Here is a 56,354-nt window from a genome sequence, read left to right on the forward strand (position 1 = left end):
CTTGAGGGGGAGATGTCCGGCAGGACAGAGGGGGGTGAGCCCGGAACGCCGGAGTGTCAATGATTTTCAACTGCCGTGTAGGGTGTCGAAGAACGCGCGGCGGGCGGATGACGGACGCAGCCGCACCCCGGCTCAGGCCGGGGTGACGGAGGGATAAGGATCAGGCCGTCGCGAGGCAGGCGTTGAAGCTCTTTTCCAGCTTCTCACGGTCCAGTTCGCGGCCGATGAAGACGAGGCGGCTTTCGCGCTTTTCGTCTTCCTTCCACGGGCGCTGGTGGTCGCCCTCGATGATCATGTGCACGCCCTGCACCACGTAACGCTCGGCATCGCCCTTGAAGGCGATGATGCCCTTGAGGCGCAGGATGTTCGGGCCGTCGGTCTGGGTGACCTTCTGGATCCACGGGAAGAAGCGTTCGGGGTTCATCTCGCCGCCGCGCAGCGAGACAGACTGCACCGTCACGTCATGGATCGGCGAAACCGCGCCGTGGTGGTGATCGTGCCCGTGGTCGTGATCGTGGTGCCCGTGATCATGGCCATGATCGTGATGATGGTGGTCGTGATCGTGGTGATGATGATCGCAATCGGGGCCGCAGACGTGGTCGTCATGGCCGTGCTCGAGGAAATGCGGATCGTTTTCCAGCGCGCGCTCCAGATTGAAGGCGCCCTGGTCGAGAACGCGGGCAAGATCAACACCGGAACGGGTGGTCTTGTAGATGCGCGCGGACGGGTTGATGGCGCGCACGATATCCTCGATGCGGGCCACTTCCTCAGGCGAAACGAGATCGGTCTTGTTGACGACGACGACATCGGCAAAGGCGATCTGGTCTTCAGCCTCGCGGCTGTCCTTCAGGCGCAGCGGCAGGTGCTTGGCGTCAACGAGGGCGACGACGGCGTCAAGCTCGGTCTTGGCGCGCACGTCGTCATCCATGAAGAAGGTCTGGGCGACGGGAACCGGATCGGCAAGGCCTGTCGTTTCAACGATGATGCCGTCGAAACGGCCGGGGCGGCGCATCAGGCCTTCCACGACGCGGATCAAATCGCCGCGCACCGTGCAGCACACGCAGCCATTGTTCATTTCGTAGATTTCTTCATCAGACTCGACGATCAGATCGTTGTCGATGCCGATCTCGCCGAATTCATTGACGATGACAGCGTATTTCTTGCCGTGGTTCTCGGAGAGAATGCGGTTGAGAAGCGTCGTCTTGCCGGCGCCGAGATATCCCGTCAGGACGGTGACTGGAATGGGCTTGGCTATAGCTGTTTCGGTCATGGAAAACCCCGCGTGGAGAGAGGCTATCAAGCCTCAGGAAGATGTGTCGTCGTCCATATAGGCGCGACGCCCTGGCAGTTCAAAGAGATTTTGGCCGAATTCGGCCATGTCACTCAAATTTTGTTATGAAATAACGTTATGTCAAAAGCGTGGATATCTTCAAGCAGTTCGACAAGGCCATTCACAGCGTGGGAAATCAGCCTTTCGCCCTTTTCCGCTGTCGCGGCGGCGGCGTTTCCGGCAGCCCCGTCAGGGTTGAGATCGCTCATCAGCCAGCCGAAGGCGTGTGGGCCATAGGCGCGCAGGTGTTTGAAGCGGCTGGCGAAATCGCTCTGGCGGGAGGGAAAGTCGGCGGCCTTTTGCATCGCCACCCGCTCGGGGTGAAGCGCCAGCATGACGGATGTTTCGATATCGCCGCCGTGAATATCGATCGCCTTGTCCTGCGGCTCCATGATATCGGCCGGCACGCCGAACCGGGTCCAGCTTGTGGCGACCGCCAGCATGCCGAAACGGGCGCGGGCCTCGGTGGCGACAATGGTCATCAGCGGTGAATTGCCGCCATGGGCGTTCAGCATCACGACTTTACGCACGCCCTTTTTATATTCCGCCTCGGCAATGCCGAGCCAGCGCTCAATCGCCTCATCGTAACGCAAGGTCTTCGTGCCCGGCACATTCATATGTTCGATGGAATACCCGACCGGTTCCACCGGCAGGAAGGAGATGGGCAGATGGCGGGGCAGGGCGGCGGCGAGGCGGGCGACAATGCCTTCGGCAATCAGCGTATCGGTCTCGAAGGGCAGGTGGGGGCCGTGCTGTTCATGTGCGCCGAGCGGCAGCACGGAAATTGCACCTGTTGCGCGAAGATGAGGGTCTGTTACGTTTTCGTCGTGATAATGCGTGTATGAGTTTGGCATCTGGCAGTCCGCGCGTGTATTCGGTAAGGATTTCCAGCAACATATATCGGTTCCGCCACAGGGTAAAAGGCACTCGCATATGAGCAAGGACAAATCCGGGCATAAGGACAAAAGCGCCAAGAAGGAAAAGGGCGGCAAGAAGGTAAAGGACGCCAAAAAGAGGGATGAGAACTTCAACCCCGAGGAGCTGGCGCAATCCATTACCCAGGCCGCCCGCTCCATGCGCACGGCGCTGAGCCACAGCCTTGCCGAAAGCGGGCTTTATGCCGGGCAGGACGGCGTCATCCTGGCGCTGGCGCAGGAAGGCAGCCTGACGCCGGGGCAGATCGCCCAGAAACTCGGCGTCAAGGCGCCCACCATGACGCGCACCATCGGCCGCATGGAAGCCCAGGGTTTCGTGGAACGCAGCGGCGACGACGAGGATGGCCGCGTGACGCTGGTGAAGCTGACGGAAACGGGCCTGAAAAGCGTCGACCAGATCAACACCTCGATAGCCGATTGCGGAGCAAGGGCGATTGAAGGGCTTTCGGCCAAGGATATTCGCAACGTTGTTAAACTTCTCAAGGCAATAGACGCCAATCTTCAATAATTTTGTTGAAATTTTTAAAAGAATCATCTGTTTTGCGGGTATTCCTTAAACGGGTTGCGGATTTTGTTTAAATTGTTTAATTGCAATTTAAACGGAGACATCCGTCAGTGACACGCGTTTGGGGAGGAATGCCGTGGCCCAAAAGGTCAAACTGTCTACGATTGCCGAAAGTCTCGGTCTTTCGACCGCCACCATTTCCCTTGCATTGCGCGATAGCCCGCTGGTCGCTGCCGACACGCGGGACAAGATCAAGGAACAGGCGCGGGCGCTGGGTTATATCTATAACCGCCGCGCCGCCAGCCTGCGCACCTCGCGCTCCGGCATTGTCGGCGTGGTATTCCATGATGTGATGAACCCGTTTTACGGGGAAATCCTCAAAGCCATCGAAAGCGAGCTGGACCGCAGCCGCCAGACCTTCATTCTTTCCAACCATTATGATTCGGTGGAAAAACAGCGCACCTTCATCGAGACGCTGCTGCAGCTCGGTTCCGACGGCATCATCATGTCGCCCGCCATCGGCACGCCGATCGAGGACATGACGCTGGCCGAAGAAAACGGCATGCCCGCCATTCTGGTGGCGCGCTCGATGGACGGCGTCGACATGCCGACCTATCGCGGCGATGACAGCTACGGCATTTCGCTTGCCACCAACCACCTGATCAGCCTCGGCCACCGCACCATCGCCATGGTCGGCGGCACGGACCAGACCTCGACCGGCCGTGACCGTTACCAGGGTTATGTCAATGCGCTGCGCAAGGCGGGCATCGAGGTTGATCCGAACCTGCGCATTCCCGGCCCGCGCTCCAAGCAGGGCGGGTTTGAGGCGGCGGTGCATTTCCTGTCGCTGCCGCAGAAGCCGACCGCCGCCGTCTGCTGGAACGATCTCGTCGCCATCGGTCTTATGAACGGCATTTCCCGTGCGGGTCTGGTGCCGGGTGTCGATATCTCGGTAACCGGCTACGACGATCTGGAAGAAGCCGCGATCGCCACCCCGGCGCTGACCACCGTTTCCAACGGCCAGGCCGAAGTAGGGCGCTTAGCGGCCCGCGCATTGCTCGACAGGCTGGCGGGCAGCCATGAGCCTGACGGCATTCACCTCATCAAGCCGGAAATGCGTATCCGGCAATCGACCGGGCCGGTGCGGCCGCGGGTGTGAGCCTGACCTGATGCGCAGGAGTGGTCTTGGCGTCGCACTTCCCCGTCTCACGCTTTGACCCGAAAGCCAGCCGAGGTGCGTCCGCGCGGCGGGAAAGGACTCTTTTTTAGGAAGATGGTCCCGCCACCTGCGCCGACGTCATCCTCGGGCGTGTCCCGAGGATCTGCAACGTCTTGATTTTGTCGACGTGATTAGATCCTTGGGACAAGCCCAAGGATGACGTCGCGAGAAACCATATCCTTCGCGCTTGACCTCCATTCAGGCGCAACCTCTCTCGAGATTTATACCGAATACCGGCGGATCAGGTCGGCATGACGGACGTGCATGTGTCGCAAAAAAATCAGCATGAAACTTCCGTCTGCCCCCATAGCATCCCCTTATTGCCCTTTTCACGGCCGCCGTTGTTTGAAAAGATCGCCGCCCATAGGAGTGGGATGGCGAGCGGTTCGCCTGAAACCCACTCCTGATATCGGAATGTTATCAGGAGGAATATCCGCTCATGTCTGACAAAAAGGCCGTCGTTCTCGTTCCCGGCAAGATCAACCCGCGCGTTCTTGAACGCCTCGAAGGCAAGGTCGAGATCGTGACAGTGCCTGCCGGCGCCGAGCCGGTTCTGCCTGAGGGTGCGGCGGAGCGCATCAATGCCGTCGCCGTTTCCGGCGTCGTCAACGCCAAATGGATCGATGCGTTGCCGAAGCTGGAGATCATCGCCAATTTCGGTGTGGGTTATGATGGCGTGGATGCCAAACATGCCGCCACGCGCGGCATCGTGGTGACGAATACGCCCGACGTGCTGAACGATGAAGTGGCCGATACGACGATTGCGCTTTTGATCAATACCGTGCGCCGGCTCTATCAGGCCGAGACCTGGCTGCGTGACGGCAAATGGGTTGGCGAAGGGCCGTTTGCCCTCTCTCCCTTCTCGCTGCGCGGTCGCAAGGTGGGTCTCTTCGGCATGGGCCGCATCGGCCAGGAAATCGCCAAGCGGCTGGAGCCCTTCAAGGTGGAGATCGGATACCACACCCGCAGCAAGCGGGATGGCCTCCCCTATACCTATTACGGTTCGCTGAAGGAGATGGCGGAGGCTGTCGACATCCTGATCTGCATCGTGCCCGGTACGCCGGAAACGCATAAGGCGATCAACGCCGAAATCCTGACGGCGCTTGGGCTTGAGGGCGTGTTCATCAATGTCGGGCGCGGCTCCAGCGTTGATGAGGACGCGCTGCTTGAGGCGCTTAAAAGCGGTGCTTTGGGGGCTGCCGGTCTCGACGTGTTCTATGCCGAGCCGAAGGTGCCGGAAGCCTTCCTGTCGCTGCCGAATGTCTCCCTGCTGCCGCACGTCGCCTCCGCCTCGGTTCCGACGCGCAATGCGATGGCCGATCTGGTTGCGGATAATATTCTCGGCTGGTTCAGGGATGGCAAGGTGCTGACGCCGGTGCCGGAAACGCCGGTGAAGGGGTGAGGTTCCGGCGATACTATGATGGGCTGCGGGAGACAGCCCATCCAGGTTTCTAAGAATGCGCCAACCTCTCATCCATCATCCTCGGGCTTGACCCGAGGATCCACAAGCCGTTGCAGTCGATGGATCCTCGGGTCAAGCCCGAGGATGACGTCGAGTGCAAAGGTTCAATGGTCATGTTCGAGAACGGAGAGAGGGCTCGGCGTCAGCTAGGACGCTTTTACGCCAACCCCTATTCCGCAATCTCCTCCGCCGTCACCCAGCGCCCTTCGGCAAACGAACGGGCCATGGCGTGGATGCTGCGCTCGATCTTCAGCCCTTCCTCGAAATCGATGATATGGGCCTTCTTTCCCTCGATCGCCGCTATCAGTTCGCGGCATTCGATCACCTTCAGATCATTGAAGCCGAGGCCGTGGCCGGGGGCGGGGATGAAGCGGTCATAGGGCTTGTGGTGGGGCGCAGCGAGGATGGTTCTGAAACCCTGATCCTCGGGGCGTCTATCCGTGGTGTAGAGCTGGAATTCGTTCATCCGCTCCTGGTCGAACAGAATCGAGCCGGTGGAGCCATAAATCTGGATGGCGATGCGGCCCTTGCGGCCCCAGGCGGAGCGGTTGGCGATGAGCACGGCGGAAATGCCGCCCTCAAGCTTCAAGAGAACGCTGGCAAGATCATGCGTCTCGACGGCGCGCTCGCCGCCGCCGGCAAGCGGGCGAGTCTCATAGGGTTTCACCATATCGGTGATGGCGCTTTGTGCGTGGCCGAACAGGGCAAAGAGCAGCGACAGCGGGTGAACGGCGAAATCATCCAGCGCGCCGTAACCGGAGGACGCCTCGCTCTTCCAGTAGAAGGGCTGGGTGGCATCGGCCATGAAGTCCTCATCCATCTCGGCGCGGACATGGTAGACCTTGCCGATCGCGCCTTCGTCGATCAGGCGGCGCATGTGGCGGATCATTGGGTTCTGGATGTAGTTGTAGCCCATCGCCGCCGCCTTGCCCGACCGGCGGGCCGCATCGCGCATCTTCACCGCGTCAGTAAAGGCGGGTGCCATCGGCTTTTCGCACCAGACATGCTTGCCGGCCTCAAGGGCGGCAATGGCCATTTCCGGGTGGAAGGCATTCGGCGTGGTGACCGAGATGACGTCGATCTCGGGATCGGACAGCAGATCGCGCCAGTTGCCGGTCGAGCGGGCAAAACCGAACTCGGCCGCCTTTTTTGCTGCCAGTTCGGGATTGACTTCCGCCAGCGTCACGAGGCGCGGGCGCTCCACATCGCCGAAGACGCTGGTGACATTGTTCCACGCGAGCGCGTGGCATTTGCCCATGTAACCCGTGCCGATAAGGCCCACGCCAAGAGCGGCCATGGTATTCTCCTCCCGAGAGTTTTATAATGAAATCAATTCTTTGGATGCGTTCGTTTTGCTCCAAGACAGTCTCGAAACGTACCTCCGCGTGCGCCCTCATTCCTGTGACAAGCACAGGGATGAGGCGACGGTGGAATATGCCTGCCTTACGGATTGTCCCGCTTGAAAATCCAGTCGTGATCCGGGTGGTTCTTGAAGCGCCATTTGCGCATCGGCCCCGCCATCACGTTCAGATAATACATCTCGTAACCATAGGGCGCGCCGCAGGGGTGATGGCCCTTCGGGACCAGCACGACATCGCCATCCGAAACCGCCATGGTCTCGTCCAGCGAGCCGTCTTCGGTGAAGACGCGCTGGAAGCCGAAACCCTGCGCCGGGTTCAGCCGGTGATAATAGGTCTCTTCCAGATAGGTCATGTCGGGGTAGTTATCCTCGTCATGCCGGTGCGGCGGATAGGACGACCAGTTGCCTGACGGCGTGAAGACCTCCGTTACCAGCAGGCTGTCGGCCACGTCGCGCTCTTCCATGGCGATGGGGAAGATGTAACGCGTATTGGCGCCCTTGCCGCGTTCGGTCAGCTGCACACCGGCGGGGCCGATCTGCTGCGCCTCGCGGCTGCCTTTTTCGCCGGGTGCGGTGCAGACGCCGACGGTGCAGTCGGTCGTGGCCGTCAGCGACCAGTCAGAGCCGGCGGGAACATAAACGCAATGGGGCGGCTTGCGCTCGAACACATTCATGCGGTCGCCAAGTTCGCCGAAGTCCTTGCCATCAGCGGAAATCGTCGCCTTGCCTTCGACCAGCACGAGGATGACTTCCGTATCGCCGGTCTTTTCCGCCGCCGTCTCGCCCGGCTTCAGGCGGTAGAGGCCGAAACCGACATAACCCCAATCCGCGCTTTGGGGCGTGATATCGTGCACCTTGCCGCTTGTCGCGACCGGCTTGCGCAGAAGTGAGGTCATGGTGGTGTTCCTTTTCGTGAGTAGCACAAACATGTCATTCGGTAGTTTCGCGTACCACCGTCATTCCGGCCTTGAGCCGGAATCCAGCCGACGCGCGTCCGCGCGGCGGGAAGACTCTTTTCAGCCCAAAGACTTGGGCTGGCTGGATACCGGCTCAAGGCCGGTATGACGGGTGGAGTAGGCCGCCCCGCCTTCCGTGGTTCGGTTCAGGCAGCCTGAGCTTTGTCCAGTCCGGCCTCACGCGCAAAAGCCTTCAGCGATTTCAGCCCGAGGCTCTGATACTCGAACGGATTACGCAGATCAGGATCCTGCTCGGCTTCGATCACCAGCCAGCCGCTGTAATTATGTTCGGCCGCCACTTTCAGCACCGGCGGAAAATTCACGCCGCCCTCGCTGTCGCCGGGCACGGTGAACACGCCGCGGCGAACGCCTTCGAGGAAGGAGAGCCGCTCGCCCCGTACCTGATCGGCAATGGCAGGGCGCACGTTCTTGGCATGGATATGGCCAACGCGACCCATGTATTTCTGCGCGACGCGGACGGGATCGCCGCCGCCGAACAGGCAATGGCCGGTATCGAGCAGCAGGTGAGTCTTCGGCCCCGTGTGTTTCATCAACAGGTCGATCTCCTCTTCGCTCTCCACCACCGTTCCCATGTGGTGATGATAAACGAGGGTGATGCCCTGTTCGGCGGCAAAGGCGGCCAGCGCTTCGACACCGGCACCGAACGACGCCCAGTCCTCGGCCGCAAGGCGCGGACGGTCGACCAGCGCCTTGCTGTCATCGCCGTGGATGGCGTTGGAGGTTTCGCAGACGATGATGACCTTCGAGCCCATGGCCTTCAAGAGATCAAGCGCCGGCTGCATCGCCTTCTTTTCGGATTCGATGTCGTCGGTCAGAAGGTTCAGCGAATGCCAGCCGGAGACGAAGGAAAGGCCACGCGGCGAAAGCACGCCCTTCAGGCCTTCCGGGTCGGTCGGGAACTTGTGGCCCTTCTCGATGCCGTCGAAGCCGATCTTGGCGGTTTCATCAAGGCACTGTTCAAGGCTGATATGCGCACCCAGCGTGCGGTCGTCGTCGTTCGACCAGGCGATCGGGTTGGTTCCGTAACGGATCATCTTACTGTCTTTCCTTGACATGGTTTTCATAACGGGCGCGTGCCGGGCCGATTTCGGCGCGGTCGGACACTTCGGGCACCGCGACATCCCACCAGTGACCGCCGGCCTGCGGCGTCGGATAGGGGTCGGTATCGATGACGATCACGGTCGTGTGGGTGGATTCCCGGGCGCTGGCGAGCGCTGCTTCCAGCTCGGAAATGGTGGAGACCTTGCGAGCATCCGCCCCCATCGAGCCGGCATGGGCCACGAAATCGATGGCGATCGGGTTGACGTTGGTGTGGGCGTAGAGGTTGTTGAACTCCGCGCCGCCGGTTTCCATCTGCAGTCGGTTGATGCAGCCGTAACCCCTGTTGTCGGTGATGACGAGCGTGATCTTCACGCCCATGGCAACCGATGTCGCAAGCTCGGAATTCATCATCATGTAGGAGCCGTCGCCGACCATGACGATCACGTCCCGGTCCGGTTCCGCCATCTTGATGCCGAGGCCGCCGGCCACCTCATAACCCATGCAGGAAAAGCCGTATTCCATGTGATAGGAGAGCGGCAGCTTGGATTTCCATAGCTGGTGAAGCTCGCCCGGCATGGTGCCGGCCGCGCACATGACGACGGTGTTGTCACGCGACTGGCGCTGCACCGCGCCGATCACCTGCATATCGGTGGGCAGGCTGTTGGCGTTGTCCTCGCCCGGCGCTGCCGTATCGGCATCGGCCTTTTCGAACCATGCAGCCTTGAGGCGGGCATCCGGCGCTGCAAAACGGTGGCTGCCGAGGGCGGCGGAGAGCTTTTCAAGCCCGATTTTCGCATCCGCCGTCAGGCTGATCGCATCGTGCTTGGCGCTGTCATAGGGCTGAACGTTGAGCGCCAGGATCTTGCGGTTGGGGTTCTTGAACAGCGCCCAGGAACCGGTGGTGAAATCCTGAAAACGCGTGCCGACGCCGAAGACCAGATCGGCCTTCTCGCTGATGATATTGGCGCTTTCCGCACCGGTGACGCCGACGGGACCGAAATTGAGGTCGTGGTCCCACGCAATCGCCGATTTGCCGGCCTGCGTTTCAACGACGGGAATGGAGTGGGTTTCGGCAAAGCGTTTCAGTGTCTCGGTTGCGCCGGCAAAATGCACGCCGCCGCCGGCAACGATGATGGGGTTCTTCGCCGCCTTCAGGGCGGCGACTGCCTCTTCGAATTCCACGACATCAGGCTCAGGACGGCGCTGACGCCAGACCCGCTTTTCGAAGAAACTTTCAGGGTAATCATAGGCTTCCGCCTGCACATCCTGGCAGAAAGCGAGCGTGACCGGGCCGCAATCGGCCGGGTCCGTCATGGTGCGCATGGCGCGGGGCAGGGCTGTCAGCAACTGTTCCGGCCGCATGATGCGGTCGAAATAACGGCTGACCGGACGGAAGCAGTCATTCACCGTCATGGTGCCGTCGCCGAAATCTTCGAGCTGCTGCAGCACAGGGTCTGGGCCACGATTGGCGAAGACATCGCCGGGGATCAGCAGGACCGGCAGGCGGTTGACATGAGCGAGCGCTGCCGCCGTCACCATGTTTGCCGCACCCGGGCCGATGGAGGAGGTGACCGCCATGGCGCGGCGGCGGCGCAGCTGCTTGGTGTAGGCAATGGCTGCATGCGCCATGGATTGCTCGTTCTGGCCGCGATAGGTCGGCAGTTCGTCCCTGATGCCATAAAGTGCTTCGCCGATGCCGGCGACATTGCCATGGCCGAAAATGGCCCACATGCCGGCGATATAGGTTTCGCCATGTTCATTCATCTGCGCTGCCAGGTAACGAACCATGGCCTGCGCAGCCGTCAATCTGATTGTCTTCACGCTGCCTCTCCCTTTTTGGCGCGCGCCTCATCCCAAACACGGCACAGGCTGGTGTAACGCTGCGCCATATCCCTGACCGCATCCTCGTCGGTCATCTTGCCGGAAAGCCAGCCGCGGGCGGCGTCGGCAAATATCGTGCGGCCAACGGCGAAACCTTTGACCAGATCGAAACCGGCCGCAAGGCGGAAGCTTTCTTCCAGCTCGCTTTGCGGTGCATCGAGGCCGAGAACGACGATGCCCCGCACGTAAGGATCGTTGCGATGCACGGCGTCGCAGGCGTTCTTCCACGCGGCGCGGGTCTTCATCGGCTCCAGCTTCCACCAGTCGGGGTAAACGCCGATCTCGTAAAAGCGCTCGATGATGCGGGCGGCGGTCAAATCGTCGGTCGGGCCAACCTTGGAGGGGATGACCTCCAGCAACATTTCCAGCCGATTGCGACGCGCCGCCTCGAACAGGCGCATCACGGTCTCTTCCTGCGTGGCGCGCATTTCTTCGGTGTCATCGGGGTGATAGAAACACAGAACCTTGACGACGTTTTCAAGCGGCCATTCCGACAGGCCGCCGAAATCCTTGCCGAGATCCGGTTCCAGCGTCAGCGGGCGCGAGCCCGGCCATTCCACCGGACGGCCAATCCACAGGCCGGAGCCGCTGGCGGCAAACAGCGCATCGCGGCCAAGGCGGCCATCGCAGAGAATGCCATAACCCGCCTCGCCACCGGAAACTTTCTGCGCTGCCTGAAGGCAGAGCTTCTTGAAGACGCCGATCTGCTCGTGCTTGACGCCAAGCTCGTCGGCGATGGCCTCCAGCTGCATGCGATGATCGAAGGCGAAGACGCGCATCGTCTCCCAGTCGCCCTTGCGGTTGGTGGACCAGTGTACCTGCTCCAGCGCCTCGTCCTTGCGCAGCGCCCTGTTGCGAATGCCGGCCTTGAAGAAATATTGCAGTTCTTCCCAGCTCGGATAGGCCGGGGTGCAGCCATGGCGGGAGACGGCGAAAGCGCCGCAGGCATTGGCGTATTTCAGCGTCGTCGGCCAGTCTTCGCCGCGCAGCCAGCCGCGGAACAGCCCGGCCATGAAACCGTCACCCGCACCCAGAACGTTGAAGACCTCGATCGGGAAACCTTCGCCCGTCTCGCCATCATCGAGGCTATCGGGAATAGCGCCGGTGAAGACGACGGCGCCCATCGGTCCGCGCTTGCACACCAGCGTCGCATTCGAGACCTTGCGCACGGCGTTGAGTGCCGTGAGCGTATCGGTGGAGCCGCCGGCGATGTGGAATTCCTCTTCCGTGCCGACGATCAGGTCGAACAGATGCAGGGTGGATTGCAGCTTGGCGGTAACCTTCTGCGATTCCACGAAACGGCTTTCGCCATCGCCATGGCCGGCCACACCCCAGAGATTGGGGCGGTAATCGATATCGAGCGCGGTCTTTGCGCCATTTTCACGGGCAAGTTTCAGTGCTTTCAGCACTGCCGCTTCCGTTTTCGGATGCGACAGATGCGTGCCGGTGGCGCAGATGCAGCTCGCCTCGGCAATGAAAGCGGGATCGATATCGTCTTCGCTGAGCGCCATGTCGGCACAGTTTTCACGATAGAAGATCAGAGGGAACTGGTTCTGGTCGCGAATGCCGAGCAGCACCAGCGCGGTCAACCGCTCCGGGTCCGTCTTCACGCCGCGCACGTCGACGCCTTCACGCACCAGCTGTTCGCGGATGAAGCGGCCCATATGCTCGTCGCCGACACGGGTGATGACGGCGCTGTTGAGCCCCAGGCGCGCAGCGCCGGCGGCAATATTGGTGGGAGAGCCGCCGATATATTTGGCAAAGGAGGCCATGTCCTCCAGACGGCCGCCGACCTGCGAGCCGTACAGATCGACAGACGAGCGCCCGATCGTGATAAGATCAAGTTTTTTCAAAAGCTTCCTCCTTAGCACCGCGCTTTTGCGCGGTGTGCCTCATGGTGTCGGGCGGATCAGGCAATCATGCCGCCACCTATCGCCATCCCGTTTCGGTGAGCCTCCTCCGCTCACATATCCCGTCACGAGACGGACGATTATGGAACGCCCGTTTCATGGATTTGGATCATAAATTCTATTTTTCCCGTTTTCAATAAAAATATTCAGGCGGTCTTGCGTGTTCCCACAGCAACCGCCAGCGTGATGGCGAGACAGAGCGTGGCGGAAAGCGAGCGGAACGCGCCGAAATCGATCTCCGTGACGGTCAGCAGCGTCGCGCCTGACTTCCGGAGCGGATTGACGGCGGAATCCGAAAGCGCCACGACCGGAATGCCGTTGGCGCGGGCGTTCTCCGCCAGTTCCAGCGTTTCCGCGGAATAGGGGGAAAAGGTGATCGCGATCAGGGCGTCGTCGCGGGAAATTGCGCTGATATTGCCAAGCCCGCCGACGGCGCTGTGCAGAACCGCCGGCACCTTCATCTTCTCGAAGGCGTAGGCCAGATAGCTGGCAATGGGGAAAGAGCGCCGCAAACCGATGATATGCACGGTGCGCGCCTTTGCCAGCGCTGCAACCGCCTCGTCAAGCTGCCGCGTATCGACCGATTTCAGCAGCATTTCCAAAGAGGAACGGCCGGCCTCCACGAATTCCGCAAGCAGGCCGGAGGCGCTTTCATCGCCTTTCTCACGCAGATGGTCGAGCCGCGTGGCATAATCCGGCCAGCCGCCGACATAGGAATCACGGAACAGGCGCTGCATTTCCGAAAAACCGGAAAAACCCATGATCTGGCAGAAGCGCATGAAGGCCGAAGGCTGCACGCCGGCGCCTTCGGCCATTTCGGCAACGGTGGAAACGGCGATGCGATCCTGATTGGAAGCGACATAATCGGCGCATTGCCGCAATCGTTTCGGCAAACCCTCCGCGACCTGGAGCAGCCGCTCCTCAAAAGCCTTTACGGAGTCTGGCGCCTCGATTGCCGTCATTGTCATTCCCTCATGCAGACTGAAATCGTGTGCACTTTAACTGCAGTGGAATTTTTATTCCATTGGGTTTTTTAAGGGGCGGGGAAATGGGCGGTGGGCGCTTTGTGTGATCGGTCAGCGTCCGTCATTCCGGCCTTGAGCCGGAATCCAGCCGGCGCGCGTCTGCGCGACGCGAAGAGTCTTTTCACCCCAAGGACTTGGGGTGGCTGGATACCGGCTCAAGGCCGGTATGACGGAGATTGTATATATGAACGCGCAACGGCGATGCGTTGGGTTAGTGCAACCCGCCAACCCCAAGATGCGTATCGATAATACCAGGGTTCTCCACCAGTTCGCTGGATGGCCCTTCCCAGACGATGCGTCCGCGTTCCATGATGATGGCGTGGTCGGCGAAGTCGATGGCCATCTGGATACGCTGTTCGACAAGAAGAATGGTCATTTCGCCGGATTGCGCCAGTTTGGAGAAGGCCGCCATCAGTTCTTCGCAGATGACGGGGGCGAGGCCTTCGAGCGGTTCATCGAGCAGCAGCACGCGCGGCTGGCCGAGAATGGTGCGGGCGGTGGAGAGCATCTGCTGCTCGCCGCCGGAGAGCTGCGAGCCGAGATTGCGGCGGCGCTCTTTGAGGCGTGGAAACAGCGTGTAGGCTTCCTCGATGGCCGATTTCGGCCTGCCTTTGAGGCCGACGAAGAGGTTTTCCTCAACGGTCAGTGTGGGGAAGACATCCCGCGTCTGCGGCACGTAACCGAGACCGGCTTTGGCGCGGGCAGCGCTCGGCAGGGTGGCGATGTCCTGTCCGCCGAGGCGGATGTCGCCTGCAAATCGTTTCGTCTGGCCGGCCAGCGTGGCGAAGAGGCTGGTCTTGCCTACGCCGTTGCGGCCGAGCACGGCAAAACGCGAGCCCGATGGCACGGAAAGCGACAGGCCCTCGATGACCCTTGTCGGGCCGTAACCGGCGGTGAGGTTGGTGATTTCAAGCGGCGCTGCGGGCATCGGCGTAACTTCCCAGATAGGCTTGGCGGACTTCCGCATTGCTGGTCACTTCATCCGGCGAACCGTCGAAGATCACCGCGCCTGCGGCGAGCACCACCACACGTTTGGCGAAACGGAAGACCAGATCCATGTCGTGTTCGATCATCAGGATGGCGAGGTCGGCCGGCAGCCGGTCGAGCGCCTGTTCGATGCGCGCCGTTTCCGTGGAAGGCACGCCGGCGGCCGGTTCGTCCAGCAGCAGGATTTTCGGGCGGAGCGCCATGGCGAGCGCGATCTCGATCAGCCGCTGCTGACCATAGGCGATTTCGCGAACCCGGGTTTCGGCAAGGCCAAGGAGGCCCAGCGTGCCGAGAATGTCGCGTGCTTCGCTCATCACCGAGGGCATGGCGCGGTATCGGCCGAAAATCCGGCCCGTCTTGCCTTCACGCTGGAGAATAGCGAGGGCCACATGTTCCTCCGGCGTCATGTCCTGAAACAGCCGGGTGACCTGGAAGGAGCGGACGAGGCCGCGCTTCACCCGCTGGCTGGAACTGAGGCCGGTCACGTCCTCACCGGCGATGCGTACTGTGCCGGCCGAGGGCTTGAGGTTGCCGGTGACGAGATTGACGAAGGTGGTCTTGCCGGCGCCATTGGGGCCGATCAGCACTGTGCGGTCTCCCGGCGAAAGCGACAGCGAGACATTATTGGTGACGACGAGGCCGCCGAAATTCTTCTGCAGGCCGGAGACTTCGAAAATGGCGCTCATTTGCGACCTCCCCGCAGGCGTGTGATGATCTGTTCACCCGCGCCATAAAGCCCGCGCGGGGCAAAAAGCACGACGGCGATCAGCAGCAGGCCGACAATTGTGAGCCAGTGGAACGGGTTGGCGGCGGAAACGACATCCTCGAACCACATGAAGGTGACGGTGCCGATCAGCGCGCCGTAAAGCGAGCCCGCGCCGCCGAGCACCAGCATGACCAGCCCTTCGGCAGAGAGTGTGAAGCTGAGGCTGTCGAGACCGACGACCTGGGTGGAGATGGCGTTCAGCGCGCCGCCAATGCCGGCCACGATGCCTGATATGACGAACATCTTCAAAATAGTGCCGTTGACCGAACCGCCCATGGCCTGAATGCGGATGCTGTCCTGCTTGACGCCGCGGCACAACATGCCGAAGGGCGAATTGACCACCACCTTGAGGGCGAGGAAGACGAGGAGCAGCAGACAGACGCCATAGATATAGGCGGTGCGGCCGAAAAGATCGAATTCGAAAGTGCCGAACAGGGCGTCGGGGGAGACGCCCGATAGCCCGTCGCTGCCGCCGGTCCAGCCGGATGCCTTGTTGGCGGCCTCGTGGAACAGGTGAATGACGGCGATGGAGAGAACGAGCTGCGGCAGGCCGTGGGCGCGCAGCAGAACCGTGCCGGAGATCAGCCCGGCAACGCCGCCCGCAGCCGCGCCGATGGCGGTCATCAGCAGCGGGTCGGTGATCTCGAAATGGGCGGCGGCAATGCCGGCGGCATAGGCGCCCGCGCCAAAGAGGGCGGCATGGCCAAGTGTCGCGACGCCGCAATAGCCGGTGACGAGATCGATCGACAGCACCAGAAGCGCAATGGCGATGATACGGGTCAGAAGCGCCAGATTATCCGGAAACAGATAATAACCGACGACAGCGGCGGCAATGATGAGGAGCGGCCCTGCGAGCGCGCGCAGCGGCGAACGCGTCTTCGGGATTTCTGCCGTTTCAGTCACGTCGTTCATAAGCACCGCCATCTCATTTCGCCCTTCCGAGAAGGCCGCGCGGGAACAGCGTGATGATCACGATGACCGCCAGGTAAAAGAAGAATTCGCCATATTCGGGGGCAAGATACCGTCCGGTCGTATCGATCGCGCCGAGCAGCAGACAGGCGATCAGTGCGCCGGGAATGGAGCCCGCACCGCCGACCGAGACCACCACCAGGAAGGTGACCATGTAGCGCAGCGCATAATAGGGTTCGACCGGCAGCAGTTCCGCACCGATGACACCGCCCATGGCGGCAAGGCCGACGGCGATGGCGAAGCTGACGGCATAGATGATTTCGGTGCGCACGCCGAGTGCGGCCGCCATGGCGGCATTATCGACGGCCGCGCGCAGCTTGATGCCGAAGGCCGTCTTTTCGAAGGTGAACCACAATGCGCCGGCCACGGCCAGCCCACAGGCAATGGCGAAGATGCGGTGCGTGGCAATGGTGCGGAAACCGAGATCGGTGGGGCCGGCCAGCTGCTGCGGCAGCGGGATGGTCTTCAGCGTCGGGCCGAAAACGAAATTGGCGATGCCGATGATGCAGAATGTGATGCCGATGGTCATCAGCACCTGTGTCAGCTCCGGTGCGCCATAGATGCGGCGATAGAGGAAACGTTCGAGCGGAATGGCGATGACGATGGTGCCGACAATGGCGACGATGATCGCCACGGCGTAACCGAGGCCGAGGCCGTGGGCGGCATAGGAGGCGAGATAACCGCCGATCATGGCGAAGGCGCCATGCGCCAGATTGACCACCCGCATCAACCCCATCGTGACCGAAAGGCCGATGGAGATGATGAACAGAACCATGCCATAGGCAAGCGCATCGATGAGGATGCTGAAGACCGTCTGCACGCTGAAAAACCCTCCCGGTGCTGCAATGCCCATCCGGGCCGGAGACGGGCCGCTACTGGCGGCCCGACAACGTCGTCAAAGCTGTCCTTTACTTCGCGGCGGCGAGGCCCGGATCGCCCTGCTTTTCGAAGGTCTGGACTTCCTTGTTGTAATAGGCGCCGTCATCGCCCTTGGCCACTTCGCGCAGATAGATGTTCTGGGTGATGTGGCGGCTTTCCGGATCGATGCTGACAGGGCCGCGCGGGCTTGTCCAGGAAAGACCCTTCACCGCGTCCACTGCCTTTTCCGCATCCTGTTTGCCGCCGGTGGCCTCGATCATCTTGCTGATGACATACATGCCGTCAAAGGCGCCGACGGAAGGGAAGGACAGCTCCTTCGGATTGCCGATCGCCTTGGTGGCGGCTTCCACGAAGGTCTTGTTTTCAGGGGAATCATGCGAAACGGCGTAATGGAAGGTCGTCTGCATGCCGAGTGCGGCTTCGCCAAGCGCCGGCAGGTCGGATTCCTGCGTCAGATCACCCGGTGCGAAGAGCTTGACGCCTGAAGATTTCAGGCCGTTATCGTTGAAGGCCTTGACGAAACCGAGTGTCGTCGGGCCCGACGGCAGGAAGGCGAAGACGCCTTGAGCGCCGGAATCCTTCACGCGCTGCATGATCGGGCTGAAATCATTGGTGGAAAGCGGCATGCGGATGGTTTCCACCACCTCGCCGCCAGCGGCCGTAAAGGCGGCCTTGAAGGCATTTTCGGCATCGACGCCCGGGCCGTAATCGCTGACCAGCGAAATGACCTTCTTCACGCCGCCATCAAACGCCACTTTGGCGATGGGGGTGGAGGTCTGCCAGGTGGTAAAGGAAGTGCGCACCACATAGGGGCTCTTGGTCACGATGGCCGATGTCGCGGCATTCATGATGACCATCGGCACATTGCCCTGCTTCAGAAGCGGCGTAACGGCCATGGCGTCGGGGGTGAAATAGAAGCCGGCGAGATATTGCACGCCTTCCTTGACCACCAGTTCCTGCGCCAGCGCCTTGGACTGCGCCGGATCGGCCTGCGGCACATCGCGATAAACGACTTCGACCGTGTCGTTGCCGATTTTGTTGCCGTGAAGCGCAAACCAGGCGTCTATGCCGGCCTTGAAGTTCTTGCCCTGCAGCGCGAAGGGGCCGGAGAACGGACCGACCACGCCCACCTTGATCGTATCGGCATAGGCAACGGAACTAAAACAAATGGCCGCGATGGCGGCGGTGATCCGTAGTTTCATAACTTCCTCCCAATTGATCCGTGGCTCCCATCCACCGATCCAGACTGTCAGATTGATGACTGAGATGGTCAAAGTAAAATGAAATAAGGGGGGTAATAGATAACCTGACGGTTATCAATGGCGCAGTTTATCGTTCCGTCTGCGGATGCGTCGCCATGTAACGCGATTTGAGGGTTCCTTGCCTTCGCATCTGCTGCTGCCGTCATGCTGGCTCGGGGCCTGAATGACGGCAGGCACTGCAACAGCCCGAAGGCCGTATTTTGGGGTGAGAACAGTTTCGCGCAAACTCAACACGGGATAGTGAGAATGTGAAGACGAAACCAATGCCTTAACCAGTTCTAAGGGGATTGTTCGTAGTCTCGCGAAGCATATTTTGGATCTTTATTTGGTGTCTTGATGGGCGAATATCAAAATAAAGCTGTTGAGCTGATGCGGAATCGCGCTGGAGATAAGATGCTCAACAACAGGATCGAGCGTCGTGAGGCGTTCCTGCGCAAGGCGCTCACGCTCTATCAGGCCATGGGCGGAAGCGTGGACGACATGCAGGCCGCCGTAAAGGGCGCCGCGTCCACATCCGCGCCGACCATCGACGTCGCCGTCGGAGACGTCATGTACAAGCTTGCCGCGATCGGGCACGTCGCCGATATCGATATCATTCAGGCGGCCTATAACAAGCTGGATGCCGCGAACCTGCATATTCTCGACAGGGGCAAAAAGCTGTTGAAGAAGCAGCGGGACCAGAAGCCTGCCGCCGCCATGACGGCGAAATAGGGCAGCCTCATTCTGTTTTTTGTTGAACGTATGCCCCAGCGCCCGGCTGGAGCATACGCTTTCATGTGTCCGTGCTTCAGGCGATGACTGGAACCCAGATTTCGACGATTCCCCGCCCGGTCTGCGGATCGAAGCGCCGGTCATAAAGCTCGAAATCGGGAGAGGGCGCGGTCTTCAGCCCGGCATCGGGCAGCGCCTTGTTCCAGATCGTATAGGCTGTTCTCGGAAGATCCGAGACGTGGCCGTTATGGACAAAAACCGCATAGGATTGCGCGGGCACCTCGATATGGTCCATGCCCGGTGTTTTCCTGAGCGCCTTCACGCCGGCAAGATATTTGCAGTTGCCGGCGGCGTCGGCAACGCTGCAGACGCCGTAAGCGGCTCCGGCCACGGCTGCCTCGACTTCGCTTTCGCGCAGGTTGAAGGCCTGCCACAGCGCTGGAATGGCGCCGTTGTTCTCCAGTGAGCAGGCGGTGCTGAGGCCGACCACCATAAAGGCGTCGGTGCGGCGAATTTCCGGCGGCTGGAGGTCGATGAACATGTCTTTCTTCATTGTGATTGGCTCCATGAGATCAAGGGATGAGGTTGATCGGGCCTTGCGAACAATGCTCGGTAATGTGTTGAAATAATTCGCAAAGGCTCGTGTGAACGCCTCATGGGACCCGTATCCCGCACCAAGTGCGACGGTGAGGATGTCAGCATCGCACTGCGCGATGGTCCTAGCCGCCTCGGAAAGCCGGCGCGCCCGGACATAGGACATGATCGACAGGCCGGTGGAAAGCTGGAACAACCGGCACATGTGATGTGTGCTGATCGCGCAGCGGTCCGACAGGACCGTCAATGTCAGGTTTTTATGCAGGTCGCTTTCGATCTGCCAGATGAGCTTGTCCAGAGCGGGCATGGGGTCTCCTGTGGTTCACGCCCGCATCATGCAAAACCGTTCCGCTCAACGCTTGATCGGGTTTGACTTGTTGTCGCGTGTGAGCCCGACCTTACAGGAGACGGTTTGTCGAATGTTGCCTCTTTTCACAGATTCGCCGGGCTGACAGCGCGCCCAAAGGCGGGCGCGCCAGCCTGGTCGTTTCCGGGTGCGATATCAGGCGACTTGCGGCGACAGAATCTCCTGCCATGCCGCATAGGCGGAGAGAACCGTTTCCATCTGTGCCGTGTGGCCGGTGATGAAATCGTCGCCATAGATCGTTTCATCGGGATATTCGGTGATCAGCGTCATCGGCACGGTGTGGCGGTCGTCGATGGAGGATAGGCACGGAAAGCCGTTGATGATGCGGAAACCGGTTTCGCCGGCATGGGTCTCGTAAAGTGCGATCTGGCGGTTGTTGTAATCGAGCAGGCCGGGAATCGCGCCAAGATGGCGGGTCACCCGGTCGAGCAGGGCCTCCGCCTGGCTTTCCCAGTCCGCATGGTGGCGGATGATGAGGAAGAAGCCTTTCGGCAGCGTCCACATGGCGAAATTGCGCGGCACATAACCGGAGAGTGGCCGGGTCCATTCATGCGAGGGATAACCGTGCAGGTTCACATGCAGGCTGGCGCCGCTCATCTCCTGCGCCTTGAAGCGGATTTCCTTCTCGTTGATATGCCTGCCGGAATTTTCCGGCGTGCGATATTCGAGATCATCGCCAAGCGCCGTGTAGCGTGCGGCGTGGTGCATGTGGCGCGGATTATCGACGCGCAGGCGCTGGTGCAGGGCGTAACCGTCGGGGTTTTCCAGCGGCGAGATGGTGAAATGCGCGCCCTTGCGCTCTGCGAGCCTGCGGGCAGCGCGGATGGCGCCAACGATGCCTGTCGTCTCGTTGGGGTGTTGACCGCCGCTGATCATGACGGCGGCATCGCTGCCGGCGAGATAACGGGCGGCAAGAATGCGGCCGGAACGCGAGCGAGCCTCGAAGGCCTCGCCGCCGATCTCTGTCAGTAGCGTCGCGAGCTGGCCTGCGGCGACCGGTTCGCGGGCCTCATCGATCCGCTGCTCGCCACCATCGAGGAAGGCGGTGGTCAGCGCGCGGGTCTCGATGCGCACGGAGACTTCGCCTTCGCTTTTGACGATTTCCGGTACGATCTGGCCGGGCTTCAGGCCCCGGTCACCCAGCGGCCGGCCGGACTTTTTCTGGAAGAATTCCAGCAGCGAGAAATAGAAATCCTCATGCAGCGCTTCACGCAGGCTGATGACCTCATCGCCGACGGAAAGCGCCAGATCGTCGGCCGGATGCGCGACACGGATGTTCAGCTCTTCGAAATAGGGCTCTTCATCGCCCCAGCCGTGGTTGGCGACGGCATTGATCGCCGCTTCGAAAAGCCGCTCGTAATCCGTTTCCAGCCGCTTGCCGGCCGTGTCGCCCGCAAGCCGGAACCAGCCGGTTGGCGAGACATTGGTTTCGCCGACGATATCGGTGTGAACCCGGTTTGGGGCCAGAACCTTCAGGGTTTCCTTCTTGCCGTTGCGGCTCAGCGTAACATCATAATGGAACCCGTCGTCCTCGCGGGCGATGAAGTCGATCTTCGTATCGCCCACCAGAGCCGCCAGCGGATAGGCTTCCAGCCGGAAGCGGTTGGCCGGTGCATTGGCATGCACCGGGTAACGCACCTCGATGGTGTCGACGCCATCCAGATTGATCTCTTCCAGAAAGGTGAAGAGGAGCGGCTTGTAGGCGCTGCGGATGCGGGCGCTGACGCCTTTTTTCTTCAGCCTGTTTTCGGCATCGCGACGGCTTTTGGCGTCATCGAAGGTCCATGCTTCGAAGGACTGGCCGGGCTCGGCAGTGGCGACGAGAGCATCCAGAGTGCGCTCGAGGGTCTGGTCGAAAATCTGGCTCATCGTTGTTACCTCGAGGTTCTGCCGGTGGGATCGAGGCTGTCACGCAGCCAGTCGCCGAGAAGGTTGAGGCCAAGCACGGTGAGCAGAATGGCGAGGCCGGGGAAAACGCTGACCCACCATGCCGTCTGCAGATAGGTGCGGCCATCCGCCAGCATGCCGCCCCAGCTCGGAATGGTCGGATCGACGCCGAGGCCGAGGAAGGTGAGGCTGCTTTCAAGCAGGATATTGTTGGCGACATTGAGCGTCATCAGCACGATGACAGGGCCGATAAGGTTCGGCAGCAGGTGCTGGAGAATGATGCGCCAGTCCTTCACGCCGATGGCGCGGGCGGAGAGAATGAATTCCCGCTCCCGCAGCGTCAGCACCGAGCCGCGCACGAGACGGGCATATTGCACCCATTGTGAGACGATCAGGAGGATGATGGTGTTGGTGAGGCTGCCGCCGACAATGGCGATGAAGGTGATGGCAAGCAGAATGAAGGGCATGGCGAGCTGGATATCGGCAAAGCGCATGACCAGCATATCCCAGAAACCGCGGTAATATCCGGCGACCAAGCCGACCGCGACGCCGAAGATGACCGCGCCGATGACCGAGGTGAAGCCGACCAGCAGCGAGATCTTGCCGCCGGCGACGACACGGGCAAGCACGTCACGCCCGAGCGGATCGGTGCCGAGCGGATGGGCGGCGTTGGCAAAGGGTTTCGCAAGGCGCGCCATCAGGTCGATCTTGTCCGCGCCGCCGGGAAACAGCACGTCGGAAAACACCACCGCAAGGCAGATGACTGTCGTGAGCGACGCACCGAGGATGAATTCGAGATTGGTGAAGCGCGACAGGCGCGAGGTTTTGGCAGCCATCGTCACTTACTCCGTGCGGATGCGCGGATCGACAAGCCCATAGGCGATATCGACCAGAAGGTTGATGCCGACGATCATCAGCGACAGCACGGTGATGACGGCCTGAAGCACGGGATAGTCGCGCGCGCCCACCGCATCGAAGGCAAGCGTGCCGAGGCCCGGCCAGTTGAAGACACGCTCAATGACGACGATACCGCCGAGCAGCCCGCCGAATTGCAGGCCGAAATAGGTGATGAGCGGAATGGCGCAGTTGCGCAGCGCGTGTTTGTAGAGAACCTTGCTTTCGCTCAGGCCCTTGGCGCGCGCCACCATGACATATTGCGAGCGCAGCGTATCGAGCATGGCCGTGCGCACAAGGCGCACATTGGTGGCGGTCAGGATCACGCCCATGGTGACTGATGGCATGATGTAGCTTGCAAAGCCGCCCATGCCGCTTGGCGGCAGCCAGCCGAGCGTGATGGAGAACAGCAGCACCAGCATGGTGGCCAGCCAGAAATTCGGGAAGGACAGGCCAACGAGTGAGAAGATGCGGATCACCTGATCGGCCGTCTTGCCGCGCGAGGTCGCCGCTTTGATGCCGAGCGGGATGGAAAGCGCAATCGACACCGCCATGGAGATGAAGGCGAGCAGCAGCGTCGCGGGCAGGGCATCGGCGATGAGGCGCGAGACCGGTGTGCTGCCGGTGAAGCTGCGGCCGAAATCGAGCGTCACGAGACCCTTCAGGAAGCTGAAATATTGCACGAAGAACGGCCGGTCGGTGCCCAGCGCCGCGCGGATGCGCGCCAGATCGTCTTCCGTCATGCTGCCGCCGCCCTGGAACATGGTGACAGCCGGGTCGCCCGTCAGGCGGATGGCGAAGGAAACGAGAAGGGTGATGGCGATGACGACAAAAATCGCCTGCAGCAATCGCTTGATGAGGAAACCGGCCACGTTTTTTACCTTGCGAGGAAACGGGGAAGAGAAATCCCGCCTTGCCCGCGAGAGGCGGACAAGGCGGCGTGTCAGAGGATCAACCCGCTTATTCGACTGTCACGTCGGTAAGCTTCAGGCGGTTATCCGGCGGCGCGACGAAACCCTTGACCCGCTTGTTGATGCCGTAAATGGCATTGGTGTTGTAAAGCGGGATTTCCAGCGCGCGTTCGGCGGTATAGCTGCCGATTTCCTTGAGGATTTTTTCGCGCTCGGCACGGTCGGTCAGCGGACGCTGGGATTCCAGCAGCTTGTCCAGCTTCTCGTCCTTGTCATAGGGGTTCCACTTTTCACCCGAGTGGTACATGGAATAGGCCGTGTTGTCGTAATCGAAGGTCCAGCCGCCCCATTTCTGCTGGAACATCGCGCCGGTCTTGCCCTGCGGGATGATGTCGTTCAGCAGCACGTTGGTTTCATAGGGCTTGATGGTGGCGGTGATGCCGACCATGGAGAGGTAGCTGGAAATGACCTGCGCCACCTCGTTCATCGTCGCGTCATTGCCGCGGATGTCGATCTGCAGCGCCGCACCCGGCTTGACGCCGGCTTCCGCGAGCAGCTTTTTCGCACCTTCGGGATCGTAAGGCAGCGGCTTCAGTTCCGGATCGTAACCGAAGGACAGCGCGCTCTGGAAGCTCGCGATCTCCGATGCCTGGCCGGCAAGGATCGACTTGACGATGGTGCCGCGGTCGACGGCCATGATGATGGCCTTGCGCACCTTCGGATCGGCGGTGATGCCGTCACGGGTGTTGAAACGCAGCGCATCGACCGTCGGGCCGGGCACGCTGACGATTTCAAGCTTGGAATCGCCCTCGATAACCGGGATCATGCCGATCGGGATGGTGGGCGGAATGACGAGATCGACGCGGCCGGCCTGCAACTCGGCAACGGCGGTCGCCGGCTCGGCGATGAAGCGGTACTCCAGTTCGGAAAGCTTTGGCGCACCGCCCCAGTAATCCGGGTTGGCTTCCAGCTTGATATTGGTCTTCGGTGCGTAGGAAACGAATTTGAATGCGCCGGTGCCGACTGGGTTGAGGTTGAAATTGTCCTCACCCTTTTCCTTGATATAGGCAGGCGGAACGATCATGCCGCCATAACCGGCAAGCTTGGTCAGCAGCACCGGATCGGGCGCCTTCAGCTTCATGTCGACGGTGTAGTCGTCGATGACATCGACACTTTCGATAGCGACATAGTTGGAGCGCTGCGGGCCCTTGGCACCCTGTTCGCCGAGAAGGCGCTCGAAGGTGAACTTGACGGCGGCGGCGTTGAAGGGCTCGCCATTGTGGAACTTGACGTTCTGGCGCAGCTTGAAGCGGATGCGCTTGCCTTCATCCAGCTCTTCCCAGGATTCGGCAAGGCCGGGCACAACCTTCAGATCCGGGCCGCGATAGGTCAGGCCGTCGAAGATGTTGGTGGCGACAGCCGCCCATTGCACGAGGAAGGTGTCGATTGGATCCCAGCTGCCCGGATCCTGCGGGCTGGAAATGGTCATCTTGCCGGCGGCAAGAGCCGGTGCGGCGGTAAAGGCCGTGGCGGCCATGGCAAGTGCGACGAACGTTGTCGTCATCCCCTTCTTGATTATTGTCATCTACCTGTTCCTCTTCAGATGGTTGTTGCGGTTCTGGTTGTTATTCAGGCGCTCTTCGCGATGAAGTGGCCCGGATTGATTTCCTCATGGGCGAGAATGGCCGGCTCGTCGCCGACACGGCGCACGGGATTGGGTATTTCGCCCTCGATCATGGCGATGCGACGCTCGATGGTCGGATCGGCGACCGGCACGGCCGAAAGCAGGCGGCGGGTATAATCATGCGTCGGCGTTTCGAAGACCTGCCGACGGCTGCCCATTTCCATGATCTAGCCGAGATAAAGCACGGCGACACGGTGGCTCATCTTTTCCACGACAGCCATGTCGTGGCTGATGAAGAGATAGGCGAGGCCCCGTTCGGCCTGAAGGTCCATGAACAGATTGATGATCTGCGCCTGGATGGAGACGTCGAGCGCCGACAGCGCCTCGTCGGCGATGATGAGCTTCGGATCGGAAGCCAGCGCACGGGCAATGCAGACACGCTGGCGCTGACCGCCGGAAAACTCGTGCGGATACCGCGCGGCATGTTCGGAGCTGAGCCCCACGCGTTCCAGCAACTCATCCACCCGCCGCCGTACAGCCTTCTGATCGTTGATCAAACCGTGGGTGTTGATCGGCTCGGCAATCGAAAAACCGACCGTCTTGCGCGGATCGAGCGAGGCGAAGGGATCCTGGAAGATATATTGTACTTCCTGGCGCATGCGGAAGCGCTCCGCCGCTGACATCTGCGAATAGCTGCGGCCATTGAAGGCAATTTCGCCTGATATGGCCGTCTGCAGCTGCTGGATGGTGCGGCCGATGGTGGATTTGCCGGAACCGGATTCGCCGACCAGCGCCAGCGTTTCGCCGGCATGAATATCGAAGCTCACCTTCTGCACGGCGCTGCAACGGTGCGTCGCCTTGCCGAACAGGTTCTTGCGGATATCGAAGCGGACAAACAGATCCTTCACCGACAGCAGCGGCTTGGCGTCATATTTCGCGGTGTTTTGCACGCGCTCCTCGCCGATCACGACCGGCTGGCCATCCTGCAGCACGGTAAGCGGCAGGCGCTTCGGAAACTCTTCGCCTTCCATGCTGCCGAGGCGCGGAACGGCGGAAAGCAGGGCGCGCGTGTAAGGATGCTGCGGATTGGCGAAGATATCCTTGACCGGGCCTTCCTCGACCTTCTTGCCCTTCCACATGACGACGACGTCATCGGCCATTTCCGCCACCACGCCCATATCATGGGTGATGAAGACCATGCCCATGCCGAGCTTCTTCTGCAGGTCGCGCATGATGTTGAGGATCTGCGCCTGAATGGTGACGTCAAGCGCCGTGGTCGGCTCGTCGGCGATCAGAAGCTTCGGCCGGCAGGCGAGCGCCATGGCAATCATCACGCGCTGGCGCATGCCGCCGGAAAGCTGGTGCGGATAACGTTTCAGAAGCTCGGCTGCATCGGGCAGGCGCACCATTTCGAGCAGCTTCTGTGCTTCAGCCAGCGCCGCCTGTTTACCCATCTTTTCGTGCAGGACAAGCACTTCGCAGATCTGGTCGCCGATGGTGAAGACGGGGTTGAGCGAGGTCATCGGCTCCTGGAAGATCATGGCGATCTCCTTGCCGCGGATCGAGCGCATCGCTTTCTGCGAAACCTTCAGCAAGTCCCTGCCTTCAAACAGGATTTTGCCGGTGGGGTAGGTCGCACCCATCATGTCCGCAAGGCGCATGGTGGAAAGCGAAGTGACCGATTTTCCCGATCCGGATTCGCCGACGACCGCGACCGTCCGGCCGGCCTCGACGCTGAAGGAGATATCGTCCACGACGCGGCTATTGCCGAACTCGACGCTCAGGCCTTCGACCGAGAGGAGGGCGTTTGCGTGTGCGGCAGTCATGTCAGCGTCTCCGGCGTGGCGCACGCGGCAAAGCTGGCGCGGCCATCTGAAAATGGGGAAGGGGAAAATGTCTCGGGCAGGCGCGTGCTGGGCGACGCCATGGGCAAGGAAGGGGATGTCGCGAAGAACTGCATGTCTTCAGGCCGTTTTGTCGGCGGAATGCGCATTGGCTATCGCCCGCACGCACGGTAGATTCGATTTCATCGAAGCGCCGCAGGCAACCTCATCAATGTCGGCCGGATGATTTGCGTCGGCCGCAGATTCGACGATGCGCATGTAACTCTAATTCCCCACCCTTGTTTTGCCGAAAAAGCTAACAAAACCGAACAATCATGTCCAGAGTGTTGAACAATTTTTGTGTACTGCTCTACAAATACGCAGCTGCACCGATTTTGAGCGCGGGTTCCTGAAGAATGCTTCGCAATGAAGCGTGTATTCCACGATTATTGTCGTTAAAAACCGTCTGGCCAGGCGCAGTCAGGCGGATAAATTTATAGTGAGCTTGCAAAGCTGGGGACGCGTGGCGGTATTCGCGCGCTGTCCTGGCCGGTCGTGACAGGCGGGGCGCTGCTGATAAAATGGATGAAGAGCAACGGAGAATGGAATGCCGGGCATGAACAATAAGGCAGGCGCAGTCAGGCTGAGGGGCTTTCTACGGTGCTTGTCCACGGATGATATTGAACTCGTCCGGCGTCATCTTCCTGAACATCTTCGCCTGACCAGAGCGGAACCCGGCTGTATTTCCTTCGAGGTGTCCGAGACAGACGATCCCCTGATCTGGGAGGTGGAGGAGCTTTTTGCCGATCGTGCCGCCTTTGACTTTCATCAGCAGCGGACGCGGGCGTCGGAGTGGTTCACAGTGACTTCCGCCATTCCACGCGACTACGAGATAACGACACTGGCGTGAATGAGATCAGGCCGCAGCGGCGTTCCTGCCGGCTGCGGCCTGTTCGGATTTCGGTGCCGAGACTTATTCCTTCGGCATGCCGACCGGAGGCGCAAGCCGCCGTTGCGCGGCAATACGGAAGGGCGCGTTCATCGCGCCATAACCGCCATAGGCCCCACGCCTTTCGATGATTTCGAAGAAGAAACCCTCGCCGAAGGTGCGGCTGTAGATCTGGAAATATTCGCCATTGTCGTCGCGGTCATAAAGAATGCTCGCGGCCCGCAGCGCATCGGAAAACTCCGGCTCCAGCCCGAAACGGGCTTCCAGATCATCGTAATAATTGCGTGAGATCGGCAGGGCGTGGAAACCGCGCGCCTGCATCGCCTTGGCCGTCGCGAAAATATCGTCGGTGGCGAAGGCGATGTGCTGGATGCTGGTGCCGAAACCTTCGGCCAGAAATTTGCCGGCGAAGGTCTTGCGATTGTCCGCACCGTTCATGGTCAGGCGGAAATGCGGCGAGGGAACGCTTTCGATGGCCTGGCTGCGTACCAGCCCGCCCGGATCGACCACATCGACCATCGGCGTGCGGCGGGTGGAAAACAGCGAGGTGTAAAACAGAAGCCAGGTCAGCATTTCATCATAATGCGTTGTTTGCGCGAGATGATCGATGCGCTTTAACCCGGCATCGCCTTCCCCTGCCTGGGCGCCCGTGGAGACGAATTCCTTGTCCCAGATGGAGGCGAGCGCCGGCGAAGCATCAAGGAAATAGATGACGCCGTTGCCCACACCCTGAATGGCGGGAACGGCGACTTCGCCTGATTTGCGCGGCTCGGCGAAGGTGGGCGCGCCGAGCGCTTCGGCCCGGGCAAGCGCCGCCCCGGCATCATCCACCTTCAGGCCGAAGGCATAGGCATTGGTGCCGTGGATGGAATAGGACGCACCGGCGAAACTGTCGCCGTCATCGCTGGTATTGATGACGATGCGGATGTCACCCTGCGCATAAAGATCGACACTGCGGTTGCGATGCCGTGCGGTTTTCTCAAAACCAAGCGTGGCAAGCAGGGCCTCCAGATTGGCCTTTTCTTCCGGCGCGGTGGTGAATTCCACGAATTCCACGCCTTGCGTCTCAACCCGTTCCGGCATGGCGGGCACATCGATGCGGATATCCGGTTCGAGACGCCGCACCTGATCCATGAGGTTGATGAGCGAGCGGTGACCGTCTTCGGCAAGCAGGCGGGCCGAGCCGCCGCGGAACTGGTCGTTGAAGATTTCGAGCGACAGCGGACCGCTATAGCCGGTGGCGGCCACGGCGCGCATGAAATCCACGACCGGCAGATCGCCTTCGCCCGGCATGTTGCGGAAATGGCGGCTCCAATAGAGCAGGTCCATGTCGATCAGCGGCGCATCGGCCAGCTGCACGATGAATATCTTGTCGCCGGGAATGGAGCGGATCGAATTGGGGTCGATCTTGCGCGACAGCGTGTGGAAACTGTCGAGGATGATACCGACATTGGCGTGGTCGGCGCGGCGCACCACTTCCCAGGCATCGCGGTGATCGCTGATATGGCGGCCCCAGGCCAGCGCCTCGTAACCGACGCGCACACCATGTTTTGCGGCCAGTTCACCAAGCTTATGGAAATCGGCGGCGGCGCGGTCGATGCCGCCGAGCGAGACCGGCGAGACATTCGAGCAGATCAGCATCAGATCGGTGCCGAGTTCGCCCATGATATCGAACTTGCGCTGGGCGCGTTCGAAGGCGCGGGCGCGGTGTGGTTCCGGCATGCCCTCGAAATCGCGGAATGGCTGGAAGAGCGTGATATCCAGCCCGTGATCGGCGGCCAGCGCCTTCACCTCGCGCGGGGAAGCGTCATATGTCAAGAAATCATTCTCGAAAATTTCCACGCCGGAAAAGCCCGCCTTGGCGATGGCCGCCAGTTTTTCCGGGAACTCGCCGCTGATCGACACGGTTGCGATGGATGTGCGCATTGGCATGCCGTGTCTTGTTGTGTCATAGCTCGCCATATTGCCTTCCTTTTCAGCCTTATGTACTAATTGGTTAATAAAGGGGACGCCGCCGGATGGCAGCCCCGTCCAGGGAATGAAGCATGAGCAAAAGCACGACCTTGAGCGGCGCCCGCGATACGCGGCAGGCGAAACGCGACCCGGAAGGGGTGCGCCGGGACATTCTTTCGGTCGCGATGGAAGAGTTTTCGCAAAACGGCCTGTCGGGCGCGCGCATAGACGAGATCGCGGCCCGCACGCGAACCTCCAAGCGCATGATCTATTATTATTTCAGCGACAAGGAGAGCCTTTACCAGCGTGTGCTGGAAGAGGCTTATGCCAAGGTGCGCGGCGGCGAAAGCGATCTGGAGCTGGACGATCTGGAGCCGGCGGCGGCGCTCGACAAGCTCTGTCGGTTCACCTTCGATCACCACAGGCGTAATCCGGCCTTCATCCGCATGGTGATGATCGAGAACATCCATCATGGCCGGCACATGCAGTCTTCCGAAACGATCCGCCAGTTGAACCGCCCGGCCATCGATGCGCTGGAAAGTGTGCTGTTGCGCGGCCAGAAGCGCGGCGTCTTTCGCGAGGGCATCGATGCACTGGAACTGCACTGGCAGATCAGCGCGCTGTCCTTTTTTAACGTTTCGAACGCTGCGACCTTCTCGTTTATCTTTGGCGACAGCCTCTTCACCAGTGACGGCCAGGAGACCTTGTCGCGGCATGCCAGCGACATGGTGCTGCGTTATGTGCTGACGCCCGCCCATATCACGACGATCGCGAAAGGCGCTTGATGAGATGGCTGAGCGCCACTTCGTAACCTTCGATGCCAAGGCCGGCAATCACTCCTTCCGCTCGGGGCGAAATATAGGAATGGTGCCGGAAGGCCTCGCGCTTGTGAATGTTTGAGATATGCACCTCGATCACGGGCGCCTCAAAGGTATTCAACGCGTCGAGGATTGCCACCGAGGTATGGGTAAAGGCGCCGGGATTGATGACGATGCCGGCCGATTTGCCACGAGCTTCATGGATCCAGTCAATCAGCTCATATTCCCGGTTGCTCTGGGCAAAAAACAGCTTGTGGCCAGCGGCATCAGTGATAGCGCGGCAATTGGCCTCGATATCGGCAAGAGTTTCGTAGCCGTAGATTTCCGGCTGGCGCTGGCCAAGCAGGTTGAGGTTGGGACCATTCAGGATCGTAAAAAGGCTCATGCTACGCCCTCCGCCATGCAAAGCTCGGTGAAATGCGCGGTCATGCGCCCGGCATCCGGTTCGCGGCCGCAGAAGAGGCGGAATGCACCGACGGCCTGAAACACCGTCATGCCGCCGCCGGGCAGGGTGCGACAGCCCTTTTTCGCCGCCGTCGCCAGCAGCTCGGTGACGAGCGGCATATAGACTATATCGGCCACCCAGTGCCGCTGTTCGATGAGATCGGCCGCGACCGGCATGCCGGGATGGGCGGGCATGCCCATAGGCGTGGCGTGAATCAGGCCATCGGCAAAGGGCAGCGAGGCGGCGGGATCGTTCACGGCATGCGCGCGGCCCTCGCCGAAACGGGCATTGAGCTCCCGGGCCAGTTGTTGCGCCCGCGGGAAATCCCGGTCGAAAATGTCGAGACTGATAATATCGAGCTTTAACGCGGCATGGGCGACCGCCACACCCGCGCCACCGGCGCCGACCAGAAGCGCCCGGTCACGCTTGGCATCCGGCAGGCCGCGAACGAAGCTTTCGTAAAAGCCGTACCAGTCGGTATTGTGACCGATGCGGCGTCCATCCTTAAAGACGACGGTGTTGACCGCGCCCAGCATGCGGGCATCGTCCGACAGTTCGTGCAGATGCGGTATGACGGCCTGCTTGAAGGGATGGGTGATGTTGGTGCCGGCAAAACCGCGCGCCTCCAGCTCGTCCAGCAGGTCGGGAAGCGCGCTGGCCGGCAGTTTGCGGGCGGTGACATCGACAAGCTCGTAGGAATAGTCGAGACCATGGGCCGCCCCTTCGCGCATGTGCAGCGCGGGCGATTTGGAAAGTTGTATATCGGCGCCTATCAGGCCGACCTTGAAGGATGTTTTCTCTGTCATGATCACGTGTCGCTCATCGGACGGTGTGGGAGAGGCGGGATTATTCCCGCCCGCCTTAAGAGCGCGCGAACCTCAGTGGTGGGCGAGAATTTCGCCGAGGAACGTGCGCGTGCGCTGGTGCTTGGGATCGCGGAAGAATTCCTCCGGCGGGCCTTCCTCGATGATCTCTCCTTCCGACATGAAGATCACCCGATCGGCCACCTGCCGTGCGAAGCCCATTTCATGGGTCACGCAGATCATCGTCATGCCGTCGCGGGCAAGGCCGATCATGGTGTCGAGCACTTCTTTCACCATTTCCGGGTCGAGCGCCGAGGTCGGCTCATCGAACAGCATGGCCTTCGGTTCCATGCACAGCGCCCGGGCGATTGCCGCGCGCTGCTGCTGGCCGCCGGAAAGCTGGGCCGGGTACTTGTCGGCCTGGTTGAGAATGCGAACGCGTTCCAGATATTTGCGCGCCGTCGCCTCCGCATCGGCCTTGGAAAGACCCTTCACCCGCATGGGTGCGAGCGTGCAGTTTTCCATGATGGTCTTGTGCGGAAAGAGATTGAAGCTCTGGAACACCATGCCCACTTCGCGGCGAACCGCATCGATGGCGCGGCTGGAATCCGACAGCGTCGTTCCCTCGACCGTGATCTTGCCCTCCTGGATCTCCTCCAGATGGTTGATACAGCGGATGAGCGTGGATTTGCCCGAACCGGACGGGCCGCAAAGAACGATTTTTTCGCCCTTGCGAACCGTCATGTTGACGTTTTTAAGCGCGTGGAAGGCTCCATACCACTTTCCTACCCCTTCAAGGGCGATCAGCGGAGCCTGAGCGGCGGATTGCGGCATGGAACTTTCCTTCATGCTTGGCAGCAGTTTTAGTTGACGGTGTAGGGAATGTCGGGAAGCGAGGCCGGAAACTGCGGCACCGGGCGCTTCATCCATTTGGCGTAGACTTTTTCGAGGTCGCCATTGGCCTTGATCTTGTCCAGATAGGCGTTCAGCGCTTCGTTCCAGTCCTTTTCGCCGGGGCGCGTGGCGGCGCTGTTATAGAGGGTCACGAGGTCGAACTTCACCTCGTAATCCTTGCCGCCGGCGGCCGAAAGCCGGTCGCCATAGAACTGGTTGCCGCCGATCGCCTCGATCTGGCCCGACAGGATCGCCTGAATGGTGGCGGCGTCGTCATCGAAACGAAGGATATTCGCTTTTGAACCCGCGCCGGCGGTCAAGGCCGTGTCCATCGGGCTGGATTTCGGCGCACCGACGGTCATGCCCGTCAGATCGTCGAAACTGGCGATCTTCTTGTTCTTGGTGGCATAGACCGACATGACATTATGCGCGTAAGGCTGCGCATATTGCACGTTCTTCGCGCGCTCCGGCGTCATCCCCATCGATGCGAACAGGGCGTCGACCTTGCCGGTGCGCAGCGAAGGAATGCGGTTGGCGACTGCGAGCGGCACGAACTCCACCTTCAGCCCCAGATAATCCGCAAACCCCCTCGCCAGATCGGCATCATAGCCTTCCTGAACGCCGGTGGAATTGATGAAACCCCAGGGCGCATTATCGCCCTGGATACCGATTACGACCTTGCCGCTGGCTTTTGCCTCGTCAAGGGTTCTGGCATCCGCCGCTGCGGGCGTCAGAACGGGCAGCAAAGCTGCCGCCAGTCCCGCCGCAACGGTTGCTCGCCAACCCGTGAGGGTTTTCAAGATCCTCATTGCTTTTCTCCTCCCAAATCCTGACAGCCGTTACTTCACGGTGAAAGGGATGTCGGGCAGGCTGTCCGGGAAGGCCGGAACTTCGCGCTTCATCCACTTGTCGTAGATCTTGGCGAGCTGGCCGTCGGACTTGATCTTGTCGAGGAAGGCGTTGACGGTTTCGTTCCAGTCCTTTTCACCCGGGCGGGTGCCGGCGCCGTTGTAAAGCGTCGTCAGGTCGAACTTCGGTTCGTATTTGCCTTCGGCAGCCTTGTTCAGGCGGTCGCCGTAGAACTGGTTGCCGCCGACGACCTCGACCTGGCCTGAAATCAGCGCCTGAATATTGGCGGCGTCATCATCGAAGCGCAGGATATTGGCCTTGGAGCCGGCGCCGGCGGTAATCGCCGTATCCATGGCGCTGGATTTCGGCACGCCGACGTCAATACCGGTGAGATCGTCATAGCCGCCGATTTTCTTGTCCTTGGGGCCGTAGACGGAGAGCACGTTGCCGGCATAGGGCTTGGAATATTGAATGGTCTTGGCGCGTTCTGCCGTCATGCCCATGGTCGCAAACAGGAGATCGACCTTGCCGGTCAGAAGTGCGGGAATGCGGTTGGCCACGGCGAGCGGCACGAATTCCACCTTGACGCCGAGATAGTCGGCAAAGGCCTTGCCGATATCGGCATCGAGGCCGTCCTGTACGCCGCTGGAATTGACGAAGCCCCACGGCGAGTTGTCGCCCTGAATGCCGATGACGACCTTGCCCTTGGCCTTGGCCTCTTCCACCGTACCGGCGAAAGCATCGACCGGTACGACGAAGGGCAGGGCAACCGTTGCCGCGGCGAGCGCGAGCAGGGCGCGACGAGAGAGTTTCATGCTGGTGGTTTTCATCTTTGGCTCCTCCTTACAAAGCTGATGAGTTCTTCACGACTTAGCGGGTTGCGGTCTGCAGCCGCTTTTCAACGCTGGCGCCCCACAGGGAAAGCGGCCAGCAGATCAGGAAATAGATGACGCCGACGAGGGCGAAGACGGTGAGCGGGCGGAACGTCTGGTTGGAGACGATCTGGCCGGCGCGCGACAGCTCGACGAAGCCGACAATGGCCGCAAGCGAGGTGCCCTTGATGAGCTGCACGAGGAAACCGATGGTGGCCGGCAGCGAAATCTTGAATGCCTGCGGCAGGACCACGTCCTTCATGCGCGATATATAATGCAGGCCGAGCGCATTGGCGGCTTCCGTCTGGCCCTTCGGCACCGCCTGGATGCCGCCGCGCCAGATTTCGCCGAGAAAGGCGCTGGCATGCAGCGTGAAGGCGATGGCGACAGCGATCCACGCATCGACATTAAAGCCCGCAAGCGCCACGCCGTAATAAACCACGAAAAGCTGCATCAGGAGCGGCGTGCCCTGGAAAACGGCGATGTAACCGGTGCTGGCACGCTGGATTGCCGGGCTGTCGGCGACGCGGGCAAGCGCCACGCAAAGGCCGAAAACGCCGCCGCCGATAAAGCCGATGATGGTCAGCGCAAGCGTCCATTTCAGGCCTTGCAGCAGGAAGAAGAGTTCGTTGGGACCGATGGATGCCATTGTCTTTTCCTCACTTGACCGGATAGCTGAAGGATGCGCGGGAGATGAGCGAGAAAATGCCCATCATCAGCGAGGAAATGACCAGATAAAGCAGCGTGATCGAGAAATAGACCTCGAAGGACCGGAACGTATCCGCTTCGATCTTCTGCGCCACGGAGGTCAGCTCGTAAGCCGCGATCGAGGTGCAGACCGAGGTGGTCAGCGTCAGCATGATGAACTGGCTGGTGAGCGACGGGTAGACTGCCCGCAGCGCCGGCTTCAGGATGATATGGCGGAAGATTTGGGTGCGGTGAAGACCGAGCGCCAGTCCCGCCTCGACCTGGCCTTTGGGAACGGAATCGACGCCACCGCGAATGATTTCAATCGCATAGGCGCCGCCGTTGAGAGCCAGCGCAATGATGGCTGTTACCGTCGGGTTGAGCTTGATGCCGATCTGCGGCAGGGCGAAGAAGATGAAGAATATCTGCACCAGAAACGGCGTGTTGCGGATGGCTTCCACAAAGCCGATGACGAGCCCGCGCAGCAGCTTGAACCGCGAGCGGCGGGCGACGACGCCCAGAACGCCGATGACGGTGGCGAGTGACATGCCCGCAATCGCAAGGCCGATCGTCGCCAGACACGCCAAAAGCAGCTCGGGCAGGCGGTCAATGACCGCCGAAAAATCGAGACTGTAAGACATTCTTCCTCCCAACCCGTTCGGGTCCGGACAGGCGTTTCGCCTTGCCCGCATCGCTTTGGAAACCTTGCGGCGCCAAAGCCCTCCATTTGTCGGTGCCGCTGCAGGCTTCAAACCCTTGTCGGCGGCGTCCTGTTAATCTTAATGTTTGTACCAGTTAGTTCATTTTTGTGTCAAGCGATATGTCCGGTTAAAAAGCAGCTTCCGCGCTGTTTTTTCAGTCTCTGTATTTTTGAATAAAGTCTTTTTTATCAATGACTAATGCGAAGAAGCGCAAGCGCTTTCCACACGTCGCCGAGCCGCCTCCGGCCTGCCGTTTGGCAGTGTCCGGAAGCCCTGTCTGCAAACCAAATCGACCGCCTTGCGGCTAGTTTTCGCCTGCGCCCAGCCTGTCTATCTGCCCCGCCAATCGCTCGGCGATCAGCAGCGAGGCGCCCGTTGCCGTCACCATTTGCGGAAGCGACAGCCATTCCAGCATCCAGCCTGCGCCCGACCTTTCCTGTTCGTGCACCAGCGACTGGTGCAGCGCCGATATCTGCACGGCATTAAAGCGTGCGAGCGTCACCAGCGTTTCGGCATTGACCGGGTTCTGTTTGTGCGGCATGGCAGAGGAGCCGCCGCCGCCGGAGAGAAGGATTTCCCCACCGAGTTCGGCCATCAGCGCGATATCCTGCCCGAACTTGCCGAGCGTACCGGTGATAAGCGAGAGAATATTGCCAAATTCGGCGATGCCGTCGCGCTGGCTCTGCCATTGCTGTCTGTCTGCAAGGCCGAGCCGTTTTGCAAGATCGGCGCGCACCGCTTCGGCATTGTCGCCGAGCTTTTCCAGCGTGCCGGCAGCCCCGCCAAACTGCAGGGAAAAACCGCCCTGCGTGAAGGTTTCCAGACGCAGCAGGTGACGTTCCAGCGGCGCGATCCAGCTTGCTGCCCGGTCGGCCACGGTGATGCCGATGGCGGCCTGCATGCGGGTATAGCCCGTCAACGGGTTATGGCCGTCGCGGGCCGCAATGTCTCCCAGCGTGTCGATGAGGTGACCGAGCCGGGCAGCGATGATTTCCGCCGCCATTTTCAACCGCAGCATCAGGCTGGTATCGATGACATCCTGGCTGGTCGCGCCGAAATGCGCCTTGTCCGCCGCCTGACCGGCGACCGCGGCCCGCATCTGCCGGATGAGTTCGGGAACCACAACCCCGTCCTTTGCGACGCCGTTGCGAAGCCCGGTCATATCGGCGGCAAACTCCGAAAGTCCCGAGACGATCGCTTCCGCCACATCCTCGGAGATGATGCCGGCCTCCGCTTCCGCCTGCGCCAGTCCCGTCTCGAAACGGACCATGGCGTCGATATCCGCTCTTGCCGAAAACAGCTCGACGATTTCACTGTCGCCGAAAAGGCCGGACAGAAACGGATGCTCGAAGGGGGAAAGGCTCATCGTCCGTCTCGCTCAAATATCGAAAAACACGGTTTCGCCTTCGCCCTGAAGGCGGATATCGAAACGATAGACGTTACCTTGCTCCTTCTGGGCGACAAGCGTGGCGATGCGGCTCTTCTGCTCGACACGGGCAAGAACCGGATCGGCGGCGTTGGCCTCCTGTTCTTCCGGGAAATACATGCGGGTCTGCAGGCCGATATTGATGCCGCGGGCAACGATCCAGAAGGTGATGTGCGGCGCCATCGGCCGGCCGTCGCGGAACGGCACCGTACCAGGCTTGATCGTCTCGAAAACGAATTCGCCGGTATCCATGTCGCCGGGCGAGCGGCCCCAGCCGATGAAATTCGGGTCGGCCTTGCCGCGCGTTTCGCTGGGGCTGTTGTAATACCCGTCGGTATCGGCCTGCCAGATTTCGATCAGCGCGTCTTTGAGCGGCATTCCCGCGCCGTCATAGACCGTGCCGCGCACGCTGATGCGTTCGCCGCGCGCCTTGTCGTTATAAAGCGGGCCGGAACCGAGATCCTTTTCGAACACGCCTTCGATGCCGACGAAGTTGGGCGTGCAGCCGATATGCACATAGGGGCCCGCCGTCTGCGAGGCGGTTTCCTTGAAATAGTTGAGCGGCTGAACCATGGTCAGTTGCCCTCCATGCGGTTTTCGAAAAGGGTCGAGCGGCGGCCGCGCAGGACGATATCGAACTTGTAGGCCAGCATATCCATCGGCAGCGTCGCATTCATGTCCAGCGGCGCGATCAGTCTTCTGATCGCATCCTCATCCGGAATGGTCTTGACGATCGGACATTTCCAGATCAGCGGATCGCCTTCGAAATACATCTGGGTGATGAGGCGCTGGGCGAAACCGTGGCCGAAGACGGAGAAGTGAATATGGGCCGGCCGCCAGTCATTGACGCCGTTCGGCCAGGGGTAAGCACCCGGCTGGATGGTCTTGAACCAGTAATAACCGTTCTCGTCCGTGATCGTGCGGCCGACGCCGCCGAAATTCGGATCGATGGCGGCGAGGTAGCTTTCCTTCTTGTGGCGGTAGCGGCCGCCGGCATTGGCCTGCCAGAATTCCACCAGTGCGCCATCCACGCCGCGGCCGCGTTCGTCCAGCACCCGGCCGTGCACCAGAATGCGGGGGCCAACAGGCATCTCGCCGGGACGGGCATAGTTGAGGATGAGATCGTTATCCAGCGGGTTCAGCATGCCATGGCCGAAGACCGGCCCGGTGATCTCGCTCTTGGTGCCCTCAAGCGAAATCAGAGCGCGCTGCGGCGAGCGCAGGATCGAGGTCTTGTATCCGGGTGCATAGGCCAGCGGGTGAGTATCGCGGTTGCGCGCGAAGAACGGCCCGGTTTCGGGCGGTTGGTTGCTCATTTTGTCTCCTCCTCGCTGGAACTATCGGCTTTCATACCTGCCAGGGCAAGCTTGGCGATCTTGAAAGCGTGGTTGGCGGCGGGCACGCCGGCATAGATCGCCACATGCAGCAGCGCCTCGCGAATATCCGCTTCGGTGGCGCCGGTATTGGCGGTGGCGCGCACATGCATGGCCAGCTCCTCATCCTGACCGAGCGCAGCGAGCAGGGCGATGGTGACCATCGAGCGCTCGCGCTTCGTCCAGTGGTTGCCGGACCACACCGTTCCCCAGGCGGCTTCGGTGATGAGCTGCTGGAAAGGCTGATCGAAGCCGGACGTCATGGTCTGCGCCCGGTCGACATGGGCGTCGCCGAGCACGGAGCGGCGGGTTTTCATGCCCTGTTCGAAACGTTCGTTCTTGTCGATATGGTCCGCCATCGGTCAGTGCTCCGGCAAGGTCTTGAGAAAAATGCAAGCCGCCTGCGCGTAGGCCAGCGGCTGTTCAAGGCAGGGAATGTGGCCGCAGCCGGCGATGGTGACGAAGCGGCTTGCGGGAATGAGGCCCGCCAGCGATTGCACCAGTTCCGGCGGTGTCGAGCCATCCTGATCGCCCGCCACACAGAGCGTCGGCACGGCGATTCGCCCGGCCTCTTCGGTAAAATCCGCATCGCGGATGGCGGCGCAGGTGCCGCTGTAACCGGCCTCCGGCTGTTGCGAAAGCATGTTACGCGCGCCGGCATAGGCGGCATTCTCAGGCTGGCGGAAGGCGGGTGTGAACCAGCGTTCCATGACAGGATCGATAAGCGAAGCAAGGCCGTCTGCGGCGATCTTCTCAATGCGGGCATTCCACATCTCGGCCGTGCCGATCCTGTGAGCGGTGTTGCTGAGTACAAGCGCGTGGACGAGATCGGGACGGCGGGCATAAAGCCCCTGCGCAATCAGGCCGCCGACAGACAGGCCCCAGATGATTGCGCCTTTCACGCCGAGATGATCGAGCAGCGCGATCAGGTCACCGGCGTGATCGTCGATGGAATAGGGGGCATGCCCGACATCCGAGAGCCCGTGGCCGCGCTTGTCATGCAGCACATAGGCATAATCATCGCCAAGCGCTTCGATTACCGCATCCCAGATGCGGAAATCGGTGCCGAGCGAATTGATGAAGGCGATGACCGGCTTGCCTGTGTCCAATCCCTTGGCGCGATAATGGATCACGGTCTCGCCGCAGCGCAGAAAATGCATGATGTGCTCCTCCTGCCAAGGATATTGCAAGCGTGTTCCGGTTAAGTAAAATGACATTATCGATGAAAATCATAACCTGTGGATTATATGAGCGATGGTCGATCAGCGTATCAAGTTCCGCCACCTGCAGACTTTCGTTGAGGTGGCGCGGCAGAAAAGCGTCATCCGCGCTGCGGAAATCCTGCATGTCAGCCAGCCGGCGGTGACGAAGACGATCCGTGAGCTGGAAGATATTCTCGGTGTCTCGCTGTTCGACCGGGAGGGACGCGGCATCCGCATCAGCCGTTATGGCGAGGTCTTCCTGCGCCATGCCGGTGCGACAATGACGGCGCTGCGGCAGGCGGTTGATTCCGTTTCGCAGGAGGCGGCGCGCGCCGGTCCGCCGGTGCGGGTCGGCGCTTTGCCTACGGTTTCGGTGCGAATCATGCCGAAGGCGATGGCCGGGTTTCTGGCGGAGAAAACCGGCAGCCCGGTGAAGATCGTCACGGGTGAAAACGCCGTGCTGCTGGAACAGTTGCGGGTCGGCGATCTCGATCTTGTTGTCGGCCGTCTGGCCGCGCCGCAGAAAATGGCGGGCTTTTCCTTTGAGCATCTCTATTCGGAAAAGGTCCGCTTCGTGGTGCGCACCGGCCACCCGCTGTTATCGCCCGGCCTTTCGGTGTTCGATCACCTGCATGAATATCCGGTGCTGATGCCGACACGGCAATCGGTCATCGGCCCCGTCGTCGAGCAGTTCCTGATCGCCAACGGCGTTCCGGCCCTGCCGATCCGCATCGAAACCGTATCGGACGCCTTCGGCCGCGCCTTCCTGCGCACCAGCGATGCGATCTGGATCATCTCGGAGGGTGTGGTGGCGGCGGATGTGGCGGATGGTATTCTCGCAATCCTGCCTGTTGAGACCGGCGATACCAGCGGCCCGGTGGGGCTGACGGTGAGGGCCGATACGCAGCCCACGCTGCCGCTTTCGCTGCTGATGCAGGCCATCCGCGAGGCGGCGGGCGAGTTGCTGGATGGGAGGCCGGAGGCTGGTTCCTGATACGAGGGGCGGGGGTGGAAAAGTCTGAGAAGCTTTCCTCCGTCATGCCGGACTTGATCCGGCATCCAGCCCCGGCGTGACGGGTGTGGAAACGGTGCAGATAAAAAGCCGCGTGTCTGGTGGACCTCCTAATAGGGAAGCCCGACATAATTCTCCGCAAGCGCGGTCGACGCCGCGCGCGATTGCACGAGGTAATCCAGCTCCGCCTCCTGTATGCGCTGGCCGAAATCTCCGGTATCGGGGAAACGATGCATCATCGTCGTCATCCACCACGAGAAACGCACGGCCTTCCAGACGCGGGACAGCGCCTTCTGCGAATAGCCGTCGATGCCGGCCTCTGACCGGTCGCGGTAAAATTCGATCAGCGCCTCGCTCAGATAATGCACGTCGCTGGCGGCGAGGTTGAGGCCCTTGGCGCCGGTGGGCGGCACGATGTGGGCGGCGTCTCCGGCAAGGAACAGTCGGCCGAACCGCATCGGTTCGCAGACGAAGGAGCGGAGCGGCGCGATGGACTTTTCAAAGGACGGGCCCGTCACCATCGCGTCCGCATGGTTTTCCGGCAGGCGGCGGCGGATTTCGTCCCAGAAACGCTCGTCGCTCCAGTCCTCCGGCCGGTCGTCCAGCGAGCATTGGATGTAATAACGGCTGCGCGTGTGCGACCGCATGGAACAGAGCGCAAAACCACGCGGATGGTTGGCGTAGATGAGTTCGTGGTTGACGGGGGGCACGTCAGCGAGAATGCCGAGCCAGCCGAAAGGATAGACCTTCTCGAATTCCTTGATCGCGCCCTGAGGCACCGATTTGCGGCTGACCCCGTGAAAACCGTCGCAGCCGGCGATGAAATCGCAATCGATACGGTGGGTTACGCCGTCTTTCTGATAGGTGGCATAGGGGCTGGCGCCATCGAAATCATGCGGCTCGACATCAGATGCATCGTAAATGGTCACGAGGCCGGCTGCGTCGCGCACATCCATCAGGTCATGGGTCACCTCGGTCTGGCCATAGACCATCACATGGCTGCCGCCGGTCAGGTCGAAGAGATCGATACGGTGGTCGCGGCCGTCGAAGGTGAGAGAAAAACCGTCATGCGGCAGGCCTTCGCGGCGCAGGCGCTTATCCGCGCTGACCTTTTCCATGAGCTGCACCGTGCCTTCTTCCAGCACGCCGGCGCGGACACGGCCGAGGATGTACTCCTTGCTGACCCGGTCGAGAATGACGGTCTCGACGCCTTCTCTGGCCAGAAGCTGGCCAAGCAGAAGCCCTGATGGGCCGGAGCCGATGATGACGACCTGGGTGCGCATTGTTTCCTCCCGAACTTGTCTCCTATCAACAAATTGCCGAGGGGATGCGGAAAGCTCAATGGACTTTCTGATCCGCAAATTGCACAATCCGACCATTGTGAGGAGGAGCGAAGGAACATGCGGCTTGCTGCAAGTGAGGGTTTGTATGGCGAAGAAGCGGTGCAAGGCACTGATTTCCGCTTTCATTGCGAGACGCTTTTTTCCAGAAGCAGCCTTCACCGGTTTGAAATCGGCCTGCACCGTCACGCTGCCTTTCAACAAATCTTGTACATTTGGGGCGGTGAGGGCGATGCGCTGCTGGATGGTCGCATCGAGGCGATCCACCCGCCGGTCGCCATTGTCGTCCCGCCGGGTTTCGAACACGGCTTCCGGTTTTCGCGTGATATTGGCGGGGTGATCGTCACCGTGCTGCCGGGCGCCTTGCCGGCATCGGTGCAGGCGCTGTTGCTGCGGAATTTCCAGCGGCCGGTCCTGTTGCCGCTGCGGGATTTTGCCGATGGCGAACGCCTGCGCAGCGGGTTCGAACAGATTTCCGCCGAATATGAAACCCGTGAAACAGGCCGGGATGCCATCATCGAAGGTCAGTTCGCCATCGTGACGGCGCTTCTGGCGCGGGCGGCGCGGCCTCTGCTTGAGGGAACCGGCGAAGGTCTTGCCGAGCAGCGTTTCGAATTGCTGCTGTCACTGATTGCGCGCCATATTCGCGAGCCGCAGAAAGCGGAGTTTTATGGGAAGAAGCTCGGTCTTTCCGAGACACATCTCAATCGCCTGGTCCGTTCCGTTTCCGGCCTCAGCCTGCAGCGGCTGATCGCCAGACGCCAGATCGAGATTGCCCAGCAGGAACTGATCTTCACGGTCTCGAGCGTGCAGATGATTGCCGAGGGACTGGGTTTTGCCGATCCGGCCTATTTCAACCGGTTCTTCAAGCGCGAGACCGGCATGACGCCGCGCGCCTGGCGGTTGGCGGAGCAGCGGAAAATGGGGGATTCCGGCGTCCGGCAGGTGTCGTCTCAAACCAGCATTCTTGCCAGTTCGCGCTGAACGGCAAGAAGGGCGGGCAGGTATCGCTCCACCAGATCCTCCATCGAGGCGACCGAGGCGGCAAGCCCGACATTGAGCGCGGCAACCGTCTGGCCACGCACGCTTTTCAGCGGCACGGCGATGGAGCGAAGGCCGATCTCGACCTCCTGATCGATCAGCGCATAACCGCGATTGCCGGTGGCCCCGATTTCGGCGAGCAGGGCGTCCATGGCAATAATGGTCTTTTCCGTGCGCGCCACCAGCCGGGAGGCTTCGAGAATGTCGCGCTGCCGCTCGGCCGTCTGCGCCGAAAGCAGAACGCGGCCCATGGAGGTGCAATAGGCCGGCAGGCGCGAACCCGGCATCAGCGCAATCGACATTACCCGCTGCTGCGCGGCGCGGGCCACATAAACGATCTCGGTCTCATCCAGAATGGAGACGGAAGTGCTCTGGCCGATTTCCTCCGACAGCCGGTCGAGCAGCGGCTGCACGATGCGCGGCAGCGGCATGGTGGCAAGACAGCCGGTGCCGAGCCGCAGCACCTTCGGCGTCACGGTAAAGAACTTGCCGTCATAAGCCGCATAACCGAGTTCCGAAAGCGTGAGCAGGCAACGCCGTGTCGTGGCGCGGTCCAGCCCGGCAATCTCGGCGGCATCGGAAATCGACAGGCGCGGGCGCTCGGCGCTGAAGGCTTCGATCACCCGCAATCCCTTGGCGAGACCGCCCATTATGTCTCTTTCGTTGACGGCCATGTCACGGCTCCATTTGTGCGATATACGAACAAAAATCATATAACGCACAAAATCCTTGCCGTCGAGGTGGTTTCGGATTTACCTCACGGTCAGGCAGCCTTGCGGGTTTCATCCGTCCGGCTGGATGGAGGTTTTAATGGACAAGACAATCAAGAGCGCTGAAGAGGCGCTTTCCGGCATCGGCGACGGTGCGACGATCATGATCGGCGGTTTCGGCGGCTCCGGCGCGCCCATCGAACTGATCCATGCGCTGATCGACAAGGGCCCGAAGAACCTGACGGTCATCAACAACAATGCCGGCAACGGCCGCATCGGCATCGCCGCGATGATCGACGCCGGCATGGTCAGGAAGATGATCTGCTCCTTCCCGCGCTCTTCCGATCCGCGCGCCTTTACGGATCGCTATCTGGCAGGCGACATCGAGCTGGAACTGGTGCCGCAGGGCACGCTTGCCGAGCGCATCCGCGCCGGCGGCGCGGGCATTCCGGCCTTCTACACCCCCACCGGCTTCGGCACGGAATTGGCCGAAGGCAAGGTCATCGCGGAATTCGACGGGCGATCCTACGTGCAGGAGCGCTGGCTGAAGGCGGATTTCGCGATTGTGAAGGCCGAGCTTGGCGATACCTATGGCAACCTCACCTACAACAAGGCTGGCCGCAATTTTAACCCGCTGATGTGCATGGCTGCAAAGACCACCATCGCGCAGGTCTCGAAGATCGTCGCCGCCGGCGAGATCGACCCGGAGCAGGTCGTCACGCCCGGCATTTTCGTGAACGGCGTCGTGGAAATTCCCGATCCGCAACAGGAAGAAGTCCTCATTCGCGCGGGAGTAGCCTACGCATGACCACGACCATCGACACCCGCGAAGACATCAAGCTTTCCAACGCCCAGATCGCCTGGCGTGCGGCGCAGGACATCGAGGACGGTGCTTACGTCAATCTCGGCATAGGCTTTCCGGAAATGGTGGCGCGATACCAGCCGCCCGGCCGTCAGGCGATTTTCCACACTGAAAACGGCATCCTGAATTTCGGCGAAGCGCCGCCGGAGGGCGAGGAGGACTGGAATCTCATCAATGCCGGCAAGAAGGCCGTGACGCTGAAACCCGGTGCCGCCTTCTTCCACCATGCCGACAGCTTCGCCATGGTGCGCGGCGGGCATCTGGATGTGGCGATCCTCGGCGCCTACCAGGTGGCGCAGAATGGCGATCTCGCCAATTGGCGTGTCGGCTCCAAGGGTGTGCCGGCCGTCGGCGGGGCGATGGATCTGGTGCATGGCGCCAAGCAGGTCTTCGTCATTACGGAACATGTGACCAAGAACGGCGAACCGAAACTCGTTGAAAAATGTGCCTTCCCGCTGACCGGCGTCGGCTGCATCACCCGCATTTATACCAGCCATGCCGTCATCGACGTGGTGGATGGCCGTTTCGTGCTGCGTGAAAAACTGCCGTCGATGACGTTTGAGGAATTGCAGGCCATGACCGGCGCGCCTTTGGCGGTCGATGGCGAGGTCGTTGATCTCGTCGCCCCGGAACTGTGAGGAAAAACCGATGACCGATGCATTCATCTGCGACTATATCCGCACGCCGATCGGCCGCTTCGGCGGTGCGCTTTCTTCGGTGCGGGCCGACGATCTCGGTGCAATTCCCCTGAAGGCGCTTGTCGAGCGCAACCCGTCCGTTGACTGGGAAGCCGTCGAAGACGTGATCTTCGGCTGCGCCAACCAGGCGGGCGAGGATAACCGCAACGTCGCACGCATGTCGCTGCTGCTCGCCGGTCTGCCGGTTTCGGTTACCGGAACCACCATCAATCGCCTTTGCGGTTCGGGCATGGACGCCCTCATCGCGGCCGCTCGCGCCGTGAAATCAGGCGAGGCGGAACTGATGATCGCCGGCGGCGTCGAAAGCATGAGCCGCGCGCCCTTCGTTCTGCCGAAGGCGGAGAGCGCCTTTTCCCGCAATGCCGAAATCTATGACACCACCATCGGCTGGCGCTTCGTCAATCCGCTGATGAAGGCGCAATATGGCGTCGATTCCATGCCGGAAACCGGGGATAACGTCGCCATTGATTATCAGGTCTCCCGCGAGGATCAGGACGCCTTCGCCGTTCGCAGCCAGCAGAAGGCGGCCGACGCACAGGCCAATGGTCGCCTGGACAGGGAAATCGTGCCGGTGACGATCCCGCAGCGCAAGGGCGATCCGCTGGTGGTATCGAAGGATGAACATCCGCGCGCCACAAGCCTCGAATCGCTGGCGAAGCTGAAGCCGGTCAACAGGCGCGAAGGCGCGACGGTGACGGCGGGCAACGCATCAGGCGTCAATGACGGTGCGGCCGCACTCATCGTCGCATCGGCGGAAGCCGCGAAGAAATACGGGCTGACGCCGATCGCCCGCATTCTCGGCGGCGCCGCCGCCGGCGTGCCGCCGCGTGTCATGGGCATCGGCCCGGCCCCGGCCTCGGCCAAGCTTTTGGCGCGGCTCGGGCTGAAGCAGGAACAGCTTGACGTGATCGAGTTGAACGAGGCTTTCGCCAGCCAGGGCCTTGCGACGCTGAGGCAGCTCGGTATTGCGGATGACGATGCGCGGGTGAATGCGAATGGCGGCGCCATCGCGCTTGGCCATCCGCTCGGCATGTCCGGCGCCCGTATTGCCGGCACCGCGGCGCTTGAACTTTCGCTGACCGGCAAGCGTTTTGCGCTCGCCACGATGTGCATCGGCGTCGGGCAGGGTATTGCCGTGGCGCTGGAGCGGGTCTGACGGGACAGCGGCATTCGGCGTCGTGAGAACGGTGCGAATGTCGCCGTAAAACGATACGAATGCCTGCTGCCGCAGCTTCCTTACGTGTGACAGTGGCCATTCAGGTTACTCGGCAGGTGATTTTTTCGCTCTGACACATCCCAGCCCCCGCATTCCTGTGCATGTCACAGGAATCCAGCCGACGCGCGTCTGCGCGGCGGAAGGACTCCTTTCAGCCCAAGGACTTGGGCTGGCTGGATATCTGTGACAAGCACAGAGATGAGGGGAGGAGGCGTGCTGGGCCAAGCAAGCCGGCCCTGCGATGCAGGCCCCGGTCGATTATTCCCTGATAAAGTACTCCACGCCCTTATCCCTTTGCACATGTTGGATTCCATCACCATCCGTGACATGTTTTGCAAGACATGACAGGAATCTTTCCGTCTATGGGGTGCCCGCATGAAACGTCCCACCATCACAGATGTCGCAAAGGCCGCAGGCGTCAGCGTCGCCACCGTCGACCGCGTGCTGAACGGTCGGCTGCCAGTGCGTGAGGAAACCTCCCGGCGGGTGTTCGAGGCGGCGGAGAAGATCGGTTTTCACGCAACCAACATCATTCGCCAGCGCATGCTGGCCGATCTGCCTTCCTATAGTCTCGGTATCATCCTGCGCAAGGAACGGCACGCCTTCTACCAGACCTTTGCCGACGAGTTGGAGCTTGCGGCGCGCAACGTCCGGGATCGCCATCTCAATCTGCGCATCGAATTCGCCCAGTCGGGCGAGCCGAGCGAGCTTGCAGCCCTTTTAACGGGCATGAAGGGCCGTGTGCAGGCCGTGGCGGCCACCGGGCCGGACCATCACGATGTCACTGCCGCCGTGGAGGCCCTGAAGGCGAAGGGCATTCCCACATTTTCGCTGCTTTCGGATTTCGCCCAGGGGGTACGGGAAGCCTATCTCGGCGCCAACAACATGAAAGTGGGGCGCACGGCGGCCTGGATGATCTCGCGGCTGGCGCGCAGCAAGGGCAAGGTGCTTCTGCTGCTCGGCGGTCACCGCTTTCACGGCCATTCGCTGCGCGAGACCGGCTTTCGCAGCTATATGCGGGAATATGCGCCGGAATTCGAGGTGATGGACGCGCTGATCACGCTGGAAACCCGGCGGCTGACCTATGAGCTTGTCATGGACACCATCGCCAAACACAAGGATCTGGTCGGCATCTATTGCGTCGGCGGCGGCATGGAAGGCGTGATAGAGGCCCTGCAGCAGGAAAACCGGCAGGAGAGCATCGTCTGTCTTGTCAACGAACTGACGCCCGAGTCACGTCAGGCGCTGCTGGAAAAGCGTATCAGCGGCATATTCCAGACGCCACTTCGCGAACTATGCACGGACCTCGTCTCCACCATGGTGCACACCATAGAACATGGCATGGCGGAAACGCCGGGGCAGCGGTTTGTGCCCGCCCATCTATGGGTTCCTGAAAGCCTTTGATGGTTTGATGGATTCTATCATAAATTCCGCGTCTCTTTCTATCAGCCTTGATGGTTTCGGCTGGCGCTGACCCGTTGACGCCGGGCGCGGACTGGGAAATCTTGGGCGCATGTGGAACGGGCAGGAGGCTGGTCCACGACACCAACGATGTTTCAGGATTGCCGCACGCCGCAGATGACCGTCTCCGGTGACCGGTATTCCTTTGCCGGCGGTTGCAGCACGATGTGACGAAGTTTGCGTGGCCGGCTTCTTTTCAAGGGTTTTGGAGGAGAACGACATGAAAAGACATTTAGCGATTGCAACGCTTGCCACCATGCTGGCGACCACCGCGTCGGCTGAGACCATCGGCGTTTCGATGGCCCTGTTCGATGACAATTTCCTGACCGTGCTGCGCAATGGCATGATCGATTATTCCAAGGGCATGAACGGCGTTTCGCTGCAGATCGAGGATGCGCAGAACGATGTCGGCAAACAGCTGAGCCAGGTGCAGAACTTCGTCGCCGCCGGCGTCGACGCCATCATCGTCAACCCGGTGGATACGGATGCGACCGTGGCCCTTTCGCAGGCCGCCGCGGCCGCCGGCATTCCGCTCGTCTATGTCAACCGCCAGCCGGTCAATCTCGACAGCCTGCCGGAAAAACAGGCCTTCGTTGCCTCCGATGAAAAACAGTCGGGCACCCTGCAGACGCAGGAAGTCTGCCGTTTGCTGAAGGCGGCCGGCAAGACGGAAGCGAAGGCGGTGGTGATGATGGGCGAGCTTTCCAACCAGGCGGCCCGCATGCGCACGCAGGATATCAAGGATGTGGTGGCCACCCCCGATTGCAGCTTCATCAAGCTTGTCGAGGAACAATCCGCCAACTGGTCGCGTACTCAAGGGTCGGATCTGATGACCAACTGGCTCTCTGCCGGGGTGCAGTTCGATGCCGTCATTTCCAACAATGACGAAATGGCCATCGGCGCTATTCAATCTCTGAAGGCGGCCGGCCGGTCGATGGACAGTGTCATCATCGCCGGTATCGACGCCACGCAGGACGCGCTTGCCGCCATGGCGGCGGGTGATCTGGATGTGAGTGTTTTCCAGAATGCCGCCGGGCAGGGCAAGGGTGCCCTGGATGCGGCGCTGAAACTCGCCAAGGGCGATGCGGTGGACAAGAAGGTCTTCGTTCCCTTCGAACTGGTGACGCCGGCGAACCTCAAGAACTATCAGGCCAAGAACTGAGCCATGGCCTCGCCCAGGCGGCTTCTCCGCTCCCGGGGAGCGCCGCCGGGCGGCCGAACGCGCCGGAGCGGGCGGAATGGCCGGCTCCGGCGACACAGGATGATGCAACCAGCGGCGATTTCCGCGGGAGGAAACCTTGAAAAAATTACTGATGGCGACGGCGCTCTGCATTTTCGCAACGCCGGCTCTTGCCGAGACCCGCGTCGCGGTCTCCATGACGTCTTTCGACAACCCGTTTCTGACGATCCTGCTTAACGGCATCAGGGCCGAGGCCGGGCGCGATAAAAATATCGAGCTTCTGGTGGAAGACGCCCAGCTTGATCCCTCGAAGCAGCTCAATCAGGTGCAGAATTTTATCGCCAATGGCGTCGACGCGATCATCGTCAATGCCGTTGACGGTGACGCCACGGCCGCGATCACCAAAGCCGCGTCCGCCGCAAAAATCCCTCTCGTCTATGTCAATCATCCGCCAGCCGAACTGGAAACCGGCCTGCCTGATGGTGCTGCCTTTGTCGGCTCCAACGAACTCGATTCCGGCACCATGGAGGCGGAAGCGGCCTGCAAGCTGATGGGCGGCAAGGGCAAGGCCGTCATCCTGATGGGACCATTGGAAAACCATGCGGCGCTGGTGCGCACCAAGGATGTGGAAACGGTGTTTTCCCGGCCGGAATGCAAGATCGACATCCTCGAAAAGCAGACGGCGAACTGGAGCCGCACGCAGGCGCAGGATCTCGTCTCCTCCTGGCTGACGGCGGGTGTGCAGTTTGATGCCGTCATCGCCAACAATGATGAAATGGCGATCGGCGCCGCGCAGGCGCTGAAGGCTGCGGGCGTTTCCATGAAGGATGTCGTCATCGCCGGCATCGACGCCACGCCTGACGGCCTCGCCGCCATGCAGGCGGGCGATCTCGACATCACCGTCTACCAGAACGCGACGAAGCAGGGCGAAGTATCCGTTCAGACGGCGGTGAAAGCCGCTGCCGGTGAAAAAGTCGAAAAGACCCTCTGGGTGCCCTTCGAACTGGTGATGCCCGAAAACCTTGGGGAATATCAGGCCCGGAACTGAACCGGAATTTTGGCCGGCATGCCGACCGAATGCCGTCAGCAGAGCAGAAACATGGCCGCCCACGAAAAAAGCCGGCCAAAGGCCGCGGTCTCCTCTTCCGGACCGCGGCCTTGCATAACCGGCCCGCAAGGGCCCTTCGACAGACAATAATGACAAGGAAGCGTATATGCGCATCGCCATCGACCCTTTCATGCACCGCCATCTCAGCCTCGAAGCCCTCCCGTCCAAAGTGAAGGAACTCGGCTTCGACTGGATCGAACTCAGCCCGCGCGCCGATTTCCTCGAATGGTTCAAGGCGCCGCGTGTGTTTCCCGAGCGCATCCGGTCCTTCAAGAAGGCGCTGAAAGAGGCCGATGTCGGTATCGCCTCGCTGCTGCCGATGTATCGCTGGGCCTCCAATGACGAGACCGAACGGCAGGCGGCGGTCAAACACTGGAAACGCGCCATCGAGATCGCCATCGAACTGGAGGTCGACACGATGAACTCCGAATTCGGCCGAGGACCGCATCCCGACAAGGGGTCATGTTATTGCTGCCACACCGGCTCGATGATCGAGGCCTGCGAGGATGCATGGTGGCGCTCGATGGAAGAGCTGGTGCCGATCTTCGAACGCGAAGGCATCAACCTGCATGTCGAGCCGCATCCGGAAGACTGGTGCGAGACGCTGCAGCCGGCGCTGGACATCATCCGCACCGTCAATTCGAAGAACGTCAAATTCCTCTATTGCGCGCCGCATACCTTCTATTTCGGCGACGACACCAAGGCGATGCTGCGGGAAGCCAGGGATGTGCTGGCGCATGTGCATGTGGGCGATACCTTTAACCACAAGGCGAGCTCTGGGCTGCGTTATATCCTCAATCCGCCGGGCACGCAGGCGCGGGTGCACCAGCACTTGAATATCGGCCAGGGCGAAGTGCCATGGGACGACTTCTTCGGCACGCTTTCCGAAATCGGTTTCGATGGCATCATGACCTCCTGCGTCTTCGCCTGGGAGGACAGGGCCGATGAATCGGGCCGGTTCATGTGTGCCGAGATCAACAATTACATCGAAAAATACCGGAAGTGAGGTTTTGAAAATGACTGTGAGAATTGGTGTTATCGGCACCGGCGCCATCGGCCGCGACCATGCCCGCCGCATCAACAGGGTCCTCGGTGGCGCAAAGGTCGTCGCGCTGAGCGATGTCAATCATGGATCGGCGGAAGCGGTGCGTGATGATATCGCCCCGGACGCGGAAATCTTCGCCACCGGCGAGGAGCTGATCGCCTCACCCGATGTGGATGCCGTGCTCGTCACCTCCTGGGGCGCGACGCATGAGCAATATGTGCTGGCGGCAATCGCCGCCGGCAAGCCCTGCTTTTGCGAAAAGCCGCTGGCGACAACGGCGGAAGGTGCAAGACGCATCGTCGATGCCGAGGTGGCCCATGGCGGACGGCTGGTCCAGGTGGGTTTCATGCGCCGGTATGACGCCGGTTACGTGGCGTTGAAACAGGCCGTCGACAACAGGATAGGCGCGCCGATCATGGTGCATGCCGCCCATCGCAACCCGGCGGTTCCGGAGCAATATGTGACCCCGATGGCGATCCACGACACGATGATCCACGAGATCGACGTGCTGCGCTGGCTGCTCGATGATGACTATGTTTCGGCCCGGGTTCTCTTTCCCCGCTCGGCGGCCAGAAGCCATGCGCGGCTGAAGGACCCGCAGATCGTCATTCTGGAGACGGCGAAGGGCACGATCATCGACGTCGAAATCTTCGTAAACTGCCATTACGGTTACGATATCCAGTGCCAGGTGGTGGGCGAGGACGGCATTGCCAGCCTGCCGGAGCCGATGTCGGTGCAGACGCGCCTCGGCGCCAAGCTGCAGAACGATATCCTCACCGACTGGAAGGATCGCTTCATCGCCAGCTACGATGTGGAATTGCAGGACTTCATCCACGCGGCGGCGAAGGGAACGGCATCGGGTCCCAGCTCCTGGGACGGCTATGTGGCGGCCATCACCTCCGACGCCTGCGTCGCCGCGCAGGAGACCGACGGAGCAGCCGTCGCAATTAAGCTTCCCACGCGTCCCGCCCTTTATCAGTGAGGTCTTTCATGCGTTTCGCCATCAACCACATCACCGCCCCGAAGCTCTCCCTTGAGGAGTTCTTCGCGACAGCCCGCGAACTCGGCCTCACCGAAGTCGAAATCCGCAACGACCTGCCTGACATCGTCGGCACGGTGCAGCCGGCTGCCGTGAAGGCGGCGGCCGAAAAGGCCGGCGTGACGATCATCTCGATCAACGCGCTTTATCCCTTCAACGTCTGGTCGGGCGACCTACCTGCACGGGCCGTTGCCATGGCGGACTATGCAGCAGCAAGTGGTGCGAAGGCGCTGGTCATGTGCCCGCTCAACGACGGCACGGAAGTCTCGTTCGATGATCTCGTGGCCGCGCTGACGGCCATGAAGCCGATCCTTGAGGAACGTGGACTGACCGGCTTTGTCGAGCCGCTCGGTTTTCCTGTCTCGTCGCTGCGCACCAAGGCCGAGGCCATCAAGGCCATCGACGCGGCAGGCGGCGGTGATGTCTACAGGCTGGTGCACGACACCTTCCACCACCATCTTGCGGGCGAGACGGTGTTCTTCCCCGAACGTACCGGCCTCGTGCATATTTCCGGCGTAACCGACCCCGCCGTCTCCGTCGCCGATATGCTGGACGCCCACCGTGTGCTGGTGGATGGCGGCGATCGCCTGGAAAATATCGCCCAGATCAGGACGCTTCAGGCGGCCGGTTATAACGGTCCTTACAGCTTCGAACCCTTTGCGTCGGAAGTGCATGCGTTGAAGAATCCGGCCGCTGCCTTGAAGGATAGCATCGACCATATCTCCCGGGCGCTTTGACCGCCTTGCCGCCCGCGGTTTGCTGCGGGCGGCGTTCCCGGGGGATAAACGATCGGTAAAAACCCAGAGAAATCAATTCCGCATTTACGGATGATGCTGTAGTCTTCCGCTGACTAGAGAGCAGTAAACAGGCACGGGTATTCTTCAGATCGACTGCGCGAGGCAGGCTTTCTGCCCGCACCGTCTGAAGAAGAGTGGTTGAATTTTCCCTATATGAAAGCGGATAGGAAAACGACGCTTAAGGACGTGGCGCGGGAGGCGAATGTTTCGCTGAGCACGGCTTCGCACGCCATCAATGGCACCGCACCGTTGACCACGCAGGTTCGCGACCGGGTGCTGGAGGCGGCCCGCACGCTCGGCTACCTCGAAAACCGCAGGCAGAAGGCGACGATCGCCACCCTGCGCGTCGTGTTGCTCGCCATGACCAATGATGCGGCACCGCAGAGCGATCTTAACATGGTCAGCTGGACGATGCTGAACGGCTTCCGGCGCGAATGCGAGCGGCGCGGCATTCGTATCGTTCCCTATGTGAGCGCGACGAGCCGGCTCGATCCCGCCTTGGTGGCAGCGGCGGCGGACGCAGACAATGTCGATGGCATCGTGATCCTGAACGATGACAGGCCGCAGCTGGTCGAGGCGCTGTCGGCGCTTTCGCGGCCGGTGGTTCTCATCAATGGCGAGGATCCGGCCATGATCGTCGATACGGTGACGGCCGAGAACCGTTTTGGCGCGCGGCTTGGTATCGAGCATCTGCTGTCGCTCGGGCATCGCAATATTCTGCACATTACCTGGAAGGGCCGCACGACGATCCGCCGCCGTTATGACGGTTATAGCGACGCCTTTCTTGCGGCGGGCCTGACAGTTCCCGCCGATATGGTCATCGAGGTGGAAAGTTACGAGCCCGAATGGGGGGAAGCCGCCATCCGCCGTCTGCTCGCCGAAGACAAGCCGCTCAGAAACGCCACCGCCATTTTCTGCGCCGCCGACAATCTGGCGCTCGGTTGTCTGAAGGCACTGACGGAGGCAGGAATTCGAGTGCCGGACGATATCTCGGTGCTGGGGTTTGACGATATCATGCCGGCAGCCTTCAGTGCGCCGCCACTCAGCACCATCCAGTTGCCCGCTGACAGGCTGGGCGGTGCGGCGCTTGCGCTGCTGGAGCAGCGGCTTATGGCGGCCGATCCGACACGTCCGGCGCACCGGCTCGAGCTCGGTTGTCGGCTGGTGTTGAGGGGCAGCATCGCACCGCCCCCCAAGTGATGTCAGGGTTTATTTCATTCCCGTGCCGGCAATGCCCGTCGTGATGTAGCGCTGCAGGAACAGGAACACGACGGTGACGGGCGCCAGGCTGAGGAAGGTCATGGCGAGAATATAGTGCCATTGCACCGAGAACTCGCCCTGGAAGGCATTGAGGCCCACCTGTAGCGTGAAGTTTTCGCGGCTGCTGAGAACGATCAGCGGCCAGAGAAAGTCGTTCCAGCGCCAGAGCACCGAAAAGATGGCGAGAACCGCAAGCGCCGGGGCCGTCAGCGGCAGGATGATGCGCCAGAAGATGCGGAATTCACTGGCGGCATCGACGCGCGCCGCCTCGATCAGCTCGTCGGGGATGGTCAGCATATATTGCCGGAGCAGGAACACGCCCGTCGGCGTTGCGACGGTGGGGATGATGACGCCCCAGAGATTGTCAACGAGGCCGACACCGACGATGACAAGATAGGCCGGCACCATGACGACGGTGAGCGGGATCATCAGCGTCGAGATGATCAGCACGAAAATCGCCTTCTCGCCACGGAAACGGTATTTCGAGAGCGCGAAGGCCGCCATGGCGTTGACGATCAAGGTCAGAACCGTCGCGACAAAGGTAACGAAGACCGAGTTCTTGAGGAAGGTCAAGAAGCTGAACTGTGTCAGCGGATCGGTGAAGTTCTCCGTCGCAATGGTCAGTTTCTGAACCGGCGTTATTCCGCGCGTGTCGACGCTGACGGGCGGGCCGGGATTGGCCGGGTCGACCATCTGGGCTTTGAGGCCGACGCGGCGGATCATGGCCATTTCCCGTTCCACGCCATCGATGCTGGCTTTCCACAGGCTGAGCGGCTTGTCGTAACCCTGCACCTCCATCTGCACGGCGGCGCGCGGCAGAAGGCTCGGCGGAAACCGCGTGATCTCGGCTTCCGGTTTCAGCGAAGACATGGCGGCCCAGACGACCGGGATGAGGACGGCAAGCGTGCCGCCGATGAGCCAGACCCAGGAGAGGATATCGGTGAGGCCGATCCGGCCGGGGCGGCGGGTGCGCGTGAGGAAAGAGACGGCGTTGGACATGGTCAGGACTCCATCTTTTTGCCAAGGCGCAATTGCACGAGCGTCAGCGCAAGAAGCACAAGGCCCATGAGAACCGATGCGGCGGATGCAAGACCGAACAGCCTCAGATCGCTGCCGAAGGCCATCTGGTAGATATATTGCACCACGAATGTATTTGCCGTGCCCGGCCCGCCGCCATTGGTCAAAACCCAGGCTTCATCAAAGATCTGCACCGAGCGGATCATCAACAGGATGAGCACGACGAGCAGGTTGGGACCAAGCAGCGGAAGCGTGATGCGGAAGAGCGTGCGCCGGG

At 61.0% G+C, this 56,354-nt stretch carries 54 protein-coding genes and 1 pseudogene (1 of these 55 running past the window's edge); 19 read left to right on the forward strand and 36 right to left on the reverse strand.

Annotated features, from left to right (window positions below; translation table 11 throughout):
• Positions 1-160: 160 nt before the first annotated feature.
• Both V6S97_RS18155 and V6S97_RS18160 read right to left on the reverse strand, forming a co-directional pair.
• Positions 161-1,270, reverse strand: coding sequence for a CobW family GTP-binding protein (locus V6S97_RS18155; RefSeq protein ID WP_111793402.1), 1,110 nt, complete (start codon positions 1,268-1,270; stop codon positions 161-163).
• A gap of 113 nt (positions 1,271-1,383) precedes the next feature.
• Positions 1,384-2,184, reverse strand: a complete 801-nt coding sequence (locus V6S97_RS18160; RefSeq protein WP_111791777.1) for a creatininase family protein — start codon at positions 2,182-2,184, stop codon at positions 1,384-1,386.
• A gap of 79 nt (positions 2,185-2,263) precedes the next feature.
• On the opposite strand from V6S97_RS18160, the gene V6S97_RS18165 reads away from it, so the two are divergent.
• From V6S97_RS18165 to V6S97_RS18175, 3 genes are all read left to right on the forward strand, one after another.
• Complete coding sequence (locus V6S97_RS18165) at positions 2,264-2,773, forward strand: MarR family winged helix-turn-helix transcriptional regulator (protein ID WP_111791778.1); 510 nt, start codon at positions 2,264-2,266, stop codon at positions 2,771-2,773.
• A 133-nt stretch (positions 2,774-2,906) separates the two neighbouring features.
• The gene (locus V6S97_RS18170) at positions 2,907-3,929 is read left to right on the forward strand and encodes a LacI family DNA-binding transcriptional regulator (protein WP_003505469.1); all 1,023 of its coding nucleotides are present in this window, start codon (positions 2,907-2,909) and stop codon (positions 3,927-3,929) included.
• Between the two features lie 499 nt (positions 3,930-4,428).
• Positions 4,429-5,391, forward strand: a complete 963-nt coding sequence (locus V6S97_RS18175; protein WP_334427580.1) for a 2-hydroxyacid dehydrogenase — start codon at positions 4,429-4,431, stop codon at positions 5,389-5,391.
• Positions 5,392-5,620: 229 nt separating this feature from the next.
• Here the strand turns inward: V6S97_RS18175 and V6S97_RS18180 are convergent, their stop codons facing one another.
• From V6S97_RS18180 to V6S97_RS18230, 11 genes are all read right to left on the reverse strand, one after another.
• Positions 5,621-6,748 carry a Gfo/Idh/MocA family protein gene (locus V6S97_RS18180; protein WP_334427581.1) on the reverse strand — a complete coding sequence of 376 codons (1,128 nt, stop codon included), beginning with the start codon at positions 6,746-6,748 and terminating at the stop codon, positions 5,621-5,623.
• A gap of 146 nt (positions 6,749-6,894) precedes the next feature.
• A complete protein-coding gene (iolB, locus tag V6S97_RS18185; protein WP_087746780.1) occupies positions 6,895-7,707 on the reverse strand; it encodes a 5-deoxy-glucuronate isomerase in 813 nt (270 codons plus the stop codon).
• A 206-nt stretch (positions 7,708-7,913) separates the two neighbouring features.
• The gene (gene iolE / locus V6S97_RS18190; protein WP_087746782.1) at positions 7,914-8,822 is read right to left on the reverse strand and encodes a myo-inosose-2 dehydratase; all 909 of its coding nucleotides are present in this window, start codon (positions 8,820-8,822) and stop codon (positions 7,914-7,916) included.
• A gap of 1 nt (position 8,823) precedes the next feature.
• Positions 8,824-10,650 (reverse strand): 3D-(3,5/4)-trihydroxycyclohexane-1,2-dione acylhydrolase (decyclizing), encoded by a 1,827-nt coding sequence (iolD, locus tag V6S97_RS18195; protein ID WP_135521773.1) that lies wholly within the window; start codon positions 10,648-10,650, stop codon positions 8,824-8,826.
• Entirely contained in the window at positions 10,647-12,563 is a 1,917-nt protein-coding gene (locus V6S97_RS18200) for a bifunctional 5-dehydro-2-deoxygluconokinase/5-dehydro-2-deoxyphosphogluconate aldolase (protein WP_334427582.1), read from the reverse strand. Before V6S97_RS18200 ends, iolD begins: the two co-directional genes overlap by 4 nt.
• A 203-nt stretch (positions 12,564-12,766) precedes the next feature.
• On the reverse strand, positions 12,767-13,582 hold the full coding sequence (locus V6S97_RS18205) for a MurR/RpiR family transcriptional regulator (RefSeq protein WP_003505477.1): 816 nt from the start codon (positions 13,580-13,582) through the stop codon (positions 12,767-12,769).
• A gap of 274 nt (positions 13,583-13,856) precedes the next feature.
• Positions 13,857-14,573: an ABC transporter ATP-binding protein gene (locus V6S97_RS18210; protein WP_003505478.1), complete on the reverse strand. Its 717-nt coding sequence runs from the start codon at positions 14,571-14,573 to the stop codon at positions 13,857-13,859.
• Positions 14,554-15,318, reverse strand: a complete 765-nt coding sequence (locus V6S97_RS18215; RefSeq protein ID WP_060727301.1) for an ABC transporter ATP-binding protein — start codon at positions 15,316-15,318, stop codon at positions 14,554-14,556. Before V6S97_RS18215 ends, V6S97_RS18210 begins: the two co-directional genes overlap by 20 nt.
• Complete coding sequence (locus V6S97_RS18220) at positions 15,315-16,322, reverse strand: branched-chain amino acid ABC transporter permease (RefSeq protein ID WP_080864514.1); 1,008 nt, start codon at positions 16,320-16,322, stop codon at positions 15,315-15,317. Before V6S97_RS18220 ends, V6S97_RS18215 begins: the two co-directional genes overlap by 4 nt.
• Position 16,323: 1 nt before the next feature.
• Entirely contained in the window at positions 16,324-17,187 is an 864-nt protein-coding gene (locus V6S97_RS18225; RefSeq protein ID WP_087746786.1) for a branched-chain amino acid ABC transporter permease, read from the reverse strand.
• Positions 17,188-17,275: 88 nt separating this feature from the next.
• Positions 17,276-18,448 (reverse strand): ABC transporter substrate-binding protein, encoded by a 1,173-nt coding sequence (locus V6S97_RS18230; protein WP_334427583.1) that lies wholly within the window; start codon positions 18,446-18,448, stop codon positions 17,276-17,278.
• A gap of 396 nt (positions 18,449-18,844) precedes the next feature.
• On the opposite strand from V6S97_RS18230, the gene V6S97_RS18235 reads away from it, so the two are divergent.
• A complete protein-coding gene (locus V6S97_RS18235; protein WP_080867288.1) occupies positions 18,845-19,219 on the forward strand; it encodes a hypothetical protein in 375 nt (124 codons plus the stop codon).
• Between the two features lie 76 nt (positions 19,220-19,295).
• On the opposite strand, the gene V6S97_RS18240 is transcribed toward V6S97_RS18235, so the two are convergent.
• From V6S97_RS18240 to V6S97_RS18265, 6 genes and pseudogenes are all read right to left on the reverse strand, one after another.
• Entirely contained in the window at positions 19,296-20,120 is an 825-nt protein-coding gene (locus tag V6S97_RS18240) for an AraC family transcriptional regulator (protein WP_334427584.1), read from the reverse strand.
• A 195-nt stretch (positions 20,121-20,315) separates the two neighbouring features.
• The gene (locus V6S97_RS18245; RefSeq protein WP_334427585.1) at positions 20,316-22,049 is read right to left on the reverse strand and encodes a M14 family metallopeptidase; all 1,734 of its coding nucleotides are present in this window, start codon (positions 22,047-22,049) and stop codon (positions 20,316-20,318) included.
• 5 nt (positions 22,050-22,054) lie between these two features.
• Positions 22,055-22,903: an ABC transporter permease gene (locus tag V6S97_RS18250; protein ID WP_111782092.1), complete on the reverse strand. Its 849-nt coding sequence runs from the start codon at positions 22,901-22,903 to the stop codon at positions 22,055-22,057.
• 6 nt (positions 22,904-22,909) lie between these two features.
• Positions 22,910-23,833 (reverse strand): ABC transporter permease, encoded by a 924-nt coding sequence (locus tag V6S97_RS18255; protein ID WP_003505487.1) that lies wholly within the window; start codon positions 23,831-23,833, stop codon positions 22,910-22,912.
• Between the two features lie 88 nt (positions 23,834-23,921).
• Complete coding sequence (locus tag V6S97_RS18260) at positions 23,922-25,457, reverse strand: ABC transporter substrate-binding protein (protein WP_026363370.1); 1,536 nt, start codon at positions 25,455-25,457, stop codon at positions 23,922-23,924.
• Between the two features lie 44 nt (positions 25,458-25,501).
• A pseudogene (locus V6S97_RS18265) lies at positions 25,502-27,322 on the reverse strand (ABC transporter ATP-binding protein).
• Between V6S97_RS18265 and V6S97_RS18270 the strand changes: the two are divergent.
• Together V6S97_RS18270 and V6S97_RS18275 are read left to right on the forward strand one after the other, a co-directional pair.
• Positions 27,308-27,514, forward strand: a complete 207-nt coding sequence (locus tag V6S97_RS18270) for a hypothetical protein (RefSeq protein ID WP_334427586.1) — start codon at positions 27,308-27,310, stop codon at positions 27,512-27,514. The pseudogene V6S97_RS18265 and the gene V6S97_RS18270 sit on opposite strands and share 15 nt — an antisense overlap.
• A 412-nt stretch (positions 27,515-27,926) precedes the next feature.
• Positions 27,927-28,229 (forward strand): putative quinol monooxygenase, encoded by a 303-nt coding sequence (locus V6S97_RS18275; RefSeq protein WP_020810380.1) that lies wholly within the window; start codon positions 27,927-27,929, stop codon positions 28,227-28,229.
• A 63-nt stretch (positions 28,230-28,292) separates the two neighbouring features.
• Here the strand turns inward: V6S97_RS18275 and V6S97_RS18280 are convergent, their stop codons facing one another.
• Positions 28,293-30,194 (reverse strand): bifunctional sugar phosphate isomerase/epimerase/4-hydroxyphenylpyruvate dioxygenase family protein, encoded by a 1,902-nt coding sequence (locus V6S97_RS18280; RefSeq protein WP_334427653.1) that lies wholly within the window; start codon positions 30,192-30,194, stop codon positions 28,293-28,295.
• Positions 30,195-30,313: 119 nt separating this feature from the next.
• Here V6S97_RS18280 and V6S97_RS18285 point away from each other — a divergent pair, with 119 nt between their 5' ends.
• Positions 30,314-31,006 carry a TetR/AcrR family transcriptional regulator gene (locus V6S97_RS18285; RefSeq protein WP_334427587.1) on the forward strand — a complete coding sequence of 231 codons (693 nt, stop codon included), beginning with the start codon at positions 30,314-30,316 and terminating at the stop codon, positions 31,004-31,006.
• Here V6S97_RS18285 and aroQ read toward each other — a convergent pair.
• The 12 genes from aroQ to pcaD form a co-directional block, all read right to left on the reverse strand.
• On the reverse strand, positions 30,981-31,424 hold the full coding sequence (gene aroQ / locus V6S97_RS18290) for a type II 3-dehydroquinate dehydratase (RefSeq protein WP_111791400.1): 444 nt from the start codon (positions 31,422-31,424) through the stop codon (positions 30,981-30,983). The genes V6S97_RS18285 and aroQ overlap by 26 nt on opposite strands.
• Positions 31,421-32,290 (reverse strand): shikimate dehydrogenase, encoded by an 870-nt coding sequence (locus V6S97_RS18295; RefSeq protein WP_111791411.1) that lies wholly within the window; start codon positions 32,288-32,290, stop codon positions 31,421-31,423. The genes aroQ and V6S97_RS18295 overlap by 4 nt, the downstream gene beginning before the upstream one ends.
• A 72-nt stretch (positions 32,291-32,362) precedes the next feature.
• Complete coding sequence (locus V6S97_RS18300; protein WP_003505500.1) at positions 32,363-33,121, reverse strand: amino acid ABC transporter ATP-binding protein; 759 nt, start codon at positions 33,119-33,121, stop codon at positions 32,363-32,365.
• Between the two features lie 29 nt (positions 33,122-33,150).
• Positions 33,151-33,990 carry a transporter substrate-binding domain-containing protein gene (locus V6S97_RS18305; RefSeq protein ID WP_334427588.1) on the reverse strand — a complete coding sequence of 280 codons (840 nt, stop codon included), beginning with the start codon at positions 33,988-33,990 and terminating at the stop codon, positions 33,151-33,153.
• A gap of 30 nt (positions 33,991-34,020) precedes the next feature.
• Positions 34,021-34,860: a transporter substrate-binding domain-containing protein gene (locus tag V6S97_RS18310; RefSeq protein ID WP_003505503.1), complete on the reverse strand. Its 840-nt coding sequence runs from the start codon at positions 34,858-34,860 to the stop codon at positions 34,021-34,023.
• Positions 34,861-34,900: 40 nt separating this feature from the next.
• Positions 34,901-35,551, reverse strand: a complete 651-nt coding sequence (locus tag V6S97_RS18315; protein ID WP_060727295.1) for an amino acid ABC transporter permease — start codon at positions 35,549-35,551, stop codon at positions 34,901-34,903.
• 10 nt (positions 35,552-35,561) lie between these two features.
• A complete protein-coding gene (locus V6S97_RS18320) occupies positions 35,562-36,230 on the reverse strand; it encodes an amino acid ABC transporter permease (protein WP_060724457.1) in 669 nt (222 codons plus the stop codon).
• A gap of 364 nt (positions 36,231-36,594) precedes the next feature.
• Positions 36,595-37,656 carry a 3-carboxy-cis,cis-muconate cycloisomerase gene (locus V6S97_RS18325; protein ID WP_334427589.1) on the reverse strand — a complete coding sequence of 354 codons (1,062 nt, stop codon included), beginning with the start codon at positions 37,654-37,656 and terminating at the stop codon, positions 36,595-36,597.
• Between the two features lie 12 nt (positions 37,657-37,668).
• Positions 37,669-38,289: a protocatechuate 3,4-dioxygenase subunit alpha gene (gene pcaG, locus V6S97_RS18330; protein WP_020009037.1), complete on the reverse strand. Its 621-nt coding sequence runs from the start codon at positions 38,287-38,289 to the stop codon at positions 37,669-37,671.
• Positions 38,290-38,291: 2 nt separating this feature from the next.
• The gene (pcaH, locus tag V6S97_RS18335; protein WP_209823092.1) at positions 38,292-39,032 is read right to left on the reverse strand and encodes a protocatechuate 3,4-dioxygenase subunit beta; all 741 of its coding nucleotides are present in this window, start codon (positions 39,030-39,032) and stop codon (positions 38,292-38,294) included.
• On the reverse strand, positions 39,029-39,448 hold the full coding sequence (gene pcaC, locus V6S97_RS18340; RefSeq protein ID WP_020009036.1) for a 4-carboxymuconolactone decarboxylase: 420 nt from the start codon (positions 39,446-39,448) through the stop codon (positions 39,029-39,031). Before pcaC ends, pcaH begins: the two co-directional genes overlap by 4 nt.
• A gap of 3 nt (positions 39,449-39,451) precedes the next feature.
• A complete protein-coding gene (gene pcaD, locus V6S97_RS18345; protein ID WP_334427590.1) occupies positions 39,452-40,249 on the reverse strand; it encodes a 3-oxoadipate enol-lactonase in 798 nt (265 codons plus the stop codon).
• A gap of 94 nt (positions 40,250-40,343) precedes the next feature.
• On the opposite strand from pcaD, the gene pcaQ reads away from it, so the two are divergent.
• Positions 40,344-41,285 carry a pca operon transcription factor PcaQ gene (pcaQ, locus tag V6S97_RS18350; RefSeq protein ID WP_080864504.1) on the forward strand — a complete coding sequence of 314 codons (942 nt, stop codon included), beginning with the start codon at positions 40,344-40,346 and terminating at the stop codon, positions 41,283-41,285.
• Positions 41,286-41,413: 128 nt separating this feature from the next.
• Here the strand turns inward: pcaQ and pobA are convergent, their stop codons facing one another.
• Positions 41,414-42,586 (reverse strand): 4-hydroxybenzoate 3-monooxygenase, encoded by a 1,173-nt coding sequence (pobA, locus tag V6S97_RS18355; protein ID WP_334427591.1) that lies wholly within the window; start codon positions 42,584-42,586, stop codon positions 41,414-41,416.
• Between the two features lie 117 nt (positions 42,587-42,703).
• Between pobA and V6S97_RS18360 the strand changes: the two genes are divergently transcribed.
• A complete protein-coding gene (locus V6S97_RS18360) occupies positions 42,704-43,627 on the forward strand; it encodes a helix-turn-helix domain-containing protein (protein ID WP_112346629.1) in 924 nt (307 codons plus the stop codon).
• Here the strand turns inward: V6S97_RS18360 and V6S97_RS18365 are convergent.
• Positions 43,597-44,358 carry an IclR family transcriptional regulator gene (locus V6S97_RS18365; protein ID WP_334427592.1) on the reverse strand — a complete coding sequence of 254 codons (762 nt, stop codon included), beginning with the start codon at positions 44,356-44,358 and terminating at the stop codon, positions 43,597-43,599. The genes V6S97_RS18360 and V6S97_RS18365 overlap by 31 nt on opposite strands.
• A gap of 136 nt (positions 44,359-44,494) precedes the next feature.
• Between V6S97_RS18365 and V6S97_RS18370 the strand changes: the two genes are divergently transcribed.
• From V6S97_RS18370 to V6S97_RS18415, 10 genes are all read left to right on the forward strand, one after another.
• Positions 44,495-45,202, forward strand: a complete 708-nt coding sequence (locus V6S97_RS18370; protein ID WP_113076366.1) for a 3-oxoacid CoA-transferase subunit A — start codon at positions 44,495-44,497, stop codon at positions 45,200-45,202.
• Entirely contained in the window at positions 45,199-45,894 is a 696-nt protein-coding gene (locus V6S97_RS18375) for a CoA transferase subunit B (protein ID WP_003505518.1), read from the forward strand. The genes V6S97_RS18370 and V6S97_RS18375 overlap by 4 nt, the downstream gene beginning before the upstream one ends.
• Positions 45,895-45,904: 10 nt before the next feature.
• Positions 45,905-47,110, forward strand: coding sequence for a 3-oxoadipyl-CoA thiolase (pcaF, locus tag V6S97_RS18380; RefSeq protein WP_111829593.1), 1,206 nt, complete (start codon positions 45,905-45,907; stop codon positions 47,108-47,110).
• 435 nt (positions 47,111-47,545) lie between these two features.
• Positions 47,546-48,574 carry a LacI family DNA-binding transcriptional regulator gene (locus tag V6S97_RS18385; protein WP_112493844.1) on the forward strand — a complete coding sequence of 343 codons (1,029 nt, stop codon included), beginning with the start codon at positions 47,546-47,548 and terminating at the stop codon, positions 48,572-48,574.
• A gap of 277 nt (positions 48,575-48,851) precedes the next feature.
• On the forward strand, positions 48,852-49,793 hold the full coding sequence (locus tag V6S97_RS18390) for a sugar ABC transporter substrate-binding protein (RefSeq protein ID WP_112493843.1): 942 nt from the start codon (positions 48,852-48,854) through the stop codon (positions 49,791-49,793).
• Between the two features lie 151 nt (positions 49,794-49,944).
• The gene (locus V6S97_RS18395) at positions 49,945-50,859 is read left to right on the forward strand and encodes a substrate-binding domain-containing protein (RefSeq protein ID WP_165920049.1); all 915 of its coding nucleotides are present in this window, start codon (positions 49,945-49,947) and stop codon (positions 50,857-50,859) included.
• Positions 50,860-51,025: 166 nt separating this feature from the next.
• On the forward strand, positions 51,026-51,925 hold the full coding sequence (locus V6S97_RS18400) for a sugar phosphate isomerase/epimerase family protein (RefSeq protein ID WP_080864496.1): 900 nt from the start codon (positions 51,026-51,028) through the stop codon (positions 51,923-51,925).
• A 10-nt stretch (positions 51,926-51,935) separates the two neighbouring features.
• Positions 51,936-52,946, forward strand: a complete 1,011-nt coding sequence (locus tag V6S97_RS18405) for a Gfo/Idh/MocA family protein (protein WP_080864495.1) — start codon at positions 51,936-51,938, stop codon at positions 52,944-52,946.
• Between the two features lie 8 nt (positions 52,947-52,954).
• Positions 52,955-53,740 carry a TIM barrel protein gene (locus V6S97_RS18410; RefSeq protein ID WP_334427593.1) on the forward strand — a complete coding sequence of 262 codons (786 nt, stop codon included), beginning with the start codon at positions 52,955-52,957 and terminating at the stop codon, positions 53,738-53,740.
• 213 nt (positions 53,741-53,953) lie between these two features.
• Positions 53,954-55,000 carry a LacI family DNA-binding transcriptional regulator gene (locus V6S97_RS18415; RefSeq protein ID WP_170318981.1) on the forward strand — a complete coding sequence of 349 codons (1,047 nt, stop codon included), beginning with the start codon at positions 53,954-53,956 and terminating at the stop codon, positions 54,998-55,000.
• A 9-nt stretch (positions 55,001-55,009) separates the two neighbouring features.
• Here V6S97_RS18415 and V6S97_RS18420 read toward each other — a convergent pair whose 3' ends face one another.
• Positions 55,010-56,059: a carbohydrate ABC transporter permease gene (locus V6S97_RS18420; protein WP_334427594.1), complete on the reverse strand. Its 1,050-nt coding sequence runs from the start codon at positions 56,057-56,059 to the stop codon at positions 55,010-55,012.
• 2 nt (positions 56,060-56,061) lie between these two features.
• Positions 56,062-56,354, reverse strand: the 3' portion of a protein-coding gene (locus tag V6S97_RS18425) for a carbohydrate ABC transporter permease (protein WP_087746824.1). It continues 703 nt past the right edge of the window; 293 of the gene's 996 nt are visible here — the last part of the coding sequence; its start codon lies beyond the right edge, outside the window — the gene reads right to left on this strand; its stop codon occupies positions 56,062-56,064.

The sequence above is a fragment of the Agrobacterium sp. CCNWLW155 genome, assembly GCF_036888815.1.
Classification (GTDB): domain Bacteria; phylum Pseudomonadota; class Alphaproteobacteria; order Rhizobiales; family Rhizobiaceae; genus Agrobacterium; species Agrobacterium radiobacter.

What these genes read in the sequence shown, in the direction of transcription:
- V6S97_RS18155 (WP_111793402.1), bottom strand. Translation starts at nt 1,270, where the DNA reads ATGACCGAAACAGCTATAGCCAAGCCCATTCCAGTCACCGTCCTGACG.
- V6S97_RS18160 (WP_111791777.1), bottom strand. Translation starts at nt 2,184, where the DNA reads ATGCCAAACTCATACACGCATTATCACGACGAAAACGTAACAGACCCT.
- V6S97_RS18165 (WP_111791778.1), top strand. Translation starts at nt 2,264, where the DNA reads ATGAGCAAGGACAAATCCGGGCATAAGGACAAAAGCGCCAAGAAGGAA.
- V6S97_RS18175 (WP_334427580.1), top strand. Translation starts at nt 4,429, where the DNA reads ATGTCTGACAAAAAGGCCGTCGTTCTCGTTCCCGGCAAGATCAACCCG.
- V6S97_RS18180 (WP_334427581.1), bottom strand. Translation starts at nt 6,748, where the DNA reads ATGGCCGCTCTTGGCGTGGGCCTTATCGGCACGGGTTACATGGGCAAA.
- iolB (WP_087746780.1), bottom strand. Translation starts at nt 7,707, where the DNA reads ATGACCTCACTTCTGCGCAAGCCGGTCGCGACAAGCGGCAAGGTGCAC.
- iolE (WP_087746782.1), bottom strand. Translation starts at nt 8,822, where the DNA reads ATGATCCGTTACGGAACCAACCCGATCGCCTGGTCGAACGACGACGAC.
- V6S97_RS18205 (WP_003505477.1), bottom strand. Translation starts at nt 13,582, where the DNA reads ATGACGGCAATCGAGGCGCCAGACTCCGTAAAGGCTTTTGAGGAGCGG.
- V6S97_RS18210 (WP_003505478.1), bottom strand. Translation starts at nt 14,573, where the DNA reads ATGCCCGCAGCGCCGCTTGAAATCACCAACCTCACCGCCGGTTACGGC.
- V6S97_RS18215 (WP_060727301.1), bottom strand. Translation starts at nt 15,318, where the DNA reads ATGAGCGCCATTTTCGAAGTCTCCGGCCTGCAGAAGAATTTCGGCGGC.
- V6S97_RS18220 (WP_080864514.1), bottom strand. Translation starts at nt 16,322, where the DNA reads ATGGCGGTGCTTATGAACGACGTGACTGAAACGGCAGAAATCCCGAAG.
- V6S97_RS18230 (WP_334427583.1), bottom strand. Translation starts at nt 18,448, where the DNA reads ATGAAACTACGGATCACCGCCGCCATCGCGGCCATTTGTTTTAGTTCC.
- V6S97_RS18235 (WP_080867288.1), top strand. Translation starts at nt 18,845, where the DNA reads ATGGGCGAATATCAAAATAAAGCTGTTGAGCTGATGCGGAATCGCGCT.
- V6S97_RS18240 (WP_334427584.1), bottom strand. Translation starts at nt 20,120, where the DNA reads ATGCCCGCTCTGGACAAGCTCATCTGGCAGATCGAAAGCGACCTGCAT.
- V6S97_RS18245 (WP_334427585.1), bottom strand. Translation starts at nt 22,049, where the DNA reads ATGAGCCAGATTTTCGACCAGACCCTCGAGCGCACTCTGGATGCTCTC.
- V6S97_RS18250 (WP_111782092.1), bottom strand. Translation starts at nt 22,903, where the DNA reads ATGGCTGCCAAAACCTCGCGCCTGTCGCGCTTCACCAATCTCGAATTC.
- V6S97_RS18260 (WP_026363370.1), bottom strand. Translation starts at nt 25,457, where the DNA reads ATGACAATAATCAAGAAGGGGATGACGACAACGTTCGTCGCACTTGCC.
- V6S97_RS18275 (WP_020810380.1), top strand. Translation starts at nt 27,927, where the DNA reads ATGCCGGGCATGAACAATAAGGCAGGCGCAGTCAGGCTGAGGGGCTTT.
- V6S97_RS18280 (WP_334427653.1), bottom strand. Translation starts at nt 30,194, where the DNA reads ATGCGCACATCCATCGCAACCGTGTCGATCAGCGGCGAGTTCCCGGAA.
- V6S97_RS18285 (WP_334427587.1), top strand. Translation starts at nt 30,314, where the DNA reads ATGAGCAAAAGCACGACCTTGAGCGGCGCCCGCGATACGCGGCAGGCG.
- aroQ (WP_111791400.1), bottom strand. Translation starts at nt 31,424, where the DNA reads ATGAGCCTTTTTACGATCCTGAATGGTCCCAACCTCAACCTGCTTGGC.
- V6S97_RS18295 (WP_111791411.1), bottom strand. Translation starts at nt 32,290, where the DNA reads ATGACAGAGAAAACATCCTTCAAGGTCGGCCTGATAGGCGCCGATATA.
- V6S97_RS18300 (WP_003505500.1), bottom strand. Translation starts at nt 33,121, where the DNA reads ATGCCGCAATCCGCCGCTCAGGCTCCGCTGATCGCCCTTGAAGGGGTA.
- V6S97_RS18305 (WP_334427588.1), bottom strand. Translation starts at nt 33,990, where the DNA reads ATGAGGATCTTGAAAACCCTCACGGGTTGGCGAGCAACCGTTGCGGCG.
- V6S97_RS18310 (WP_003505503.1), bottom strand. Translation starts at nt 34,860, where the DNA reads ATGAAAACCACCAGCATGAAACTCTCTCGTCGCGCCCTGCTCGCGCTC.
- V6S97_RS18315 (WP_060727295.1), bottom strand. Translation starts at nt 35,551, where the DNA reads ATGGCATCCATCGGTCCCAACGAACTCTTCTTCCTGCTGCAAGGCCTG.
- V6S97_RS18320 (WP_060724457.1), bottom strand. Translation starts at nt 36,230, where the DNA reads ATGTCTTACAGTCTCGATTTTTCGGCGGTCATTGACCGCCTGCCCGAG.
- V6S97_RS18325 (WP_334427589.1), bottom strand. Translation starts at nt 37,656, where the DNA reads ATGAGCCTTTCCCCCTTCGAGCATCCGTTTCTGTCCGGCCTTTTCGGC.
- pcaG (WP_020009037.1), bottom strand. Translation starts at nt 38,289, where the DNA reads ATGGTTCAGCCGCTCAACTATTTCAAGGAAACCGCCTCGCAGACGGCG.
- pcaH (WP_209823092.1), bottom strand. Translation starts at nt 39,032, where the DNA reads ATGAGCAACCAACCGCCCGAAACCGGGCCGTTCTTCGCGCGCAACCGC.
- pcaC (WP_020009036.1), bottom strand. Translation starts at nt 39,448, where the DNA reads ATGGCGGACCATATCGACAAGAACGAACGTTTCGAACAGGGCATGAAA.
- pcaD (WP_334427590.1), bottom strand. Translation starts at nt 40,249, where the DNA reads ATGCATTTTCTGCGCTGCGGCGAGACCGTGATCCATTATCGCGCCAAG.
- pcaQ (WP_080864504.1), top strand. Translation starts at nt 40,344, where the DNA reads ATGGTCGATCAGCGTATCAAGTTCCGCCACCTGCAGACTTTCGTTGAG.
- pobA (WP_334427591.1), bottom strand. Translation starts at nt 42,586, where the DNA reads ATGCGCACCCAGGTCGTCATCATCGGCTCCGGCCCATCAGGGCTTCTG.
- V6S97_RS18360 (WP_112346629.1), top strand. Translation starts at nt 42,704, where the DNA reads ATGCGGCTTGCTGCAAGTGAGGGTTTGTATGGCGAAGAAGCGGTGCAA.
- V6S97_RS18365 (WP_334427592.1), bottom strand. Translation starts at nt 44,358, where the DNA reads ATGGCCGTCAACGAAAGAGACATAATGGGCGGTCTCGCCAAGGGATTG.
- V6S97_RS18370 (WP_113076366.1), top strand. Translation starts at nt 44,495, where the DNA reads ATGGACAAGACAATCAAGAGCGCTGAAGAGGCGCTTTCCGGCATCGGC.
- V6S97_RS18375 (WP_003505518.1), top strand. Translation starts at nt 45,199, where the DNA reads ATGACCACGACCATCGACACCCGCGAAGACATCAAGCTTTCCAACGCC.
- pcaF (WP_111829593.1), top strand. Translation starts at nt 45,905, where the DNA reads ATGACCGATGCATTCATCTGCGACTATATCCGCACGCCGATCGGCCGC.
- V6S97_RS18385 (WP_112493844.1), top strand. Translation starts at nt 47,546, where the DNA reads ATGAAACGTCCCACCATCACAGATGTCGCAAAGGCCGCAGGCGTCAGC.
- V6S97_RS18390 (WP_112493843.1), top strand. Translation starts at nt 48,852, where the DNA reads ATGAAAAGACATTTAGCGATTGCAACGCTTGCCACCATGCTGGCGACC.
- V6S97_RS18395 (WP_165920049.1), top strand. Translation starts at nt 49,945, where the DNA reads ATGGCGACGGCGCTCTGCATTTTCGCAACGCCGGCTCTTGCCGAGACC.
- V6S97_RS18400 (WP_080864496.1), top strand. Translation starts at nt 51,026, where the DNA reads ATGCGCATCGCCATCGACCCTTTCATGCACCGCCATCTCAGCCTCGAA.
- V6S97_RS18405 (WP_080864495.1), top strand. Translation starts at nt 51,936, where the DNA reads ATGACTGTGAGAATTGGTGTTATCGGCACCGGCGCCATCGGCCGCGAC.
- V6S97_RS18410 (WP_334427593.1), top strand. Translation starts at nt 52,955, where the DNA reads ATGCGTTTCGCCATCAACCACATCACCGCCCCGAAGCTCTCCCTTGAG.
- V6S97_RS18415 (WP_170318981.1), top strand. Translation starts at nt 53,954, where the DNA reads ATGAAAGCGGATAGGAAAACGACGCTTAAGGACGTGGCGCGGGAGGCG.
- V6S97_RS18420 (WP_334427594.1), bottom strand. Translation starts at nt 56,059, where the DNA reads ATGTCCAACGCCGTCTCTTTCCTCACGCGCACCCGCCGCCCCGGCCGG.